At 60.6% G+C, this 55,659-nt stretch carries 53 protein-coding genes and 1 pseudogene (2 of these 54 running past the window's edge); 29 read left to right on the forward strand and 25 right to left on the reverse strand.

The features are described 5' to 3' along the window. Positions 1-1,164, forward strand: the 3' portion of a protein-coding gene (locus AAEZ05_RS01860) for a YifB family Mg chelatase-like AAA ATPase (RefSeq protein ID WP_350646485.1). The gene continues 330 nt to the left of window position 1, outside the view; the window shows 1,164 of its 1,494 coding nt (coding positions 331-1,494); the start codon falls outside the window, past its left edge; its stop codon occupies positions 1,162-1,164. A gap of 5 nt (positions 1,165-1,169) precedes the next feature. Here the strand turns inward: AAEZ05_RS01860 and AAEZ05_RS01865 are convergent, their stop codons facing one another. The 3 genes from AAEZ05_RS01865 to AAEZ05_RS01875 all read right to left on the reverse strand — a co-directional run bounded on the left by AAEZ05_RS01865 (position 1,170) and on the right by AAEZ05_RS01875 (position 5,669). Then, the gene (locus AAEZ05_RS01865) at positions 1,170-2,384 is read right to left on the reverse strand and encodes an aldose 1-epimerase family protein (protein ID WP_045059313.1); all 1,215 of its coding nucleotides are present in this window, start codon (positions 2,382-2,384) and stop codon (positions 1,170-1,172) included. A 201-nt stretch (positions 2,385-2,585) separates the two neighbouring features. After that, on the reverse strand, positions 2,586-4,562 hold the full coding sequence (locus AAEZ05_RS01870; RefSeq protein WP_045059314.1) for a methyl-accepting chemotaxis protein: 1,977 nt from the start codon (positions 4,560-4,562) through the stop codon (positions 2,586-2,588). 186 nt (positions 4,563-4,748) lie between these two features. After that, positions 4,749-5,669 carry a LysR substrate-binding domain-containing protein gene (locus AAEZ05_RS01875; RefSeq protein ID WP_045059315.1) on the reverse strand — a complete coding sequence of 307 codons (921 nt, stop codon included), beginning with the start codon at positions 5,667-5,669 and terminating at the stop codon, positions 4,749-4,751. 159 nt (positions 5,670-5,828) lie between these two features. On the opposite strand from AAEZ05_RS01875, the gene AAEZ05_RS01880 reads away from it, so the two are divergent. After that, positions 5,829-7,226, forward strand: a complete 1,398-nt coding sequence (locus tag AAEZ05_RS01880; RefSeq protein WP_045059320.1) for a NorM family multidrug efflux MATE transporter — start codon at positions 5,829-5,831, stop codon at positions 7,224-7,226. A 105-nt stretch (positions 7,227-7,331) separates the two neighbouring features. Here the strand turns inward: AAEZ05_RS01880 and AAEZ05_RS01885 are convergent, their stop codons facing one another. Beyond that, on the reverse strand, positions 7,332-9,002 hold the full coding sequence (locus tag AAEZ05_RS01885; protein WP_205891725.1) for a putative bifunctional diguanylate cyclase/phosphodiesterase: 1,671 nt from the start codon (positions 9,000-9,002) through the stop codon (positions 7,332-7,334). Positions 9,003-9,266: 264 nt separating this feature from the next. On the opposite strand from AAEZ05_RS01885, the gene rep reads away from it, so the two are divergent. Then, a complete protein-coding gene (gene rep / locus AAEZ05_RS01890; RefSeq protein ID WP_045059317.1) occupies positions 9,267-11,276 on the forward strand; it encodes a DNA helicase Rep in 2,010 nt (669 codons plus the stop codon). Positions 11,277-11,346: 70 nt separating this feature from the next. Next, positions 11,347-11,919, forward strand: a complete 573-nt coding sequence (locus AAEZ05_RS01895) for a xanthine phosphoribosyltransferase (protein WP_016772573.1) — start codon at positions 11,347-11,349, stop codon at positions 11,917-11,919. Between the two features lie 133 nt (positions 11,920-12,052). Here the strand turns inward: AAEZ05_RS01895 and AAEZ05_RS01900 are convergent, their stop codons facing one another. The 6 genes from AAEZ05_RS01900 to dadA form a co-directional block, all read right to left on the reverse strand. Next, the gene (locus AAEZ05_RS01900) at positions 12,053-13,975 is read right to left on the reverse strand and encodes an acetyl-CoA hydrolase/transferase C-terminal domain-containing protein (protein WP_045059318.1); all 1,923 of its coding nucleotides are present in this window, start codon (positions 13,973-13,975) and stop codon (positions 12,053-12,055) included. Positions 13,976-14,187: 212 nt separating this feature from the next. Next, positions 14,188-14,601, reverse strand: coding sequence for a c-type cytochrome (locus AAEZ05_RS01905; protein ID WP_045059173.1), 414 nt, complete (start codon positions 14,599-14,601; stop codon positions 14,188-14,190). A 182-nt stretch (positions 14,602-14,783) separates the two neighbouring features. Continuing rightward, positions 14,784-15,332 carry a cupin domain-containing protein gene (locus AAEZ05_RS01910; RefSeq protein ID WP_045059174.1) on the reverse strand — a complete coding sequence of 183 codons (549 nt, stop codon included), beginning with the start codon at positions 15,330-15,332 and terminating at the stop codon, positions 14,784-14,786. A gap of 128 nt (positions 15,333-15,460) precedes the next feature. Next, on the reverse strand, positions 15,461-16,534 hold the full coding sequence (alr, locus tag AAEZ05_RS01915; RefSeq protein ID WP_045059175.1) for an alanine racemase: 1,074 nt from the start codon (positions 16,532-16,534) through the stop codon (positions 15,461-15,463). A gap of 86 nt (positions 16,535-16,620) precedes the next feature. Then, on the reverse strand, positions 16,621-16,974 hold the full coding sequence (locus AAEZ05_RS01920; RefSeq protein WP_205891728.1) for a RidA family protein: 354 nt from the start codon (positions 16,972-16,974) through the stop codon (positions 16,621-16,623). Beyond that, the gene (gene dadA, locus AAEZ05_RS01925) at positions 16,946-18,250 is read right to left on the reverse strand and encodes a D-amino acid dehydrogenase (RefSeq protein ID WP_350646486.1); all 1,305 of its coding nucleotides are present in this window, start codon (positions 18,248-18,250) and stop codon (positions 16,946-16,948) included. The genes AAEZ05_RS01920 and dadA overlap by 29 nt, the downstream gene beginning before the upstream one ends. Before the next feature lie 157 nt (positions 18,251-18,407). Here dadA and AAEZ05_RS01930 point away from each other — a divergent pair, with 157 nt between their 5' ends. Beyond that, a complete protein-coding gene (locus AAEZ05_RS01930) occupies positions 18,408-18,896 on the forward strand; it encodes an Lrp/AsnC ligand binding domain-containing protein (RefSeq protein WP_010465173.1) in 489 nt (162 codons plus the stop codon). An 18-nt stretch (positions 18,897-18,914) separates the two neighbouring features. Here AAEZ05_RS01930 and AAEZ05_RS01935 read toward each other — a convergent pair whose 3' ends face one another. Next, positions 18,915-19,268, reverse strand: a complete 354-nt coding sequence (locus tag AAEZ05_RS01935) for a YkgJ family cysteine cluster protein (RefSeq protein ID WP_045059177.1) — start codon at positions 19,266-19,268, stop codon at positions 18,915-18,917. Between the two features lie 149 nt (positions 19,269-19,417). Here AAEZ05_RS01935 and AAEZ05_RS01940 point away from each other — a divergent pair, with 149 nt between their 5' ends. Next, positions 19,418-20,731, forward strand: a complete 1,314-nt coding sequence (locus AAEZ05_RS01940; protein ID WP_350646488.1) for an NAD(P)/FAD-dependent oxidoreductase — start codon at positions 19,418-19,420, stop codon at positions 20,729-20,731. A 136-nt stretch (positions 20,732-20,867) separates the two neighbouring features. Here the strand turns inward: AAEZ05_RS01940 and AAEZ05_RS01945 are convergent, their stop codons facing one another. Then, entirely contained in the window at positions 20,868-21,113 is a 246-nt protein-coding gene (locus tag AAEZ05_RS01945; protein WP_205891731.1) for a DUF1127 domain-containing protein, read from the reverse strand. Positions 21,114-21,291: 178 nt separating this feature from the next. Between AAEZ05_RS01945 and AAEZ05_RS01950 the strand changes: the two genes are divergently transcribed. Next, positions 21,292-22,725 (forward strand): aminotransferase-like domain-containing protein, encoded by a 1,434-nt coding sequence (locus AAEZ05_RS01950; protein ID WP_350599566.1) that lies wholly within the window; start codon positions 21,292-21,294, stop codon positions 22,723-22,725. A gap of 60 nt (positions 22,726-22,785) precedes the next feature. Beyond that, entirely contained in the window at positions 22,786-24,354 is a 1,569-nt protein-coding gene (locus tag AAEZ05_RS01955) for a phospholipase D family protein (RefSeq protein ID WP_350599568.1), read from the forward strand. A 115-nt stretch (positions 24,355-24,469) separates the two neighbouring features. Here the strand turns inward: AAEZ05_RS01955 and AAEZ05_RS01960 are convergent, their stop codons facing one another. Both AAEZ05_RS01960 and AAEZ05_RS01965 read right to left on the reverse strand, forming a co-directional pair. Next, positions 24,470-25,612, reverse strand: a complete 1,143-nt coding sequence (locus tag AAEZ05_RS01960; RefSeq protein ID WP_350646489.1) for an MFS transporter — start codon at positions 25,610-25,612, stop codon at positions 24,470-24,472. Between the two features lie 185 nt (positions 25,613-25,797). Then, positions 25,798-27,291 carry an aldehyde dehydrogenase gene (locus tag AAEZ05_RS01965; protein ID WP_045059183.1) on the reverse strand — a complete coding sequence of 498 codons (1,494 nt, stop codon included), beginning with the start codon at positions 27,289-27,291 and terminating at the stop codon, positions 25,798-25,800. A gap of 228 nt (positions 27,292-27,519) precedes the next feature. On the opposite strand from AAEZ05_RS01965, the gene AAEZ05_RS01970 reads away from it, so the two are divergent. Next, on the forward strand, positions 27,520-27,882 hold the full coding sequence (locus AAEZ05_RS01970; protein WP_045059184.1) for a cupin domain-containing protein: 363 nt from the start codon (positions 27,520-27,522) through the stop codon (positions 27,880-27,882). A gap of 209 nt (positions 27,883-28,091) precedes the next feature. On the opposite strand, the gene rpmG is transcribed toward AAEZ05_RS01970, so the two are convergent. Both rpmG and rpmB read right to left on the reverse strand, forming a co-directional pair. Then, complete coding sequence (gene rpmG, locus AAEZ05_RS01975; RefSeq protein WP_045059185.1) at positions 28,092-28,247, reverse strand: 50S ribosomal protein L33; 156 nt, start codon at positions 28,245-28,247, stop codon at positions 28,092-28,094. 11 nt (positions 28,248-28,258) lie between these two features. Beyond that, entirely contained in the window at positions 28,259-28,492 is a 234-nt protein-coding gene (gene rpmB / locus AAEZ05_RS01980; protein WP_007894701.1) for a 50S ribosomal protein L28, read from the reverse strand. Positions 28,493-28,937: 445 nt separating this feature from the next. Here rpmB and AAEZ05_RS01985 point away from each other — a divergent pair, with 445 nt between their 5' ends. Next, positions 28,938-30,524, forward strand: coding sequence for an ABC transporter substrate-binding protein (locus tag AAEZ05_RS01985; RefSeq protein WP_350646490.1), 1,587 nt, complete (start codon positions 28,938-28,940; stop codon positions 30,522-30,524). 120 nt (positions 30,525-30,644) lie between these two features. On the opposite strand, the gene radC is transcribed toward AAEZ05_RS01985, so the two are convergent. Continuing rightward, positions 30,645-31,319: a RadC family protein gene (gene radC / locus AAEZ05_RS01990; protein WP_045059187.1), complete on the reverse strand. Its 675-nt coding sequence runs from the start codon at positions 31,317-31,319 to the stop codon at positions 30,645-30,647. Between the two features lie 135 nt (positions 31,320-31,454). Here radC and coaBC point away from each other — a divergent pair, with 135 nt between their 5' ends. The 4 genes and pseudogenes from coaBC to argB all read left to right on the forward strand — a co-directional run bounded on the left by coaBC (position 31,455) and on the right by argB (position 35,760). Then, the gene (coaBC, locus tag AAEZ05_RS01995; RefSeq protein ID WP_205891736.1) at positions 31,455-32,663 is read left to right on the forward strand and encodes a bifunctional phosphopantothenoylcysteine decarboxylase/phosphopantothenate--cysteine ligase CoaBC; all 1,209 of its coding nucleotides are present in this window, start codon (positions 31,455-31,457) and stop codon (positions 32,661-32,663) included. A gap of 5 nt (positions 32,664-32,668) precedes the next feature. Then, complete coding sequence (gene dut, locus AAEZ05_RS02000; RefSeq protein WP_045059189.1) at positions 32,669-33,124, forward strand: dUTP diphosphatase; 456 nt, start codon at positions 32,669-32,671, stop codon at positions 33,122-33,124. A 314-nt stretch (positions 33,125-33,438) separates the two neighbouring features. Then, positions 33,439-34,815, forward strand: a pseudogene (locus AAEZ05_RS02005) (phosphomannomutase/phosphoglucomutase); the annotation flags it as partial. A 39-nt stretch (positions 34,816-34,854) separates the two neighbouring features. Then, positions 34,855-35,760, forward strand: a complete 906-nt coding sequence (gene argB / locus AAEZ05_RS02010) for an acetylglutamate kinase (protein WP_045059191.1) — start codon at positions 34,855-34,857, stop codon at positions 35,758-35,760. A gap of 102 nt (positions 35,761-35,862) precedes the next feature. Here argB and pyrE read toward each other — a convergent pair whose 3' ends face one another. Beyond that, positions 35,863-36,507 (reverse strand): orotate phosphoribosyltransferase, encoded by a 645-nt coding sequence (gene pyrE / locus AAEZ05_RS02015; protein WP_350646491.1) that lies wholly within the window; start codon positions 36,505-36,507, stop codon positions 35,863-35,865. 82 nt (positions 36,508-36,589) lie between these two features. Here pyrE and crc point away from each other — a divergent pair, with 82 nt between their 5' ends. After that, positions 36,590-37,369 (forward strand): catabolite repression control protein Crc, encoded by a 780-nt coding sequence (gene crc / locus AAEZ05_RS02020; protein WP_007934608.1) that lies wholly within the window; start codon positions 36,590-36,592, stop codon positions 37,367-37,369. 86 nt (positions 37,370-37,455) lie between these two features. Here crc and AAEZ05_RS02025 read toward each other — a convergent pair whose 3' ends face one another. Both AAEZ05_RS02025 and rph read right to left on the reverse strand, forming a co-directional pair. After that, entirely contained in the window at positions 37,456-37,824 is a 369-nt protein-coding gene (locus AAEZ05_RS02025; RefSeq protein WP_045059193.1) for a DUF4870 domain-containing protein, read from the reverse strand. A gap of 29 nt (positions 37,825-37,853) precedes the next feature. After that, complete coding sequence (gene rph / locus AAEZ05_RS02030) at positions 37,854-38,576, reverse strand: ribonuclease PH (RefSeq protein WP_010465211.1); 723 nt, start codon at positions 38,574-38,576, stop codon at positions 37,854-37,856. Positions 38,577-38,847: 271 nt separating this feature from the next. On the opposite strand from rph, the gene AAEZ05_RS02035 reads away from it, so the two are divergent. The 6 genes from AAEZ05_RS02035 to AAEZ05_RS02060 all read left to right on the forward strand — a co-directional run bounded on the left by AAEZ05_RS02035 (position 38,848) and on the right by AAEZ05_RS02060 (position 44,156). Next, positions 38,848-39,711 (forward strand): YicC/YloC family endoribonuclease, encoded by an 864-nt coding sequence (locus tag AAEZ05_RS02035; protein WP_045059194.1) that lies wholly within the window; start codon positions 38,848-38,850, stop codon positions 39,709-39,711. Positions 39,712-39,724: 13 nt separating this feature from the next. Beyond that, positions 39,725-40,345 carry a guanylate kinase gene (gmk, locus tag AAEZ05_RS02040; RefSeq protein ID WP_045059195.1) on the forward strand — a complete coding sequence of 207 codons (621 nt, stop codon included), beginning with the start codon at positions 39,725-39,727 and terminating at the stop codon, positions 40,343-40,345. A 167-nt stretch (positions 40,346-40,512) separates the two neighbouring features. Next, positions 40,513-40,776, forward strand: a complete 264-nt coding sequence (gene rpoZ, locus AAEZ05_RS02045; protein ID WP_007894670.1) for a DNA-directed RNA polymerase subunit omega — start codon at positions 40,513-40,515, stop codon at positions 40,774-40,776. 57 nt (positions 40,777-40,833) lie between these two features. After that, positions 40,834-42,939, forward strand: a complete 2,106-nt coding sequence (spoT, locus tag AAEZ05_RS02050) for a bifunctional GTP diphosphokinase/guanosine-3',5'-bis pyrophosphate 3'-pyrophosphohydrolase (RefSeq protein WP_045059196.1) — start codon at positions 40,834-40,836, stop codon at positions 42,937-42,939. Positions 42,940-42,964: 25 nt separating this feature from the next. Then, a complete protein-coding gene (gene ridA / locus AAEZ05_RS02055) occupies positions 42,965-43,345 on the forward strand; it encodes a deaminase RidA (RefSeq protein WP_003437778.1) in 381 nt (126 codons plus the stop codon). A 70-nt stretch (positions 43,346-43,415) separates the two neighbouring features. After that, positions 43,416-44,156 (forward strand): putative periplasmic lipoprotein, encoded by a 741-nt coding sequence (locus tag AAEZ05_RS02060; protein ID WP_045059197.1) that lies wholly within the window; start codon positions 43,416-43,418, stop codon positions 44,154-44,156. A 106-nt stretch (positions 44,157-44,262) separates the two neighbouring features. Here the strand turns inward: AAEZ05_RS02060 and AAEZ05_RS02065 are convergent, their stop codons facing one another. After that, positions 44,263-45,120, reverse strand: coding sequence for an SDR family oxidoreductase (locus AAEZ05_RS02065; protein WP_045059198.1), 858 nt, complete (start codon positions 45,118-45,120; stop codon positions 44,263-44,265). A 189-nt stretch (positions 45,121-45,309) separates the two neighbouring features. Between AAEZ05_RS02065 and exbB the strand changes: the two genes are divergently transcribed. The 6 genes from exbB to AAEZ05_RS02095 all read left to right on the forward strand — a co-directional run bounded on the left by exbB (position 45,310) and on the right by AAEZ05_RS02095 (position 52,137). Further along, positions 45,310-46,287: a tonB-system energizer ExbB gene (exbB, locus tag AAEZ05_RS02070; RefSeq protein ID WP_045057823.1), complete on the forward strand. Its 978-nt coding sequence runs from the start codon at positions 45,310-45,312 to the stop codon at positions 46,285-46,287. A 6-nt stretch (positions 46,288-46,293) separates the two neighbouring features. Further along, the gene (gene exbD, locus AAEZ05_RS02075; protein ID WP_045057822.1) at positions 46,294-46,722 is read left to right on the forward strand and encodes a TonB system transport protein ExbD; all 429 of its coding nucleotides are present in this window, start codon (positions 46,294-46,296) and stop codon (positions 46,720-46,722) included. Continuing rightward, on the forward strand, positions 46,719-47,468 hold the full coding sequence (locus tag AAEZ05_RS02080) for an energy transducer TonB family protein (RefSeq protein ID WP_045057821.1): 750 nt from the start codon (positions 46,719-46,721) through the stop codon (positions 47,466-47,468). The genes exbD and AAEZ05_RS02080 overlap by 4 nt, the downstream gene beginning before the upstream one ends. 175 nt (positions 47,469-47,643) lie before the next feature. Beyond that, positions 47,644-48,573, forward strand: coding sequence for a hydrogen peroxide-inducible genes activator (locus AAEZ05_RS02085; protein WP_045057820.1), 930 nt, complete (start codon positions 47,644-47,646; stop codon positions 48,571-48,573). A 9-nt stretch (positions 48,574-48,582) separates the two neighbouring features. Further along, entirely contained in the window at positions 48,583-50,658 is a 2,076-nt protein-coding gene (gene recG / locus AAEZ05_RS02090; RefSeq protein ID WP_045057819.1) for an ATP-dependent DNA helicase RecG, read from the forward strand. A gap of 78 nt (positions 50,659-50,736) precedes the next feature. Continuing rightward, complete coding sequence (locus AAEZ05_RS02095; RefSeq protein ID WP_350646492.1) at positions 50,737-52,137, forward strand: aminoacyl-tRNA deacylase and HDOD domain-containing protein; 1,401 nt, start codon at positions 50,737-50,739, stop codon at positions 52,135-52,137. A 155-nt stretch (positions 52,138-52,292) separates the two neighbouring features. Here the strand turns inward: AAEZ05_RS02095 and AAEZ05_RS02100 are convergent, their stop codons facing one another. The 4 genes from AAEZ05_RS02100 to AAEZ05_RS02115 form a co-directional block, all read right to left on the reverse strand. After that, positions 52,293-52,676: a hypothetical protein gene (locus AAEZ05_RS02100; protein WP_045057817.1), complete on the reverse strand. Its 384-nt coding sequence runs from the start codon at positions 52,674-52,676 to the stop codon at positions 52,293-52,295. Positions 52,677-53,005: 329 nt separating this feature from the next. Beyond that, positions 53,006-53,281, reverse strand: a complete 276-nt coding sequence (locus tag AAEZ05_RS02105; protein WP_003195589.1) for an HU family DNA-binding protein — start codon at positions 53,279-53,281, stop codon at positions 53,006-53,008. A 192-nt stretch (positions 53,282-53,473) separates the two neighbouring features. After that, positions 53,474-54,622 carry an NAD(P)/FAD-dependent oxidoreductase gene (locus tag AAEZ05_RS02110; protein ID WP_045057815.1) on the reverse strand — a complete coding sequence of 383 codons (1,149 nt, stop codon included), beginning with the start codon at positions 54,620-54,622 and terminating at the stop codon, positions 53,474-53,476. Positions 54,623-54,641: 19 nt separating this feature from the next. Beyond that, complete coding sequence (locus AAEZ05_RS02115; RefSeq protein WP_007954349.1) at positions 54,642-54,809, reverse strand: rubredoxin; 168 nt, start codon at positions 54,807-54,809, stop codon at positions 54,642-54,644. 200 nt (positions 54,810-55,009) lie between these two features. On the opposite strand from AAEZ05_RS02115, the gene AAEZ05_RS02120 reads away from it, so the two are divergent. Continuing rightward, complete coding sequence (locus tag AAEZ05_RS02120) at positions 55,010-55,573, forward strand: chorismate--pyruvate lyase family protein (RefSeq protein ID WP_045057814.1); 564 nt, start codon at positions 55,010-55,012, stop codon at positions 55,571-55,573. After that, positions 55,573-55,659, forward strand: the beginning of a protein-coding gene (gene ubiA, locus AAEZ05_RS02125; protein ID WP_045057813.1) for a 4-hydroxybenzoate octaprenyltransferase. Its footprint extends 804 nt past the window's final position; the window shows 87 of its 891 coding nt (coding positions 1-87); its start codon is at positions 55,573-55,575; its stop codon lies off the right edge, out of view. The genes AAEZ05_RS02120 and ubiA overlap by 1 nt, the downstream gene beginning before the upstream one ends.

The following is a 55,659-nucleotide window of genomic DNA, read 5'->3' on the forward strand; positions in this document are numbered from 1 at the left end:
GCGTTGTCGGGAGCGGTGCGGGCGGTGCGCGGCGTATTGCCTGCCGCCCTGGCGGCGCGCAAGGCGGGTCGAACGTTGCTGGTACCGCGGGCGAACGCCGAAGAGGCCTGCCTGGCATCGGGCCTGCAGGTGATTGCGGTGGATCATTTGCTGGAGGCCGTGGCTCATTTCAACGGGCACCAGCCCATCGCTCCATACGTGTCCGACGGCTTGATGCACGCCAGCAAACCCTACCCTGACCTGAGTGAAGTACAGGGTCAGCTCGCGGCCAAACGGGCGCTGCTGATTGCCGCAGCAGGCGCTCACAATCTGCTGCTCAGTGGGCCGCCGGGAACAGGCAAAACACTGCTGGCGAGTCGACTGCCGGGGCTGCTGCCACCCTTGGCCGAAAGCGAGGCGCTGGAAGTCGCGGCTATTCAGTCGGTGGCCAGTTGCGCGCCCCTGAGTCACTGGCCGCAACGTCCTTTTCGCCAACCTCACCACTCAGCGTCGGGCCCGGCGCTGGTGGGTGGCGGGTCAAAGCCTCAGCCCGGGGAAATCACCCTCGCCCACCATGGCGTGCTATTCCTTGATGAACTACCGGAGTTTGATCGCAGGGTTTTGGAAGTGTTGCGTGAGCCTATGGAGTCCGGCCATATCGTGATATCCCGGGCCAGGGATCGCGTGCGTTTTCCGGCGCGTTTTCAACTGGTCGCGGCGATGAATCCCTGTCCCTGTGGATATCTTGGCGAACCAACGGGCAAGTGTTCATGCACCCCGGACATGGTCCAGCGCTACCGCAACAAACTGTCCGGCCCGCTGCTGGACCGCATCGATCTGCACCTGACCGTGGCGCGGGAAGCCACAGCGCTGAACCCTTCAGCGAAACCCGGCGATGACTCCGCCAGCGCGGCAGTGCTGGTAGCCGACGCCAGGGAACGGCAGCACAAGCGCCAGGGCTGCGCCAACGCCTTTCTCGACCTGCCCAGCCTGCGCAAACACTGCAAGTTATCCACAGCCGATGAAACCTGGCTGGAATCCGCCTGCGAAAGATTGACCCTGTCGCTACGCTCGGCCCATCGGCTGCTCAAGGTAGCACGCACCTTGGCGGACCTTGAGCAGATAGATGCCATTACGCGAGAGCATCTGGCTGAGGCGCTACAGTATCGTCCTGCCACAAACTAACGGATTTACTCCTTGGTGAGATCCACCAACGGCATCTGCCGCACCTCGGTTTCCCGCCCGGCCTGAATCTCGCTCACTCGCTTCAACGCCTGATCCACCGCCCCTTTGTCCGCCAAGAGGCTGTAGCTGATGCGGAACTCTTTATGCTCGTTTGGCGCGATCGTCGGCACCAGGCCCAGTGGTCGTTGATACCGGCGGTTGTAGGAGAAGCTCGTGCCTGGCTCAAGTCCGGTGACATAGCCCTGCCCTTGGGTATCGGTGTTTTTCCACAGGGAGAACACGGGCAGGGTTTGCGTGTTGAAACCTACCGAGACGCCCAGGCTGCCGGCCTTGTTGTGCAGCACGGTCAATGTGTCGCCTTTTGCATCGGCATACGGCACCACGTTGTAGACCGTCTCGTCGTAGTCCTTGGTCGGCCCGCGGTAGGTCTGCCAGTCCGACAGTTCACCTTTGGCCTTGTCGTTGAACGGCGACACCTGTTTTACCGGCGCAGCGAATCGAGCACCCTGTTCCAGGAACGGGGTACTGAAGTTGCTGTGGTAGAGCGCCTGGTATTCCTTCGGATAGTCGCCATTGTTGGTCAGGGTGTCGTTGAGGCTGAAGCGCACGCTGCCCGGTTCGGTGACCAGTTCGGTGGCGACGGAGAAGTCGACTTTCTTGAACGCCTGCTCTTTCAACTCACCGCGCAGGCTGATGGCGTAAGGCGGTTTTTCGTCGATGTGCAAGGTGACTTTGCTGGCCGGAATGTTGGCGGCGCGGCCGTGCAGGGTCAGCAACTCGCCATTGTCCACGCCGGGGTGGCCGACCCATTCGTAACCGCAGCGGGTCACCAGTTCGTTGAAACCTTCCAGCCAGCCCAACCCGCCCCGACCGTTGAGTTCGATGAAGGCCGGGTTGACCACCTCTTTCACCGGCGAATCCCAGCCCATGCGCACAGACCCCACCGAGGCCTGCAGGACGTTCATGCCGCGGGTCGGTACCACCGAGAGCTTGAGCGTGCCGTTATCAATGTCGACGATGCTGACGCCCTCTTGCCGACCGCCATGCAAGGTACGCAGGGTCACGGAGAAGGGTTTGTCGGTCTTCACCCCGAGTTGCTGACTGGTGATTGACCAGTTGGCGGCCGCTTTGTCGGAGTCGAGCAGAACATAGTCCCACGCCATGGCATGGGAGGCAGCGGACAGCGCGCCGAGGGCGACGATGAGTTTGAGCGGAGTCATGGCACAAGCCTTTCTTGGAGTTGTGCCATTTTTATAGACCGGCTGAAACGATTCATCAAGCGTAAAACCAACAATGGCCCTATGTCTTGATAAAACCGAGCGGGCTCACGCCTACTCAGGAGTGTCGGTGGACGCAGAACTTGTGAACGCCAATCACACCTGTGGGAGCAAGCCTGCTCGCGATTGCCATAGCCGAACACCTCAACGAAACCGGTCAACCTCCTGCCGCAACTCCGCCGCCAGGCTCTCCAGTTCCTTGGCCGTCACGGCCAGGTGCGACACCACCTCGCGCTGCTCGCTGTTGGCCAGCGCAATGCTTTGCAGGTTGCTGCTGAGCAACGTCGCGGTGCTGCTTTGTTCCTGGGTGGCCGTGGTGATCGCCGAAAACTGCTGGCCAGCCGAGCGACTCTGCTCATCGATACGCGCCAGGGCCGAGGCGACATTGGCGTTGCGCGACAAGCCCTCCTCCATCAGTACCTTGCCCTGCTCCATGGTGCTGATGGCGTTGCCGGTTTCCTGCTGGATGCTCTGGATCATCAGCGAGATTTCATCGGTTGCCTGGCGAGTGCGGGAAGCCAGATTGCGCACTTCATCGGCCACCACCGCAAAGCCCCGGCCTTGCTCGCCGGCGCGGGCGGCTTCAATGGCCGCGTTGAGTGCCAGCAGATTGGTCTGCTCGGCAATCGAAGTGATCACCCCGACGATGCCGCCAATTTCCTGAGAGCGCTGGCCCAGTGTGTTGATGACCGTCGCCGTGCTGTTCAGCGCGCCCGCAATTTGTTCAAGAGACGAAGACGCTTCGTCCATCGACGTACGACCGATCCGGGTTTGCTGTGCGTTTTCCTGAGCCAGCAACTGGGTGCTGCCCATGTTGTCGGCGATGTTCAGGGAAGTGGCACTGAATTCCTCCACCGCACCTGCCATGCTGGTGATCTCGCCCGACTGCTGCTCCATGCCTTCGTAAGCACCACCGGACAAACCAGACAAGGCCTGGGCACGGCTGTTGACCTCTTGCGAGGCTTTGCGGATGTGCTCGACCATGGTCGACAGGGCCTGGCTCATCTGGTTGAAGGCACGGGCCAACTGGCCGATTTCGTCGTGGCTCGAGACATTCAGGCGCACGCTCAGATCCCCCGCGCCCAGCGCCTCGGCCTGACGCACCAGATCACCCAGTGGCGCCAGCTTGCTGCGCAACAACCAGACCGCCGCACCCACGGCGATCAGCATGGCCAGCAGGCTGCCTATCGCCAATTGACTGCCGACACTCCAGGTCACGGCGCGAATTTCCGCTTTGGGCATGCTCGCCACCACCGACCATGGGCCACCCTCGAACGGCACAGCGACGCTGTAAAAGTCTTCGGATTTGTCGCTCCAGAACTCACCTTTGCCAGGCGTTTTTGCCAGCGCGGCAAGGGTCGGCGCCGCCTGCTCCAACGCCTGCACGCCCGCAATCGGCACCAGCCATTTGCCCTGTTCGTCGAGCAACGCCAGGGAGCCGGTCTGGCCGATGCGGAAGCGTTTGAGATTGGCAAATTGCGCGTTCTGCGCGTCGGTGTAATCGAATCCTACAAACAGCACCGCAATCACCTTGCCGCCGCTGTCGCGTACGGGGGTGTACTGAGTCATGTAGGACCGTTCAAACAACAGGGCCCGGCCGACGTAGCCCTGCCCCGCCATCAGGCGCGCATAAGCGGGGTGCGCGTGATCGAGCAGCGTGCCAATGGCGCGCGTGCCGTCCTGCTTGCTCAGGGAAGTGCTGACCCGGATGAAGTCGTCGCCGTTACGCACGAACAACGTGGCAACACCGGCAGTCATCTGCTTGAACTCGTCCACTTCCTGGAAGTTGTTGTTCAGCACTTCGCTGCCCAGGTGCAAGCCCGCGGTCTGCACGCCCGCGACCGTCACCGGCTGCTCCGGGTGCAGACTCAGTCCCGCGCTGAAGCGCTTCTCGAACAAGCCGCTGAGGCGCTGGGTACTCTCACGCAACGTACCGTGGAAGGTGCTCAATTGATCGGCCAGCAGCCTTGCTTCGCTGGCCAGGTGTTCCTCGCGGGTGGCAAGGTTGGCGGTGTCCAGCGAGCGCAGGGCAAACACAGTGCTGCAGCTGATGACGATCGCCAGTATCACGGCAAGCGCGATACCCAGCTGTGAGGCGATGCGGGCGCGAGGTTGAGACATGACAGCTCCTGGCCAAGCGTCCGAATCCTCCTTGATCGGGCTGCACACTCAGCGACATTTCTAATAATGGGGATTACGTCGAACCTGCACGAAGGTTCCACCTGCATCTCTTCGGCGGTAAACCTGAATACTTGAGCCGATTACCAGGATATGGCCGGAGCCTGTCGCTGCACAGGCGCTATCGATTCAGCTCAGGTGCTCGACGTCCGGCAACTCCATGGCCCGGACCTCGCCCTGCAGGAAGTCACTGAGGCGGCGCATCCGTTCTCCGCCGGGCCGGGTTTTCGGCCAGACCAGGTAATATTTCTCACCGCTGGCGACGGCAGTCGGCCACGGCAAACTCAGGCGCCCCTGAGCGACATCCTCGGCCACCATCAACAAGTCGCCCATCGAAACCCCGTAGCCACGGGCGGCGGCGATCATGCCCAGCTCCAGCGTATCGAACACCTGCCCGCCCTTGAGCGACACCTGTTCGGCCAGCCCCATGCGCTCCAGCCAGTTGCGCCAGTCGCGGCGGTCCGGTGTGGGGTGCAGCAGTTCGGTATTGGCCAGGCGCGTCACGTCCCAAGGCTGCTCGCTCAGCAGGTTCGGCGCACCGACCGGGATCAGTTCTTCGGGGAACAGATAACTGGCCTCCCAGTCAGGTGGGAAATGGCCGTTGCTCAACAGCACGGCACAGTCGAAGGGCTCGTCGTTGAAGTCCACCGAGTCGACGTCCATCCAGGCGCTGGTGAGCTGCACCTCATTGCCCGGTTGCAGGTGACGGAAGCGGCTCAGGCGCGCCAGCAGCCAGCGCATGGTCAGGGTCGAAGGCGCCTTCATGCGCAGGATGTCGTCTTCGGCGCGCAGGGTGTTGCACGCCCGCTCCAGGGCGGTGAAGCCCTCGCGGATGCCGGGCAGCAGCAACCGGGCCGATTCGGTCAGTTGCAGGTTGCGGCCACTGCGGTGAAACAATCGGCAGGCAAAGTGCTCTTCGAGCGTACGAATATGCCGGCTGACCGCGCTCTGGGTGATCGACAACTCTTGCGCGGCACGGGTAAACGAACTGTGGCGAGCGGCCGCTTCGAAGGCACGCAGGGCATACAACGGAGGAAGACGACGAGACATTCAGAAAGCTCCTGCAGCGCAATCGCCACAACTTAGCAGAAACTCATCCATGATGAGTTTTAGTCATGCCATCCATCCTTTTTATCCCTTTGTGGAAATCCTCCAGAGCGCCGAAAATCGACGGTCTACTGTTCCCTCTGAAAACCGAGCGTGATGATCATGAAGCATCCAGCGCGTATTGAACTCTGGGCCATCCTGCGGCTGGCGGGGCCGCTGATTGCCTCGCAGTTGGCGCATATGCTGATGGTCCTCACCGACACCTTGATGATGGCGCGCATCAGCCCCGAGGCGCTTGCCGGCGGCGGCCTGGGGGCGGCCACCTACTCTTTTGTGTCGATTTTCTGCATCGGGGTGATTGCGGCAGTCGGCACCCTGGTGGCTATCCGTCAGGGTGCGGGCGATATCGTTGGCGCCGCCCGGCTGACCCAGGCAGGTTTGTGGCTGGCGTGGCTGATGGCACTGGCCGCCGGCCTGTTGCTGTGGAACCTCAAGCCCGTGCTGCTGCTGTTCGGCCAGACCGAAAGCAACGTCCATATGGCCGGGCAATTCCTGATGATCCTGCCGTTCGCCCTGCCCGGCTACTTGAGCTTCATGGCCCTGCGCGGCTTCACCAGTGCGATCGGCCGGGCGACGCCGGTGATGGTGATCAGCCTCGCCGGCACGGTGGCGAACTTCCTGCTCAACTATGCATTGATTACCGGCATGTTCGGCCTGCCCAGGATGGGGCTGGTGGGGATAGGGCTGGTCACGGCCATCGTCGCCAACCTGATGGCATTGGCGCTGGCCCTGCATATTCGGCGGCATAGGGCGTATGACGCTTATCCATTGCGTGAAGGCCTGTCGCGGCCCAACCGTCAGTACCTCAAGGAGCTGTGGCGGCTGGGCCTGCCCATCGGCGGCACCTACGCGGTGGAGGTCGGGCTGTTTGCCTTCGCGGCGCTGTGCATGGGCACCATGGGCAGTACGCAACTGGGTGCGCACCAGATTGCCCTGCAGATCGTTTCGGTGGCGTTCATGGTGCCGGCCGGCATGTCCTATGCGATCACCATGCGCATCGGCCAGCACTACGGTGCCGGGCAACTGCTGGATGCACGGCTGGCGGGACGGGTTGGTATTGTGTTCGGAGCGGCGGCGATGCTCGGCTTCGCGATGGTTTTCTGGCTGCTGCCGCATCAATTGATTGGCTTGTTCCTGGACCATAATGATCCAGCGTTCCGCCCGGTCATCGAATTGGCAGTGAGCCTGCTGGCGGTCGCCGCCTGGTTCGAGCTGTTCGACGGTACGCAAACCATCGCCATGGGCTGCATACGCGGGCTCAAGGATGCCAAGACCACCTTCCTGGTTGGACTGGCCTGCTATTGGCTGATTGGTGCGCCGGCAGCCTGGTGGATGGCATTCCATCTCGACTGGGGCCCAACGGGCGTCTGGTGGGGCCTGGCGCTGGGCCTGGCGTGTGCGGCGGTGAGCCTGACGCTGGCGTTTGAGTGGAAGATGAAGCGCATGATTCGGCGTGAGCCTGCGGTGCAGGCCAGTTTCAGGGTGATTCAACCCGATTAAGATCAAAAGATCGTCCGAACGAGGCCCGAGCCTTCGGCAGCTCCTACGGGTGTACACATTCCCATGTAGGAGCGGTTAAAGGCTCGGCCGCGTTCTGGCGATCTTTTAAATGGCCTCCACAACGGCTTGTTGGCTGGAACCGAAGGTCAGGTATTCAACCAGCTCCACCAACGGCAACGGCTTGCTGATCAGGTACCCCTGCACCTGATCACAGCCAAACCCACGCAACAGATCCAGCTGCTCCGGGGTTTCCACGCCTTCGGCCACCACTTCGAGATTGAGGTTGTGCGCCAGGTTGATCATCGCGTGCACCAGTTTGCGATTCTCCTCGCGCTCTTCCATCTCGCCGACAAAACTCTTGTCGACCTTCAGCAAGGCGATCGGCAGGCTGTTGAGGTGCACGAATGACGAGAAGCCGGTTCCGAAGTCATCCAGGGAAAAGCGCACGCCCAGGCGCCCGAGGGCGTCCATGGTCTGCTTGACCAGATCGCTGCGGCGCATCACTGCGGTCTCTGTCAGTTCGAACTCCAGCCACTGCGCCTCGACTCCGCGCTCGATGATCAAGCGGCTGAGGGTGGGCAGCAACTGGCTGTCCTGGAACTGCCGAAACGACAGGTTGATTGCCATGTGCAGCGCCGGCAGCCCGCGCTCGCGCAGGGCCTGCATGTCACGCAGTGCACGGGAAATCACCCAGTAACCCAGGGGCACGATCAAGCCGCTCTGCTCGGCCAAGGGCACGAATTCGCTTGGCGGCAGCAAACCGCGCTCGGCATGACGCCAGCGCACCAGCGCTTCGAGGCCGACGATCTGCCCGTCTTCGAGGTTCAGTCGCGGCTGGTAGTGCAGCTCCAGCTCATCACGGCGCAATGCCCGTCGCAGTTCGCTTTCCAGGTCGGCCATGCTGCGCGCATTGCGATTGATGCGTTCGTTGAAGATGTGAAAGGTACAGCCCTGGGTGCTCTTGGCCTGCTGCATGGCGATGTGCGCGTGCCACATCAGCGGGTCGGCGCCGGCGTGGGCGCGAGCATGGGCGATGCCCAGGCTGGACCCGATCAACAGGCTTTCGCCGTCGACCCAGTAGGGTTCGGCCAGTGCTTCGGTGATTCGTTCGGCCATCCACTCGGCGCGCTGGGGTGCCCGGCGGGTGTCGATCAGCAGTGCAAATTCGTCGCTGCCCAACCGTGCGAGCTGATCACCCACCTCCAGCTGGCTTTTGAGCCTGGCAACGACTTGCAGGATCAACCGGTCGCCCGCCTGGTGCCCCAACGCGTCGTTGGCGTGACGGAAGTTGTCGAGGTCCAGGTGCCCGAGTGCCAGGCCACGGCCATCGTTTTCCACCAGCCGGGCCGCCAGCAGGGTCTGAAAACCCTGGCGATTGGCGATGCCGGTCAAGGGGTCCTGCTCGGCCAGACGCTGCAGGGTGGTTTCCAGCAGCCCCCGTTCGCGCACATGGCGCAGGCAGCGCTGCAACATGCCTGTATCAAGCAGATCGCGCACCAACCAGTCGCTCACGCCATCGGGCGGCGACGCCGGCTCGTGTTCGAGCAGCAATACCGTCGGCAAGGTGCAACGACCGGGAAGTGGTTGCAGAGCAGGGCTCGTCAACAACACCGCGCTGCGGTTGTCATCGAACAAACTGCTGACAGACTCCCAATTCGGAGCGCTGATGAGCACGGCCGAGCTCCCCATTGGAGCCAGACACTCGCGCAACAACGCTGTCCACGCTGGCTCTTCTGCCAGTAGCAGCAAACGCAAGGGTTCGACAGGCGTAGACAAGCTAGCTCCCTAGACTCTGCAGTGGTGTACGCGCCAGGCATTATGCCGGGCCGCCAACCAATGACCAAATGACATCAGTTATCAGACGTGGCTTTTGTATCAGGAATTACGAACATTAGACGCAAATACCTCACGTATCCTGCGTGAAAGTAACAAAACCGGCAAATACAGTTAGCGTGGTGCGTCACAAGTCGGAGAGAGCAGCACAAATTGCTGAGCCTGTTAAAATGCCGGCCCATTTCGCAAACGACTCCCTGATTCCGTATGTCCCGACTCAATCCCCGGCAGCAAGAAGCCGTGAGCTACGTCGGCGGCCCTCTTTTGGTGCTCGCCGGCGCAGGCTCCGGCAAGACCAGCGTGATCACGCGCAAGATTGCGCACCTGATCCAGAACTGCGGCATCCGCGCCCAGTACATCGTCGCCATGACCTTTACCAACAAGGCTGCGCGCGAGATGAAGGAACGGGTCGGCACCCTGCTCAAGGGCGGCGAAGGCCGCGGCCTGACCGTGTGCACCTTCCACAACCTGGGCCTGAACATCATCCGCAAGGAACATGTTCGCCTGGGCTACAAGCCCGGCTTCTCGATTTTTGACGAAGCCGACGTCAAGTCCTTGATGACCGACATCATGCAGAAGGAATACGCGGGCGACGACGGCGTCGACGAGATCAAGAACATGATCGGCTCGTGGAAGAACGACCTCATCCTGCCTGCCGAGGCCCTGGAAAACGCGCGCAATCCCAAGGAGCAGACCGCCGCCATCGTCTATACCCACTATCAACGTACGCTCAAGGCGTTCAACGCGGTGGATTTCGACGACCTGATCCTGCTGCCGGTAAAGCTGTTCCAGGAACACGCCGACATCCTCGAAAAGTGGCAGAACAAGGTCCGCTACCTGCTGGTGGACGAGTACCAGGACACCAACGCCAGCCAGTATTTGCTGGTGAAGCTGCTGATCGGTACGCGCAACCAGTTCACCGTGGTGGGCGACGACGACCAGTCGATCTACGCCTGGCGTGGCGCGCGGCCGGAAAACCTGATGCTGCTCAAGGACGATTATCCGTCCCTGAAAGTGGTCATGCTCGAGCAGAACTACCGCTCCACCAGTCGCATCCTGCGCTGCGCCAACGTGCTGATCTCCAACAACCCCCACGAGTTCGAAAAGCAGCTGTGGAGCGAGATGGGCCACGGCGACGAGATCCGCGTGATCCGCTGCCGCAACGAAGACGCCGAAGCCGAGCGCGTGGCCGTGGAACTGCTGACCCTGCACCTGCGCACTGACCGGCCCTACAGCGATTTCGCGATCCTGTACCGCGGCAACTACCAGGCCAAGCTGATCGAGCTGAAACTGCAACACCACCAGATTCCGTATCGGTTGTCGGGCGGTAACAGCTTCTTCGGGCGCCAGGAAGTGAAAGACCTGATGGCCTACTTCCGCCTGATCGTGAACCCGGACGACGACAACGCCTTCCTGCGAGTGATCAACGTCCCACGCCGGGAAATCGGCTCGACCACCCTGGAAAAACTCGGTAACTACGCCACCGAACGCAAGATCTCGATGTACGCGGCCACCGACGAAATCGGCCTGGGCGAACACCTGGATACGCGGTTCACCGATCGCCTGTCACGCTTCAAGCGCTTCATGGACAGGGTCCGCGAGCAGTGTGCCGGCGAAGATCCGATTTCGGCGCTGCGCAGCATGGTCATGGACATTGACTATGAGAACTGGCTGCGCACCAACAGCTCCAGCGACAAGGCGGCCGATTACCGGATGGGCAACGTCTGGTTCCTGATCGAGGCATTGAAAAACACCCTCGAGAAGGACGAAGAAGGCGAGATGACCGTCGAAGACGCCATCGGCAAACTGGTGTTGCGCGACATGCTGGAACGTCAGCAGGAAGAGGAAGACGGCGCCGAAGGCGTGCAGATGATGACCTTGCACGCCTCCAAGGGCCTGGAGTTCCCCTACGTGTTCATCATGGGCATGGAAGAGGAAATCCTCCCCCACCGCTCCAGCATCGAAGCCGACACCATCGAGGAAGAACGCCGCCTGGCCTACGTGGGCATCACCCGCGCGCGCCAGACCCTGGCCTTCACCTTCGCGGCCAAGCGTAAGCAATATGGCGAGATCATCGACTGTGCGCCAAGCCGCTTCCTCGATGAGCTGCCGCCGGACGACCTGGCTTGGGAAGGCAATGACGACACCCCCGTCGAAGTCAAAGCCGTTCGCGGCAATACCGCATTGGCGGATATACGGGCGATGTTAAAGCGCTAGAATCGAATACTTTTTAACCAAACACTTTTTGACAAGCTAGGCGCATCTCGCGCCGGTAGAGGAAAGCTTCATGGAAGCACTGCACAAGAAAATCCGCGAAGAAGGCATCGTGCTTTCCGATCAGGTCCTGAAGGTTGACGCCTTTTTGAACCACCAGATCGACCCGGCCCTGATGAAGCTGATCGGCGATGAATTTGCCGCGCTGTTCAAGGACTCGGGCATCACCAAGATCGTCACCATTGAAGCCTCTGGTATTGCGCCGGCGATCATGACCGGGCTGAACCTCGGCGTGCCGGTGATCTTCGCCCGCAAGCAACAGTCCCTGACCCTGACTGAAAACCTGCTGTCGGCGACCGTTTACTCGTTCACCAAGAAGACCGAAAGCACCGTGGCGATCTCCCCGCGCCACCTGACCAGCAGCGACCGCGTGCTGATCATTGATGACTTCCTGGCCAACGGCAAGGCGTCCCAGGCGCTGATCTCGATCATCAAGCAAGCCGGCGCGACCGTGGCCGGCCTGGGGATCGTGATCGAGAAGTCGTTCCAGGGTGGTCGTGCCGAGCTGGATTCGCAGGGTTATCGCGTCGAGTCGCTGGCGCGCGTGCAGTCGCTGAAGGATGGCGTTGTAACCTTCATCGAGTAACCTGCCGCATTGTGTTCTCTCTGTGGGAGCCAGCCTGCTGGCGATGGCATCGTGTCAGTCAACATCTTAATGACTGACAGACAGCCATCGCCAGCAGGCTGGCTGGCTCCCACAGTTGGTCTTGTGCTGGGCGCTATTGCGAAGTGGCCTTGAGGCCGGTGAGCAACAACCGCTGGAACAGATCCTCTTTCAATCCGTCCGGGTTAGTCAGCTGCATCCGCTCCAGATGCACCGGAAACTGCGACGCCTCTGGCGCATCCAGCGCCGCCTTGCCCAGCTCCAGGATTTCCGTCAGCTTGAACTTGCTCTTCAACCAGTTCAAAGCCCGCAACAGATCCCGCTCCACCTCAGTGAAATCGCACCCCAGCGGATATTCGGGGAACAACTGCGGATGCCGCGCCTGAATCGCCTGCAGCCGTTGCGGCGTATTGTCGGCAAATCGCGGATCGATGCGGAAGTCTTTCGGCAGCTTGCCCACCTTCTGCGCCTGCTCGATCAGCCCCGGCTGAAAGCGCGAGTCGCTGATATTCAGCAGCGCCTCGATCACCGCCGCATCGGTTTTGCCACGCAGATCGGCAATGCCGTATTCGGTCACCACAATATCGCGCAGGTGCCGTGGGATGGTGCAATGGCCATATTCCCAGACGATGTTCGAACTGACCTCCCCACCCGCCTCGCGCCAGCTGCGCAAGATCAGCACCGAGCGCGCGCCTTGCAGTGCATGACCCTGGGCGACAAAGTTGTACTGGCCGCCCACGCCGCTGAGCACGCGCCCGTCCTCCAGCTGGTCGGCCACGCCGGCACCCAGCAGGGTCATGGTGAAGACCGTGTTGATGAAACGAGCATCCAGGCGTTGCAGGCGCTTGAGCTCCTCCTGACCGTATAGCTCGTTGATGTAGCTGATGCGGGTCATGTTGAATTCGAGCCGCCTGCTCTGCGGCAACTCGCGCAGGCGCTCGTAGAAGCTGCGCGGGCCGAGGAAAAACCCGCCATGCACCGAGATGCCATCGGTCTGTGCGGCCTCATCCAGTGTGCCGGCATTGGCCTGTTGCTGAGTCGGCACATCCGGGTAGACCTTGCGCCGCACGATCCCGGCATCCGCCAGCACCAGCAGGCCGTTGACGAACATTTCGCTGCAACCGTACAAGCCTCTGGCGAACGGTTCGATACCGCCTTCGCGCTCGATCAGTTGCGCCCACTGGCTGAGATTGATGTCTGCCAACAGCGCTTTGTAGCCGTCACTGTCGGCCTGACGCGCGAGCAAGGCCGCGGTCAGCGCATCGCCCATCGAGCCGATGCCGATCTGCAACGTACCGCCGTCGCGCACCAGTGCGCTGGCGTGCAGCCCGATGAAATGGTCCTGCAAGCCCACCGGCATGTTGGGCGTGGAGAACAGCGTGGTGTCGTCCTTGGCATCGATCAACAGGTCGAAGACATCGATACCGATTTCAGCGTCGCCTGGCATATAAGGCAAATCGTTATGCACCTGCCCGACCACCAGGATCGTCTCCCCCGCTGCCCGGCGTTTTTCCACCATGGGCAACAAGTCGAGGGTGATGTCTGGATTGCAGCTCAGGCTCAGGCGATCGGGGTGCTCGCTGTGGCTGGCCACAAGCTGGGCGATCAGGTTCAAGCCGGCGGCATTGATGTCCCGCGCGGCGTGGCTGTAGTTGCTGCTGACGTAATCCTGCTGCGCCGATTCGCTGTGGAGCAGGCTGCCTGGCTGCATGAAGAACTGCTGCACATGCACGTTGGCCGGCAGGCTGTCCTTGAGCAAATCCGCCAGGAAATCCAGTTCCGGATAATCGCCGAACACCCGCTCGATGAAAGGCTTGAGGAAGCGCCGCTGCAAGCCATCGCCCAGCACCGGTCGGCCCAGGCACAACGCGGTGTAGACGGTCAGCTGGCGTTCGGGCAGCTGCGCCACACGGTGATACAGCGCATTGACGAAATGGTTGGGTTTGCCCAGGCCCAGGGGCAGGCCCATGTGAATGTGCGCCGGCAACCGTGCCAGGACGTCATCGACCGCTTGCTCGATAGAACACAGCTGAACCATCTGATCTTCCCTTACATTCCGTGAGTCAGGGTTGGACCGAGCTTGCCTGCTCTTTGCTGCATTGAACAGTCTGGAACAGTGGAAAATTGGCGGAGCACGCTTGCGCGGGGCGTCAGGTCACCGACGTCATCGTTGACGATCATCGCGAGCAAGCTCGCTCCTACAGGCACAAAAAAGCCGCCCGAAAGCGGCTTTTTGCTGAAGATGAACGCTTATTTCAAGCCGGACATTTTCTCGATGGCGCCTTTGAGATCTGCATCGGAGCAGTCAGCACAGGTGCCTTTTGGCGGCATTGCGTTAATCCCGGTGATCGCTTTGGCCAGGATGCCGTCGAGGCCGCCCTGGTGATCCGCACGTTCCTTCCAGGCTGCAGTGTCACCAATTTTTGGTGCGCCCAGCAGGCCGGAGCCGTGGCAGGCGTTGCAATGTTTTGCAATGATAGAGTCAGGGGTCTTGGCATCACCGCCGCCGACAGAAGCAGCGACTTCCATACCTTTGCACTCTTGACCTGTTACACAGACCTTGCCGACAGGTTCAAGGCGCTTGGCAATATCGTCATTCGTCGCAGCTTGAGCGCTGACAGCCCATAGGGCCAGTACGGTTGCTGGTACAGCCAGCATTTTCATAATTAGGTTCACGCGTTCACCCTCAATGGTGGCTAGTCACGCCCACGGCCACGGTTCGCAGGCGGGCGCAAGTATAACGGTAAGCCCGCCACACTGAAACAACCCCAAAGTCGAAGGGGTCTTGTTCCATGGCGTTAAAACGCTTCGGGCGCCTCTGCGGTACTGGCAGGACGCCTCTTGTGTCAGAAATTCGCCGGTGTCGCTGCGCTGATTAGCCGCGCCGGTGCATCGAACGGATTACGGAAACGGTGCGGCTTGGTACTTTCAAAGTAGTAGCTATCGCCCGCCTCGAGCACAAATGTTTCAAGCCCGACCACCAATTCCAGTCGACCCTCAAGCAGAATCCCGGTCTCCTCACCTTCATGGGTGAGCATCTCGTCACCGGTGTCGGCGCCCGGCGGGTAGATTTCGTTGAGGAACGCAATGGCGCGAGTCGGATGAGCACGGCCGACCAGCTTCATGGTCACTGCACCATCGGAGATATCGATCAGCTCATTGGCCTTGTAGACGATCTGGGTCGGTTTTTCCTGCAGGATTTCTTCGGAAAAGAACTCGACCATGGACATGGGAATTCCGCCCAACACCTTGCGCAACGAACTGATCGAGGGGCTGACGCTGTTCTTCTCGATCATCGAGATGGTGCTGTTGGTAACACCCGCGCGCTTGGCGAGCTCACGCTGGGAGAGACCCTTGAGCTTACGGATGGATTGCAGTCGTTCACCGACGTCCAATGCAGGAGCCTCCAGGAATTCAGGTTGTTGGAATATTGAGCGTTATCATGGCGACAGCGTTCAGTATTTACAACACTTGGACCTGAATCCTGTTGGGCGAGGCGATATTGTGCACACCGTGCCTTGCGTCAAACCCCGGAATAGAGCTTTGGCACCCGACGCAAATTGCAGAATATCTGGTAAGGAATCGTGTCAGCAGCCGCTGCGACTTCGCTGGCAAGGACGTTCCGGCCCCACAGTTCGACGGTTGAGCCGAGGCCAGCCTGTGGCACGTCGGTCAGGTCGATGCACAACATGTCCATCGACACCCGGCCAATCAACTGGCTACGCTGCCCGGCGACCATGACCGGCGTACCGGTGGGCGCCTGGCGCGGATAACCATCGGCATAACCCATAGCCACCACGCCAACGCGCATCGGCTTCGGGGTGACAAAACGGGCGCCATAGCCAATCGGCTCGCCGGCCGGAAGCTCACGCACACAGATGACTTTCGACTCGAGGGTCATCACCGGTTGCAGGCGCGAGGCCACCGTGTTGGCTTCTTCGAACGGAGTGGCGCCGTACAGCATGATGCCTGGGCGTACCCAGTCGCTGGGAACCTGCGGCCAGCCCATCACCGCCGGGGAGTTGCGCAGGCTAATTTCCGCCGACAACCCCTGGCGGGCCGACTCAAACACCGCGACCTGCTCGGCACTGGATTGATCATGCAACTCGTCAGCACGGGCGAAGTGGCTCATCAGCACAATCTTCGCGACCTTGCCGCTGGCCAGCAGCCGCTGATACGCCGCCTGGTAGTCCGCCGGATGCAGGCCGACCCGGTGCATGCCCGAGTCAAGCTTGAGCCATACCGTGATCGGCTTGCTTACAGCGGCTTTTTCAATGGCTTCGAGTTGCCACAGCGAATGCACAACACACCAGAAATCGTGCTCGACGATCAGCGACAACTCATCGGCTTCGAAAAAGCCTTCGAGCAACAGGACCGGCGCGCGAATGCCTGCAGCCCGCAATTCCAGGGCTTCTTCGATGCAGGCCACGGCAAAACCGTCCGCCTCGGCTTCAAGGGCCTGGGCACACCGTACCGCGCCATGACCGTAGGCATCGGCCTTGATCACGGCGAGGGCTTTGGCCCCCGTGACTTCACGGGCCAGTTGGTAGTTGTGGCGCAGGGCTTGAAGGTCGATCAGGGCACGGGCAGGACGCATGGCGGCAGACTTCTGGTCGGTCAGTGGACGAAAAACCGGCGCGACTGGTGGCGTACACCGCCAGTCGCACCGGGAGAGAATCTTGCTTAAGGCAGAGCGGCCACTACCGACAGCTCAACCAGGATTTGCGGTTCGCACAGCTTTGACTCGACCGTGGCACGGGCTGGGGCGACGCCTTTTGGCAGCCACTTGTCCCACACAGAGTTCATGCCGGCGAAATGCGCGTCGATGTCTTTCAGGTAAATCGTGACCGACAACAGGCGGTTCTTGTCGGTCCCCGCCAGATCGAGCAAACGCTCGATATTGGCCAGTGTTTCGCGGGTCTGCTGTTCAATCCCGGCGCTCATATCATCGCCGACTTGCCCTGACAGGTACACGGTACCGCTATGGACGACGATCTGGCTCATGCGCTCATTGGTGAGCTGGCGCTGGATTGACATGTTTTGCGGACTCCTGAATTTTGTGGCCATAACGAGAAATATCGAGGCCTTCGGCACTGATCTGCGGCGTTTTCTTCGCCATCAGATCGGCCAGCAAGCGACCGGAACCGCATGCCATGGTCCAACCCAGGGTGCCGTGACCGGTGTTCAAAAACAGATTGCTGAACGGGGTCGCGCCCACGATCGGCGTACCGTCCGGGGTAGTCGGACGCAAGCCGGTCCAGAAACTTGCCTGGGCCAGATCGCCGCCCTGAGGATAGAGGTCGTTGACGATCATCTCCAGGGTTTCACGCCGACGCGGGTTAAGCGACAGGTCAAAACCGGCAATCTCCGCCATGCCGCCGACCCGGATGCGGTTGTCGAAACGGGTGATTGCGACCTTGTAGGTCTCGTCGAGAATGGTCGAAGTCGGCGCCATTGCCGGGTTGGTGATCGGCACGGTCAGGGAGTAACCCTTGAGCGGATACACCGGAGCCTTGATGCCCAGCGGCTTGAGCAGCTGCGGCGAGTAGCTGCCGAGCGCAAGTACGTAGCGGTCAGCGGTTTCCAGCTTGCCGTCGATCCACACGCCATTGACGCGGTCGCCGGCGTAGTCGAGCTTCTGGATGTCCTGGCCAAAGCGGAATTCAACGCCCAGTTTCACGGCCATTTCGGCCAGGCGGGTGGTGAACATCTGGCAGTCGCCCGTCTGGTCGTTCGGCAGGCGCAAAGCACCTGCGAGGATATCGGTGACGCTGGCCAAGGCCGGTTCGACCCGGGCGATACCAGCGCGATCGAGCAACTCGAACGGCACGCCGGACTCTTTGAGGACGGCGATGTCTTTTGCCGCGCCATCCAGTTGCGCCTGGGTACGGAACAGTTGAGTCGTGCCGAGGCTGCGGCCTTCGTAGGCAATGCCGGTTTCAGCGCGCAATTCATCGAGGCAGTCACGGCTGTACTCGGACAGACGGACCATGCGCTCCTTGTTCACCGCATAACGGCTGGCGGTGCAGTTGCGCAGCATTTGCGCCATCCACAGGTACTGGTCGATGTCGGCGGTGGCCTTGATCGCCAACGGGGCGTGGCGTTGCAGCAGCCACTTGATCGCCTTGAGCGGTACACCCGGTGCCGCCCACGGCGAGGCATAACCCGGCGACACCTGGCCGGCGTTGGCGAAACTGGTCTCCATGGCTGCGGCCGGCTGACGATCCACGACCACCACTTCAAACCCGGCTCGAGCCAGATAATAAGCACTGGCGCTACCGATGACGCCGCTACCCAAGACCATAACGCGCATTTTCATATCCCTCATCGCGGCACGCCGCTGACGTTTGTTGTGTTCGAGCAATGATGTGCGCAGTGTAAAAAAGATTAGGCAGTGCTTTTCACTATATAAGTGCCTATATTTGGCGACAATTCTCGGCAAAAACCCTTTTCACGGAGGCGCATCCCCTATGCGTACCAACACTCAGACCAAACGTGAGCTGGACAAGATCGACCGCAACATCCTGCGGATCCTGCAAGCGGACGGGCGCATCTCGTTTACCGAGCTGGGGGAAAAGGTCGGGCTCTCGACTACGCCCTGCACCGAGCGGGTCCGGCGCCTGGAGCGTGAAGGGATCATCATGGGCTACAACGCCCGCCTGAATCCGCAGCACCTCAAGGGTAGCCTGCTGGTGTTCGTCGAGATCAGCCTGGACTACAAATCCGGAGATACATTCGAGGAGTTTCGCCGTGCCGTGCTGAAACTGCCGCACGTGCTGGAGTGCCACCTGGTGTCAGGAGATTTCGACTATCTGGTGAAGGCGCGGATTTCCGAGATGGCTTCGTACCGCAAACTGCTCGGAGACATCCTGCTCAAGCTGCCGCATGTGCGCGAATCCAAGAGCTACATCGTGATGGAAGAGGTGAAGGAGAGCCTGTGTTTGCCGATTCCGGATTGATCTTTTGACTTTCGACGTTTAAACCAACACCTGTCGGGTCGACGCCATGTACTCATGAATCTGCTTCTCCACCCGAGGATGAATCAACTCCACAGGCCCACGCCCATTGGGGCACGGCAAGGTTTTGGTGGTGCCAAACAGCCGGCAGATCAGCGGCCGCTCGCCATACACCGTGCAACCATTCGGGCCCAGGTGCACACAGTTGAGCTCATCCATTGCCGCGTCCTGTTCGGCGCGGGTCTTGCGCGGCAGGCGGGACATTTCTTCCGGCGAGGTGGTCACCGGCCCACAGCAGTCATGGCAGCCGGGCACGCACTCGAACGAGGGTATCTGCTGGCGCAGGGCGCGAATTTTCTGACTGTTGCAGCTCATCGAAACAGTGACCAAAGCAGCGAAATAGAGCGCAATTGTGCAGCAAAAGCGCCCATCCAGACAGCGCGAACCGACCAGTGTTGCCCGGCCTTGAAGGACCGGCTTATGCTCGGTCAAATTTTCCAGACACCCGAATCAGGAACACGCACATGAATGCCCGTGCTCAGCAACCGATCGCGAGCCACCAGCACACGCGCTCTTACTACGCCGCCAGCAGCCTGGCGCAACCTGATCATCCGATATTGCAGGGCGACGTGGTGGCTGACGTCTGCGTGGTTGGCGGAGGCTTCTCCGGGCTGAACACGGCACTGGAATTGGCCGAGCGAGGCTTCAATGTGGTGCTGCTCGAAGCCCATAAGATTGGCTGGGGAGCCAGCGGCCGCAACGGCGGGCAGCTGATTCGTGGAGTCGGCCATGGGATCGACCAGTTCGCCAACGTGATCGGCGCCGACGGCGTGCGCCAGATGAAACTCATGGGCCTGGAGGCGGTGGAAATCGTCCGCCAGCGGGTCGAACGCTTCCAGATTCCGTGTGACCTGACCTGGGGTTATTGCGACCTCGCCAACAAGCCCGGTGATCTGCAAGGTTTCGCCGAAGATGCCGCCGAACTGCATGAGCTCGGTTATCGCTACGAAACCCGGCTGTTACACGCCGAAGAAATGCACACGGTGGTGGGCTCCAATCGGTATGTGGGCGGCCTCATCGATATGGGCTCCGGCCATCTGCACCCGCTCAACCTGGCCCTCGGCGAAGCGGCTGCCGCGCAGCAATTGGGCGCCCGGTTGTTTGAACAGTCGGCGGTGACCCGCATCGAGTATGGCCCGCAAGTCAAAGTCCACACGCTCCACGGCTCGGTCCGCGCCAAGACCCTGGTCCTGGGATGCAATGCCTACCTCAACGGTCTCAACCCTGAACTCAGCGGCAAGGTGCTGCCTGCGGGCAGCTACATCATCGCCACCGAACCCCTGAGCGAAGAGCAGGCTCATTCACTGCTGCCGCAGAACATGGCGGTGTGTGATCAACGGGTGGCGCTGGACTACTACCGGCTCTCGGCGGATCGGCGCCTGCTGTTTGGCGGCGCCTGCCATTACTCGGGGCGCGATCCAAGCGACATCGCAGCTTACATGCGGCCGAAGATGCTCGAGGTCTTCCCACAGTTGGGGAGCGTGAAGATCGATTATCAATGGGGCGGCATGATTGGCATCGGTGCCAACCGCCTGCCACAAATAGGCCGGCTCAAGGATCAGCCGAACGTGTATTACGCCCAGGCCTATTCGGGTCATGGGGTGAACGCGACCCACCTGGCGGGCAAACTGCTCGCCGAGGCCATCAGCGGCCAGCGGGGGGGTGGGTTCGATCTGTTTGCCAAGGTGCCGCACATCACATTCCCTGGCGGCAAGCATTTGCGTTCGCCGTTGCTGGCGTTGGGAATGTTGTGGCATCGGCTCAAAGAGTTGATCTGATCATTTGTCTGTGTACTTTCGGCCCTCATCGCGGGCAAGCTTTGCTCCCACAGGTTCGGCGACAATTATGTGATTGACTCCATACCTGTGGGAGCAAAGCTTGCCCGCGATGAGGCCGATGAGAACAGTGCACATCTCAGATCCGCCAAAACGGTTTGAGCCCCTCCTCCCGCGCCTGCTCCGGACTCAGCCCGATATCCCGAAGCTGCTCCGCCGAAAGTCCCAGCAACGCCTTGCGCGTGTGCAGACGATGCCAGAACAGTTCCCAGCGACTCAGGCCGGACGGCGCGTTGCGCATGTTCGCCTCACGCGTGCCGCTTTCCTGCCCTTTCGCCAGTTCCTGACTGTGTAACGTCAGCCGCACATCGCTCAAGCCGTTCATCGTGTTGACTCCTGTTTACTTGGGTAGCAAGAGGTTTGATGATGCGCGGACGAGCAAAACCGTGACAGATCCAAACTTTGCGTATTAAATCCATACAGATTGGGCGAATTGGCTCTGAATTGTCGAATTTCAGCTGATCTGTACTGGTCGACCGAACAATCCATAGCGAGACTGCAGCATGACCCTCTACGTCAACCTTGCCGACTTGCTAGGCACGCGTATTGAACAGGGCTTCTATCGCCCCGGCGATCGGCTGCCTTCGGTGCGGGCGCTGAGTGTCGAGCACGGGGTGAGCCTGAGCACGGTTCAACAGGCTTATCGCGTCCTTGAGGACAGTGGCCTGGCGATGCCCAAGCCCAAGTCGGGCTACTTTGTGCCCGCCAGCCGCAAGCTTCCGGAGCTACCAGCGGTAGGCCGGCCGGCGCAGCGGCCGGTGGATATTTCCCAGTGGGACCAAGTGCTGGAGCTGATTCGCGCAGTACCGCGCAAGGATGTGGTGCAACTGGGGCGTGGCATGCCCGACATCACCACACCGACCATGAAACCGTTACTGCGCAACCTTGCGCGCATCAGCCGGCGCCAGGACATGCCCGGCCTGTATTACGACAACATCCACGGCACACTCGAACTGCGCGAACAGATTGCGCGGCTGATGCTCGATTCCGGCTGTCAGCTAAGCGCCAGCGATCTGGTCGTCACCACTGGCTGCCATGAAGCGTTATCCACCAGTATCCGGGCAATTTGCGAGCCGGGAGACATCGTGGCGGTGGATTCGCCGAGTTTTCATGGTGCCATGCAAACCCTCAAGGGCCTGGGCATGAAGGCCCTGGAAATCCCGACTGACCCCATCACCGGCATCAGCCTGGATGCGCTGGAACTGGCACTGGAACAGTGGCCAGTCAAGGTCATACAGTTGACCCCCAACTGCAATAACCCGCTGGGCTACATCATGCCGGAGTCGCGTAAACGCGCATTGTTGACGCTCGCCCAGCGTTTCGACGTGGCGATTGTCGAGGACGATGTCTATGGCGAACTTTCCTACACCTACCCGCGACCGCGCACCATCAAATCCTTTGATGAAGACGGCCGCGTCCTGCTATGCAGTTCATTTTCCAAGACCCTGGCGCCGGGTCTGCGCATTGGCTGGGTAGCGCCCGGACGGTATCTGGAAAGGGTGCTGCACATGAAATACATCAGCACCGGTTCTACGGCGCCGCAGCCACAGATCGCCATCGCGGAATTTCTCAAATCCGGGCATTTCGAGCCGCATCTGCGACGCATGCGCAGCCAATACCAACGCAACCGCGACCTGATGATCGACTGGGTTACGCGCTACTTCCCTGCGGGCACTCGCGCCAGCCGGCCCCAAGGCAGTTTCATGCTGTGGGTCGAGTTACCGGACGGCTTCGACACCCTGAAACTGAATCGTGCCTTGCACGATCAGGGCGTACAGATTGCCGTGGGCAGCATTTTCTCCGCCTCCGGCAAATACCGTAATTGCCTGCGGATGAACTACGCTGCCAAACCAACACCGCTCATCGAAGAAGCGGTGCGAAAGGTCGGCGCGGCAGCGATCAGGCTGCTGGCGGAAACTGATCACATCCACGACTGACCTTTCTGCCTAAACCAGCGTCCATATGCCGTCCCCAGCCGCCAATCGGAACGATCCTACGTGAGAGTCAGACACCCCCTGCTCGCTCTTGTGCTCCTCGCCTCGCTCCTGGGAGGCTGCGCCAGCCTGGATGTGACACGCGAACCCAGCCAGGCCCTGCCTGCGAGCGATTCGGCGTTCGGCCGGTCGATCCAGGCCCAGGCAGCACCTCATGAGGGCAGGTCAGGTTTTCGCCTGCTGTCCAACAGCAGTGAAGCGTTCATGGCGCGCGCAGAGTTGATCCGCAATGCCCAGAGCAGCCTCGACCTGCAGTACTACATCGTCCACGACGGTATCAGCACGCGAATGCTGATCGAAGAGCTGCTCAAGGCGGCCGACCGTGGTGTGCGGGTCAGAATCCTTCTCGACGACACCACCAGTGATGGTCTGGACTGGGTGATCGCGACCCTGGCGGCGCACGAGCACATTCAGATCCGCCTGTTCAACCCGCTGCACCTGGGCCGCTCCACGGGCGTGACGCGCAACATGGGCCGCCTGTTCAACTTGTCGCAACAGCACCGACGCATGCACAACAAGCTGTGGCTGGCGGACAATAGCGTGGCCATCGTCGGCGGGCGCAATCTGGGCGATGAATACTTCGACGCCGAGCCCAACCTGAATTTCACCGACATCGACATGCTCAGCGTCGGCCCGGTGGCCGAACAGCTGGGGCACAGCTTCGATCAGTACTGGAACAGCGCGCTGAGCAAACCGATCGACCAGTTCCTGTCGAGCCGGCCTACGCACAAAGACTTGCAAGACACCCGCACCCGGCTTGAGCAATCCCTGGAAGAAACCCGCAAGCAGAATCACGCGCTCTACCAGCATTTGACGACCTACAACACCAATCCGCGCATGGACATCTGGCGCCGGGAGCTGATTTGGGCCTGGAACCAGGCGCTTTGGGATGCGCCAAGCAAGGTGCTGGCAAAAGGTGAACCCGATCCGCAGCTGCTGCTGACCACTCAGTTGGCGCCGGAATTGAACGGGGTGAGCAAGGAGCTGATCCTCATCTCGGCTTACTTCGTGCCGGGACAGCCGGGCCTGGTGTACCTGACCGGCCGCGCCGATGCCGGCGTCTCGGTGACCTTGCTCACCAACTCACTGGAGGCCACCGATGTGCCGGCGGTGCACGGCGGCTACGCGCCTTACCGCAGAGCGTTGCTTGAACACGGCGTGAAGTTGTTCGAGTTACGCCGTCAGCCGGGCGAAGGCGGCGGTAGCGGCCCACACATTTTCTCCAGCAAGTCCTACCGCGGCTCCGATTCCAGCCTGCACAGCAAGGCGATCATTTTTGATCAGCAGAAGTCGTTCATCGGCTCCTTCAACTTCGACCCGCGCTCGGTCCTGTGGAATACCGAAGTCGGCGTACTGGTCGACAGCCCTGAACTCGCTGCGCATGTGCGCAAATCGGCGCTGGAGGGCATGGCGCCGGCCTTGAGTTACCAGGTGAAACTGCAGGACGACCAGATCGTCTGGGTGACCGAAGATGACGGCAAGATGCACGTGCTGACCAAAGAACCTGGCAGCTGGTGGCGTCGCTTCAATGCATGGTTCAGCACGGCCGTAGGCCTGGAGCGGATGTTGTAGAAGGGCAAAAAATCGTCCGAACGCGGCCCGAGCCTTCGGCAGCTCCTGCGATTGAAAATGCAATTTCCTGTAGGAGCTGCCGAAGGCTCGGGCCGCGTTCGGACGATCTTTTGATCTAAGCCGGTTGCACGGCACCAAACGCCCCCTGCCGCGACAGCAGGATCACCAAGCCCAACGCCCCTGCTGCCATCAACAGCGGCAACGCATGGCCACTGATCCACTGGCTGCCGGCACCGGCAACCAGTGGCCCGACCAGACAGCCGATCCCCCACAACTGGGCAATATGCGCATTGGCGCGCACCAGCGCATCGTCCCGATAGCGCTCGCCAATGAGGATCAGCGACAAGGTGAACAAGCCGCCGGCGCTCGCGCCAAACAGCACCCACAATGGCCAGATCAGCAGGGTGTCGATCAGGAACGGAATCGCCAGGCTCGACACCAGCAGAATCACCGCACACCCGGTAAACAGCGTGCGCCTGGACAAGCGATCCGCCAGTGCACCGATCGGCAACTGCAGCAGCGCATCCCCCACCACCACCGTACTGACCATCGCCAGGGCGATTTCCGTGGTGAAGCCCTGACGCAGGCAATAAACCGGTAGCAAGGTCAAAGTCATCGCTTCAAACGCTGCGAACAGCGACACCGCCCAGGCGATCGCCGGCAAACCACGGCAAAAACCCAACAAGTCCCTGAAAGTCACACTGCACGCTTCGCTGCTCGGTGCCCCGCTACGGCCCAGCAACAACAACGGCGCAATCATCAGCAGGGCGACACCGACCCAGAATCCGTAATCATGATCGGTGCCAACGGCCCCCAGCAGCAACGGGCCGGCCAGTTGGCTCAACGCATAGGCGCTGCCGTACAGAGCGACCAAGCGTCCGCGCCATTGCTCGATCACCAACTGATTGATCCAGCTTTCACCGAGGATAAACACCAGGGTCAGGATCACCCCGATCATCAGCCGCAACGCCAGCCACACCGGATAACTCGGCAACAACGCCAGCAAGCCAATGGACAGCGCCCCCGCCCACAGGCAAAGGCGCATCAGGTTGGCCGTGCCGAGGCGCGCTGCCAAGTGACTGGAAATCTTCGCCCCCAGCAACACGCCGATCGCCGGCATCGCCGCCATCACACCGATAGCAAAGGAGCCATACCCCCAGCTTTCCAGGCGAAACGACACCAGCGGCATGCTGACGCCCAGGGCCAGGCCAACACTCAAGACAGACGCCAACACGGCGAAATACGTCGCCCAACGCATGGTCCACGCTCCTGTGGATATTATTTTTAACAAACAACACAAAACACTGTGGGAGCGGGCTTGCCCGCGATGGCGCCCTAACATTCAACATGGGTTGGCTGTCAGATTGCTATCGCGGGCAAGCCCCCTCCCACAGGGGATCAGAGTCGTTCAGGAGCCCGATATGTATCAGGCTCCACACAGACTTACAGCTTGATCCAGGTCGCCTTCAGCTCGGTGTACTTGTCGAACGCATGCAGCGATTTGTCGCGACCATTACCCGATTGCTTGAAGCCGCCGAATGGCGCGGTCATGTCGCCGCCGTCATATTGGTTGACCCAGACGCTACCGGCACGCAACGCCTTGGCGGTCAGGTGTGCCTTGGAGATGTCCGCAGTCCATACCGCTGCAGCCAGGCCATACGGCGTGTCGTTGGCGATTTGCACCGCTTCCTCGGCGCTGTCGAAGGTGATGACCGACAGCACTGGGCCGAAGATCTCTTCCTGGGCGATTTTCATCGCATTGCTCACGCCGTCGAAAATCGTCGGTTCAACGTAAGTACCACCGGTTTCCTGAAGGATTCGCTTGCCGCCCGCCACTAGCTTGGCGCCGTCGGCATGACCAGATTCGATGTAGGACAGCACGGTGTTCATTTGCTGGGTATCTACCAGCGCACCGACGTTGGTCGCAGGGTCCAGCGGGTTGCCCGGCTTCCAGGTCTTCAGCGCCTCGATCACCAGCGGCAGGAACTTGTCCTTGATCGAACGCTCGACCAGCAGGCGCGAACCGGCGGTGCAGACTTCGCCCTGGTTGAAAGCGATGGCGCCAGCCGCCGACTCAGCAGCGGCTTGCAGGTCCGGCGCATCGGCGAAAACGATGTTGGGGCTCTTGCCGCCCGCTTCCAGCCACACGCGCTTCATGTTCGACTCGCCCGAGTAGATCAGCAGCTGCTTGGCAATCTTGGTCGAACCGGTGAACACCAGCGTGTCGACATCGTTGTGCAGGGCCAGCGCCTTGCCGACGGTATGACCGTAGCCCGGGAGGACGTTCAGCACGCCTTTGGGAATACCGGCCTCAACGGCCAGCGCCGCGATGCGGATGGCAGTCAGCGGCGATTTTTCGGACGGCTTGAGAATCACCGAGTTACCGGTGGACAACGCCGGGCCGAGCTTCCAGCAGGCCATCATGAGGGGGAAGTTCCACGGCACGATGGCGCCGACAACGCCAACCGGTTCACGAGTGACCAGGCCCAACTGATCGTGCGGAGTGGCAGCGACTTCGTCGTAGATCTTGTCGATGGCTTCACCGCTCCAGCTCAGGGCTTGGGCCGCGCCAGGAACGTCGATGTGCAGGGAATCGCTGATCGGCTTGCCCATGTCCAGGGTTTCAAGCAGGGCCAACTCTTCGGCGTGCTGTTTAAGCAAGCCGGCAAAACGAATCATGGTGGCTTTGCGTTTGGTCGGCGCCAGGCGCGACCACACACCGGAATTGAAAGTGGCGCGAGCGTTTTCAACAGCGCGCTGGGCATCGGCGGCGTCACAGCTGGCGATCTTGCCCAGCAGGCGGCCATCTACCGGGCTGATGCACTCGAAGGTCTCGGCAGAGACCGCATCGGTGTATTCACCATTGATGTAGGCACGGCCTTCGATCTTCAGATCGCGAGCCCGTTGTTCCCAATCGGCACGAGTCAGGGTGGTCATACGAGTGTCCTCCTCTTGTTGAATACGAGCGCCCTGCGTTCTTCGCGGACGTTCTCAGGAATTCCGCCCGGCCATCCCGCATGTTCGGCCCAAGGCAACCGCCACCCTAAACCAGCGGCAGGTGAAGTTTCAATATATTTGACATAAGGCCGGCAAACGGCCTTGCGATGTTCATTTTAATAAACATAGACTTCGGGCTTTCCAACGCAATCACTGGGGATTACAACAATGAACATCCAGGACATCGCCGATTTCAGCCAGGCCGACATCCAGCCCGATCGCTATCGGCCGGACGACGCCAGAATCCTCAAGGGCGATCCCGAACAAGCAGTGTACAACCACTACAACAGCCCTTGCGGCCAGCTGAGTGCAGGTGTGTGGGAGGGTGCAGTTGGCCAGTGGCTGGTGAATTTCACCGAACACGAGTACTGCGAAATCGTTCAAGGCGTTTCAGTGCTGCGCGACAATGACGGCAACAGCAAAACCGTACGCGCGGGAGATCGTTTTGTCATTCCGGCAGGCTTCAAAGGCACCTGGGAGGTGCTGGAGCCGTGCCGCAAGATCTACGTAGCGTTCGAACAGAAGGCCTGAGGATTGTGGTTGGCTCGGCCGGCCTCTTCGCGAGCAAGCCCGCTCCCACACTGGATCGTCGTCGGGCACAAATTCTGTGCTCACTGAAAATCAAATGTAGGCGCGGGCCTGCTCACTAAAGGCCCCTGGCAGGCAACGCATAATCGACAGGCAACAAAAAAGGCCCGTATCTCGCGATCCGGGCCTTTTTCGTAAGTAGGAAAAATCAATTACTTGATTTTACCTTCTTTAAACATAACGTGCTTGCGAACGCGCGGATCGAACATCATCAGCTCGAGCTTGTCCGGAGTAGTACGCTTGTTTTTGTCGGTAGTTTTGAAGTAACCAGTACCGGCGCTGGAAATCATTCGAATTTTTTCACGCATGATTTAGCTCCTTAGATCTTGCCAGCTTTGCGGATTTCGGCCAGCACGACAGTGATGCCACGCTTGTCGATGATACGCATGCCTTTAGCAGATACGCGCAGACGCACGAAACGTTTCTCTTCTTCAACCCAGAAGCGATGATGCTGCAGGTTCGGCAGGAAACGACGACGGGTTTTGTTGTTTGCGTGGGAAATGTTATTCCCAGTCACCGGACCCTTACCGGTAACTTGACATACTCTCGACATGCCTCAGCCCTCTAAAACCACATGCCCAACCCGGCATGGGTTGGCCGCTTAATCTCTCAGTCATTTGGCGCCAGGCGCCGCGTTTCTTTAGAGGTCTTACCGGCTACACCTACAGTGAAGGAACCGGGCCCCTAGAAAAGAGCGCTGCTTTATACCAGAAAGACCGCAGAGCAACAACATTCTGTGTGCGTGGAGTCGATAAAAACCGTGTTTTTCAGGCTTTGAGCGCCTTGGATAAAGGCTGTGGGGGATATTGACCGCTCGTCGCAGAGAATCAACCGACAGCCCGTTTCGCGGTTTCACAGATCGCCGCACACGGAAATCAATCGCACATAGTCCCCCTAAAATGAAAATGGGGATAGTCATTTGCAAAGGAGCCATCTAGGGTAAGCCTTTTCCAGACTGCACTTGCAGATGGGCCTTCGATCTGTAAAGGAAACCGACCATGCGCCTCGCTGCCCTACCGCTGTTGCTCGCCCCTCTCCTGCTGAGCCCGCACGCCATGGCTGCGGCCCTGAGCGTCTGCACCGAGGCCAGCCCTGAAGGGTTCGACGTGGTGCAATACAACTCGCTGACCACCACCAATGCATCAGCCGATGTGCTGATGAATCGCCTGGTGGACTTCGATACGGCCAGCGGCAAAGTGGTTGCGGGCCTTGCCGACAGCTGGGAAGTTTCTGCGGACGGCCTGAGCTACGTGTTCAAATTGCATCCTCAGGTGAAATTCCACCGCACCGACTATTTCACGCCCACCCGCGAGCTGACTGCCGAAGATGTGAAGTTCAGTTTCGATCGCATGCTGGACCCGGCAAACCCTTGGCACAAAGTGGCGCAGAGCGGCTTCCCGCATGCACAGTCGATGCAACTGCCGGCGCTGATCAAGAAGATCGATGCGCTGGACCCGCTTACAGTGCGCTTCACCCTCGACCACCCGGATTCGACCTTCCTGCCGACCCTGAGCATGGGCTTCGCTTCGATCTATTCCGCCGAGTACGCGGACAAGCTGATGAAAGCCGGCACGCCGGAGAAGCTCAACAGTCAGCCTATCGGCAGCGGCCCGTTCGTCTTCACGCGCTTCCAGAAAGACGCCTCGATTCGCTACAAGGCCAACCTGGATTACTTCCGTGGCAAGCCCTCGGTTGATCCGCTGATATTTGCCATCACCCCGGACGCCAACGTTCGCCTGCAGAAGCTGCGCCGCAACGAGTGCCAGATCGCCCTGTCACCCAAACCGCTGGACGTACAGGCCGCGCTGAAAGAGCCGGACGTTAAAGTGGAAAAGACCGACGCCTTCATGACGGCATTCGTCGCCATCAACAGCCAGCATCCGCCGCTGGACAAGGTTGAAGTGCGCCAGGCGATCAACCTCGCCTTCGACAAGGCCAATTACGTCAAGGCGGTGTTCGAAGACACGGCCGAACCCGCCGCCGGGCCCTACCCGCCTAATACCTGGAGTTACGCCAAAGGCTTGCCGGGCTACGCCCACGACATTGCGAAGGCCAAGGCATTGATGGCCAAGGCCGGGCTCAAGGACGGCTTCCAGACCACCATCTGGACCCGCCCTTCCGGCAGCCTGCTGAACCCCAACCCAAGTCTCGGCGCGCAGATGCTGCAGTCGGACCTGGCGGAAATTGGCATCCAGGCCGAGATTCGCGTGATCGAGTGGGGCGAGGTCATCCGCCGCGCCAAGGCGGGCGAGCATGACCTGCTGTTCATGGGTTGGGCGGGTGACAACGGCGATCCGGACAACTTCCTGACGCCGCAGTTTTCCTGCGCGGCGGTCAAGTCCGGCACCAACTTCGCCCGTTACTGCAACCAGGACCTGGACAAACTGATCAGCGCTGGCAAGACCACGTCCGAGCAGGGTGTGCGCACCAAGCTGTATGAGCAGGCCCAGGCGCAAATCCAGCAACAGGCCCTCTGGCTGCCACTGGCGCACCCCACCGCCTTTGCCTTGCTGCGCAAGAACGTCGAGGGGTATTCGGTGAGCCCGTTTGGTCGCCAGGATTATTCGAAGGTAAGCGTGAAGTAACCGCACCACCGCACACCCTCTGGGAACTGGCTTGCCAGCGATGGCGGTGGATCAGGCATGAATTCGCTGACTGAACTGACGCTATCGCTGGCAAGCCAGCTCGCACTGGCTTTAGCGCCACTACATCCACCCGTACTCGGCCATCGACAACGGATCCCCATCGCCCACGATGAAATGATCGAGTATGCGCACATCAATCAGCTGCAGGGCCTCCTGCAGCCGCTTGGTCAGCTGGCGGTCCGCCTGGCTGGGGGCGGCGTTGCCCGAGGGATGGTTGTGGCACAGGATGAGCGCGGCGGCATTGTTGGCCAGTGCGCGCTTGACCACCTCACGGGGATGGACGGCGGTACTGTCGATGGAGCCGCGAAACAACGCCTCGAAGGCCAGTACCTGATGCCGCGAGTCCAAAAACAGGCAACCGAACACTTCCTGTTGCTCGTGGCGCAGCATCGATTTCAGATAATCGCGAACGGCCTGGGGGTTTTCCAGCGCCGAACGCACACGCAACCGTTCCGCCAGATGCCGCCGGTTCATTTCCTGCACCGCCTGCAGTTGCGCAAATTTTGCCGGCCCCAGCCCCAATTCCGCACTGAACGCCGGCTGATCGGCCTCCAGTAACGCCCGCAGGCTGCCAAACTTGCCCAACAGGTGACGCGCGAGGTCCACGGCGCTTTTGCCCGCTGCACCTGTTCTCAAAAATATGGCCAGCAACTCTGCATCCGAAAGACTCGCCGAGCCCTGCTCAAGCAGCTTTTCCCGGGGTCGCTCGGCCGCCGGCCAATCACGAATACTCATAGCACCTCCCTGTCTGTGGGCGCCGCTGTTCCATAGCGGTCGCTGTGATATCTTAGCCCATCTTTTTTGCGGGCGAATTCATCCCTGGGGAGGGGGTTTCGCCATGCAGTCACCAACGAATTGAAAGGCTGACCTATGCAGCGGCTGTATCGGAAACGCATTGTTCTGGGCGTCGGCGGCGGCATCGCTGCCTACAAGAGCGCCGAACTGGTTCGCCGACTGATCGACCAGGGCGCCGAAGTGCGCGTGGTCATGACCCGTGGTGGCAGTGAGTTCATCACACCGTTGACCATGCAGGCCCTGTCCGGCCATCCGGTGCACCTGGATCTGCTGGACCCCGCAGCCGAAGCGGCGATGGGCCACATCGAACTGGCCAAATGGGCCGACCTGGTGCTGATCGCCCCCGCCACGGCGGACCTGATCGCGCGCCTGGCCCAGGGCATTGCCGATGATTTGCTGACCACACTGGTGCTGGCCACCGACGCTGTGGTGGCCGTTGCCCCGGCCATGAACCAGGCCATGTGGCGTGACCCTGCGACCCAGAGCAACCTGCGACTTCTGGAAAGCCGCGACCTGAAAGTCTTCGGCCCCGCCTCGGGCAGCCAGGCCTGTGGCGACGTCGGCATGGGACGGATGCTCGAAGCCAACGACCTCGTACAGTGCGCGGCGGACTGCTTCCAGCGCCAGGCATTGACCGGCAAGCACGTGCTGATTACCGCTGGCCCGACTCAGGAAAACATCGACCCGGTGCGCTACATCACCAACCACAGCTCGGGCAAAATGGGCTTTGCACTGGCTGAAGCGGCCGTCGAAGCGGGGGCTCGGGTGACCCTGATCACCGGCCCGGTGCACCTGCCAACCCCCGATCGCGTGACCCGAATCGATGTGGTCAGCGCCCGCGACATGCTCGCGGCCTGTGAAGCGGCGATCCCCTGCGACCTGTTCATCGCCTCGGCAGCAGTAGCGGACTACCGACCCGAGGTCGTCGCACCACAAAAACTTAAGAAAGATCCTACGAGCGGCGACGGTTTGTTACTACAAATGGTGCGCAACCCAGACATTCTGGCCTCGATTGCCACCCGCCCCGATCGACCTTTCAGTGTCGGTTTCGCCGCCGAGACCGAACACCTGCTCGATTACGCAGCGCGCAAACTCAAGGACAAGAACCTCGATTTGATCGTCGCCAACGACGTTGCGAACCCGAGCATCGGTTTCAACAGCGAAGAAAACGCCTGCAGCGTGATCGATCGCGAGCTCCACGCCACACTTTTCGCCCAGACCAGCAAGAGCAAGATTGCTCGTCAGCTGATCACTTTTATCGCCGAACGTCTGAACCAGGTTTAATTTACATGCACGCTTTGCAAGCCAAGATCCTCGACCCCCGCATCGGTACCGAATTTCCGCTGCCGCAGTACGCCACACCAGGCTCCGCCGGCCTGGACCTGCGCGCCATGCTGGAACAGGACACCGTCATCAAGCCGGGCGAAACCCTCCTGATCCCTACTGGCCTGTCCGTCTATATCGGCGATCCGGGCCTCGCGGCACTGATTCTGCCGCGCTCCGGCCTGGGCCATAAGCACGGCATCGTGCTCGGCAATCTGGTCGGTCTGATCGACTCCGACTACCAGGGCCCCCTGATGGTGTCCTGCTGGAACCGCGGCCAGACCGATTTCAACATGGTGGTCGGCGAACGCCTGGCCCAGTTGGTTCTGGTGCCCGTGGTTCAGGCGCACTTCGAAATGGTTGAAGAATTCGTGGAAACCGAACGCGGCGCTGGCGGATTTGGCCATACCGGTACCCGTTGATCGAATGACGCCACATCCCCGTAGGAGCTGCCCCAGGCTGCGATCTCTTGATCTCAAGGACCACGCAGCCTGCGGTAGCTCCTACGGTACAGCGTTCTGACGCCAGTATCGGCGCAACAGATCGCTCAGAAAACCAAGGCAATGGACGGCCAAAAGCTCACTGAAATCGCTGGCATGGCCTTTTCGCACCACGAACTCTCTGTGGAAAACGCCGTCATACCCTTCAGTTTGAACCGGCCAACGAATATTTCGCAGGCCAGTCCAGCCACTTTCGAGATGGAGCATTCCTACAGATGAGCACCCCAGCCCAAGTCGCACCGAAATTCCCCGACAGCATTTTCCGCGCCTACGACATTCGCGGCACTGTCCCGGAATTTCTCAACGCTGAGACCGCTTATTGGCTCGGTCGCGCCATCGGAGCCCAGAGCCTGGCGCAAAACGAGCCCAATGTTTCGGTCGGCCGTGATGGGCGCCTGTCGGGCCCGGAGTTGGTCGAACAATTGATCAAGGGCCTGGCTGACAGCGGCTGCCACGTCAGCGACGTAGGCCTGGTACCGACGCCTGCGCTGTACTACGCAGCCAACGTACTGGCTGGCAAATCCGGGGTAATGCTGACGGGTAGCCATAACCCGTCGAACTACAACGGCTTCAAGATCGTCATCGCCGGCGATACCCTGGCCAACGAGCAAATCCAGGCCCTGCATGACCGCCTCAAGACCAACAATCTGACCAGCGGCAAAGGCAGCATCACCCAGGTCGAAATTCTCGATCGCTACAACACCGAAATCGTCCAGGACATCAAGCTGGCCCGCCGCCTGAAAGTTGTTGTGGACTGCGGTAATGGCGCCGCTGGCGTGATCGCCCCGCAACTGATCGAAGCGTTGAACTGCGAAGTGATCCCGCTGTTCTGCGAAGTAGACGGCAATTTCCCGAACCACCACCCGGACCCGGGCAAGCCTGAAAACCTCGTAGACCTGATCGCCAAGGTCAAGGAAACCAACGCCGACCTGGGCCTGGCTTTCGATGGCGATGGCGACCGCGTTGGCGTAGTGACCAACACCGGCAGCATCGTCTATCCGGACCGCCTGCTGATGCTGTTTGCCCGCGACGTGCTGGAGCGCAACCCGGACGCCGAGATCATCTTCGACGTCAAATGCACCCGTCGCCTGACCCCGCTGATCAAGGAATATGGCGGTCGTCCGTTAATGTGGAAGACCGGTCATTCGTTGATCAAAAAGAAAATGAAACAAACCGGCGCCCTGTTGGCCGGTGAAATGAGCGGGCACATCTTCTTCAAGGAGCGCTGGTTCGGCTTTGACGACGGCATCTACAGCGCCGCGCGTCTGCTGGAGATCCTCAGCAAGGAAAAATCCACGGCGGAAGAGCTGTTCGCGACCTTCCCGAACGATATTTCCACGCCTGAAATCAATATCCATGTGACCGAAGAGAGCAAATTCAGCATCATTGATGCATTGCACGACGCGAAGTGGGGTGAAGGCGCCGACCTGACCACCATCGACGGCGTGCGAGTCGACTACGCCAAAGGCTGGGGCCTGGTGCGCGCATCCAATACCACACCGGTGCTGGTGCTGCGCTTCGAGGCCGATGACGAGGCTGAACTGCAGCGCATCAAGGACGTATTCAAAGTCCAACTGAAGCGTGTTGCACCTGATCTCCAACTACCGTTTTGATTTATTGAAGCGCCATTTATCGAAGTGCCGGAGCCCTGAATGACCCTCGAACGCGAAGCCGCCGCCAATACCGCCAAGGTCCTGTCCGAAGCGCTGCCTTACATCCGCCGCTATGTCGGCAAGACGCTGGTGATCAAATACGGCGGCAACGCGATGGAGAGCGAGGAGCTGAAAACCGGCTTCGCCCGCGACATCGTGCTGATGAAAGCCGTAGGTATCAACCCGGTGGTCGTACATGGCGGCGGCCCGCAAATCGGCGATCTGCTCAAGCGTCTGTCGATCGAGAGCCACTTCATCGATGGCATGCGCGTGACCGACGCGCAAACCATGGACGTGGTGGAGATGGTCCTCGGCGGGCAGGTCAACAAGGACATCGTCAATCTGATCAACCGTCATGGCGGCAGCGCTATCGGCCTGACCGGTAAAGACGCCGAGCTGATTCGTGCGAAGAAACTCACCGTCACCCGCCAGACGCCGGAAATGACCCAACCGGAAATCATCGATATCGGCCAGGTAGGCGAAGTCGTCGGGATTAACACCGACTTGCTGAACCTGCTGGTCAAAGGCGATTTCATCCCGGTGATCGCCCCTATCGGCGTCGGTGCCAACGGCGAGTCTTACAACATCAACGCTGACCTGGTGGCCGGCAAGGTGGCCGAAGCGCTGAAGGCCGAGAAGCTGATGCTGCTGACCAACATCGCGGGCCTGATGGATAAATCGGGCACGGTCCTCACCGGCCTGACAACCCAACAGGTCGACGAGCTGATCGCGGACGGCACGATCTACGGTGGCATGCTGCCGAAGATTCGCTGTGCGCTGGAAGCAGTCCAGGGCGGGGTCGGCAGTTCGCTGATCATCGACGGCCGGGTGCCGAATGCCATCCTGCTGGAGATCTTCACCGATACTGGCGTGGGCACTCTGATCAGCAATCGCAAGCGTCCGTAAGCGATCGCGCATAAAAAAAGACCCCGTTCAACCTGATTGAACGGGGTCTTTTTTTGCCTGCAATCCCTGCTGGAATTTGTAGAACCCTCTGTAGGAACTGCGCTATACGCCGAATTGGGCGCGGTACGCTTCAACGGCTGGCAAATGCTGCTTGAGCTGCGGGTCGTCCGCCAAAAACTCCAGCACCTGGTTCAGCGAAACGATGCTGATCACCGCAATACCGAAGTCACGCTCAACTTCCTGAATCGCTGACAACTCACCATTGCCCCGCTCCTGACGGTTCAGCGCAATCAATACGCCGGCCGCCTTGGCACCGTCCTGGGAAGCGATGATCTGCATCACTTCGCGGATCGCGGTGCCTGCGGTGATCACGTCGTCGATGATCAGCACTTCGCCCGTCAATGGCGCGCCGACCAGGCTACCGCCTTCGCCGTGAGCCTTGGCTTCCTTGCGGTTAAAGCACCATGGCAGGTCACGGTCATAGTGCTCGGCCAGGGCCACGGCAGTCGTGGCCGCCAAAGGGATGCCCTTGTAGGCCGGACCGAACAGCACGTCGAACGAAATGCCGCTCTCGATGATGGCCGCCGCATAGAAACGACCCAGCTGCGCCAGGGCCGAACCCGAATTGAACAGGCCGGCATTGAAGAAGTAAGGACTGGTGCGCCCGGACTTCAGGGTGAACTCGCCGAAGCGCAAAACGCCGCGATCGATGGCAAAACGAATGAAATCGCGCTGATACGCTTGCATGAAAAAAACCCCAAATACCACGGATTTAGCTAATTAGGTTGACGCCGTGTATCATACACGCACGCGATTTTTGGGGCCATTTATGCGGATCATCAGTGTGAACGTCAATGGTATTCAGGCTGCAGTGGAGCGAGGGTTGCTCAGTTGGCTGCAAGCACAGAATGCCGACGTCATCTGCCTGCAGGACACCCGCGCCTCCGCCTTTGAACTGGACGATCCAGCCTTCCAACTGGATGGCTACTTCCTTTATGCCTGCGAAGCCGAAGTTCCCGCCCAGGGTGGCGTGGCTTTGTATTCGCGGTTGCAGCCGAAGGCAGTCATCAGCGGTCTCGGTTTCGAGACAGCCGACCGCTACGGGCGCTACCTGCAAGCCGATTTCGACAAGGTCAGCATCGCGACCTTGCTGCTCCCTTCGGGGCAGAACGGCGATGAAGACTTGAACCAGAAGTTCAAGCTAATGGACGATTTCGCCCGTTATCTGGATAAACAGCGGCGCAAACGTCGCGAGTACATTTATTGTGGCTCGCTGTACGTGGCGCAACAAAAGCTGGATATCAAGAACTGGCGCGACAGCCAGCAATCCCCGGGTTTCCTGGCGCCTGAGCGTGCCTGGATGGACGAGATTGTCGGTAACATGGGTTATGTCGACGCCCTGCGCGAAGTCAGCCGCGAAGGCGACCAGTACAGCTGGTGGCCGGACAACGAACAAGCTGAAATGCTCAACCTCGGCTGGCGTTTCGACTACCAACTGCTGACCCCGGGCCTACGCCGCTTCGTACGCAGCGCACGCCTGCCGCGTCAGCCACGGTTCTCGCAGCACGCACCGCTGATCGTGGACTACGACTGGACGCTGACTATCTAGGCGTCGTTTCGCAGACACAAAAAAGCCGACAGCGATGTCGGCTTTTTTGTGCGCAATGATTTTCAATGTGGGAGCTGTGTTGATCGTTATTTGATCAAGCGCCAGGTAAACGGATACCGGTAAGGCAGCCCTTCATTGGCTTTGACGCCAGCAATGATCGTCAGCACCAAGGCACCGATTGCCACCAGCCCCAACAGGAAGAACCCGACAATCACCACCATCAACAGGAAACAGATAGCCGATGCAATGGCGACGGTGATCTGGAAGTTCAGCGCCTCCTTGCCCTGCGCATCGACGAACGGGTCCATTTCACGCTTCATCTGCCAAAGAATCAGCGGGCCGATGAGCGTGCCAAATGGAATCCATATCCCCAGCAGGGCGGACAGGTGACAAAACATCGCCCATTGCCGAACTTCCTTGCTCGGGACGGGAAGCAGCTGTTGTTCGTCACTCATGACGTCCTCCTTGCTGGGAACGGGTCCGATCAGTCGGCCAGTGCAGCTTTCTGCAGTTCGAAAATTTCGGTCATGCCTTTCTTCGCCAGTTCCAGCATAGCGTTCAACTCTTCTGGCTGGAATGGCGCGCCTTCAGCAGTGCCCTGCACCTCGATGAAGCCACCGGTGCTGGTCATTACCACGTTCAGGTCGGTCTCGGCAGCCGAGTCTTCCAGGTAGTCGAGGTCGAGCACAGGCTCGCCCTGGTACATGCCAACCGAAACGGCAGCGATCATCTGCTTGAGCGGGTCGCCACCCTTGAGGCCGCCGCGTTTCTTGATGACTTTCAGGGCATCGACCAGCGCGACCATAGCGCCGGTGATGGAGGCGGTGCGAGTGCCACCGTCGGCCTGGATGACGTCGCAATCGACGTACAGGGTCACGTCGCCCAGCTTGGACATGTCCAGCGAAGCGCGCAGCGAGCGACCGATCAGACGCTGGATCTCCAGGGTGCGACCGCCTTGTTTGCCGCGGCTCGCTTCACGCTGGTTACGTTCGCCAGTGGCCCGTGGCAGCATGCCGTATTCGGCGGTCAGCCAGCCTTGGCCCTGACCCTTGAGGAAGCGCGGCACGCCGTTTTCGACGCTGACCGTGCAGATGACCTTGGTATCACCAAACTCGACCAGCACAGAACCCTCGGCGTGTTTGGTGTAGTTGCGGGTAATGCGGATCGAGCGGAGCTGATCGGCAGCGCGACCACTTGGACGTTTCATAGGGAATACCTGTACTGGGGACGGAAAACTGCCGAGCATTATAGAGCCGTGCGCCGGGCGTGGGCACTTCTAAAAAATCCGCCCGACGATTGAGGCACTGACTCAAGCTTAGAACAGTGCTTTACCGACGGCCTGCAGCTCTTTGTCACGCGGTGTGTTTGGGCGCATACGCCCCACTGCGCTACAATCCTGCGCCTTTGCTGCCTGTCGGCTTAAATTCATAGATAGCGGGTCCTGGGTAATGCTGGGATCTGCATTGCGAGGTACCTCCATGGTGCACAGCATGACCGCTTTCGCCCGCGTCGAAAAAGCCGGCACCCAGGGTACCCTGAGCTGGGAGCTGCGCTCGGTCAACAGCCGCTACCTGGAACCGCATCTGCGCCTGCCGGAGTCGTTCCGCGACCTCGAAGGTTCGGTCCGCGAGTCGCTGCGACAGGGCCTGTCCCGGGGCAAGCTGGAGTGCACCCTGCGCTTCACCGAAGAAAACACCGATAAACCCCTGCAAGTGGATCGCGAGCGCGCCGCCCAACTGGTTGCCGCCGCCGAGACCATCGCCGGCCTGATCAAGAATCCGGCGGCGCTGAACCCGCTGGAAGTGCTGGCCTGGCCCGGCGTGCTGGTGGGCAACGCGAACGACCCGCAAGCGTTGAACGCCGAGGCACTGGCGCTGTTCAACGAAGGCCTCAAGGAACTCAAGGCTGGCCGTGAGCGCGAAGGCGCGGAATTGGCACGCTTGATCAACGAACGCCTGAGCGCGATTGAAGGCGACGTCGTGACCCTGCGCGAACTGGTCCCGCAGATGCTCGCCACCCAGCGCCAGAAAGTCCTCGATCGCTTCGCCGACATGAAAGCCGAGATGGACCCTCAGCGCCTGGAGCAGGAAATGGTCATGCTCGCTCAAAAGAGCGACGTGGCCGAAGAACTGGACCGCTTGAGCACTCACATCATCGAAGTTCGCCGGGTGCTCAAATCCGGTGGCGCGGCCGGTCGGCGCCTGGACTTCCTGATGCAGGAACTCAACCGCGAGGCCAACACATTAGGCTCCAAGGCCTTCGACCCGCGCAGCACGCAGGCTGCGGTCAACCTCAAAGTGTTGATCGAGCAGATGCGCGAACAAGTGCAGAATATTGAGTAAGGCTACCCCTGACATGACCCACAGCACCGGCACCCTGTACATCATTTCCGCCCCTTCGGGCGCGGGCAAGAGCAGCCTGGTCAAGGCCCTCACCGACGCCGACCAGGCTATCCGCGTCTCCGTCTCCCACACCACCCGCGCCATGCGCCCGGGTGAAGTGGACGGCGTGAACTATCACTTCGTCTCGCGCGAAGCATTCGTGAAGATGGGTGAACATGGTGACTTCCTGGAGCGCGCCGAAGTGTTCGGCAATCTCTATGGCACCTCGCAGAGCCATCTGCAGCAAACCCTGGACGCAGGTCACGACCTGATTCTGGAGATCGACTGGCAAGGCGCCGAACAAGTGCGCAAATTGATGCCCCAGGCGCGCTCGATCTTCATCCTGCCGCCCTCCCTGGAGGCCTTGCACCAGCGCCTGACCAATCGCGGCCAGGACAGTGACGAGATCATTGATGGGCGGATGCGTGAAGCCGTCAGCGAGATGAGCCACTACGTGGAATATGACTACCTCATCATTAACGACAATTTCGCCCATGCGCTGGACGATTTGAAAGCGATTTTCCGTGCCAACCAGCTGCATCAGAAGCGTCAGCAGCAGCGCAATGGAAAACTTTTGGCCGAATTGCTCGGCTAAACAGCTCTTCCCAAAACCGCTGCGGGGGCTTTACATTGGCACTTGCAGCGCGTTGAAGAGCTTGGTCAAAAAATCAGCGCTTCCCTAAACGCTGGTGATTTTTTAAACTGTTGAGTCCGCTCGCCCAACCGGGCAGCGCGCATATTGCATTCGCTCCGAGGAATACCATGGCCCGCGTAACCGTTGAAGACTGCCTGAACCACGTGGAAAACCGCTTTGAGCTGGTCATGCTGTCCACCAAGCGTGCCCGTCAACTGGCCACCGGCGGCAAAGAGCCTCTGGTCCAGTGGGAAAACGACAAGCCTACCGTTGTAGCCCTGCGTGAAATCGCGGAAGGCCTGATGAGCTACGAGTTCATTGCCAACGCTGAAATCGTCGAAGACGAACCGCTGTTCGCAGCGTTCGAGGACGAGTCCAACGAGGCCGTCTAAGCCTATGCCTGGTCGACGTAGCACGGCGCAGGGTCACAGCGAACGGCAGGAGTCATCATGCCGAGCATAGACGCCCTCGCCGATCGCTTATCGACCTATCTCGGCAAGGACCAGGTCAACCTGGTCCGCCGAGCGTATTTCTACGCCGAACAAGCCCACGACGGCCAACGCCGACGCAGTGGCGAGGCGTACGTCACGCACCCCCTCGCGGTGGCGAATATTCTTGCCGACATGCATATGGACCATCAGAGCCTGATGGCGGCCATGCTGCATGACGTGATCGAAGACACCGGTATTGCCAAGGAAGCGCTGCAAGCGCAGTTCGGCGAAACCGTGGCCGAACTGGTCGATGGGGTCAGCAAACTGACCCAGATGAACTTCGAGACCAAAGCTGAAGCCCAGGCGGAAAACTTCCAGAAGATGGCCATGGCCATGGCTCGGGACATCCGCGTCATCCTGGTCAAGCTGGCCGACCGCCTGCACAACATGCGCACGCTGGAAGTGCTGTCCGGCGAAAAACGCCGGCGCATCGCCAAGGAAACCCTGGAAATCTATGCACCCATTGCCAATCGGCTGGGCATGCACGCCATCCGCATAGAATTCGAAGATCTCGGCTTCAAGGCCATGCACCCGATGCGTTCTGCGCGGATCTACCAGGCGGTCAAGCGCGCCCGGGGCAATCGCAAGGAAATCGTCAACAAGATCGAAGAGTCGCTGAGCCATTGCCTGGCGATCGACGAGATTCAGGGCGAAGTCAGCGGCCGCCAGAAACACCTTTATGGCATCTACAAGAAAATGCGCGGCAAGCGTCGGGCCTTCAACGAGATCATGGACGTGTATGCGTTCCGGATCATCGTCGACAAGGTGGATACCTGCTACCGCGTGCTGGGTGCTGTTCATAATTTGTACAAACCGCTGCCTGGACGCTTCAAGGACTACATCGCGATTCCCAAGGCCAACGGTTATCAGTCGCTGCACACGACGCTGTTCGGCATGCATGGCGTACCAATCGAGATCCAGATCCGCACCCGCGAAATGGAAGAGATGGCCAACAACGGCATCGCTGCCCATTGGCTGTACAAATCCAGCGGCGACGAGCAGCCAAAAGGCACTCACGCCCGCGCGCGGCAGTGGGTCAAGGGCGTGCTGGAGATGCAGCAACGCGCCGGCAACTCGCTGGAATTCATCGAGAGCGTGAAGATCGACCTGTTCCCGGACGAGGTCTACGTGTTCACGCCCAAAGGCCGGATCATGGAGTTGCCCAAAGGCTCCACGGCGGTCGACTTCGCCTACGCGGTGCACACCGACGTGGGTAACAGCTGCATTGCCTGCCGGATCAATCGTCGTCTCGCACCGCTGTCCGAACCGCTGCAAAGCGGCTCCACGGTCGAGATCGTCAGTGCTCCCGGCGCTCGGCCGAATCCGGCGTGGCTCAATTTCGTGGTCACCGGCAAGGCGCGAACGCACATCCGCCATGCGCTGAAACTGCAACGCCGCTCCGAATCCATCAGCCTGGGCGAACGCCTGCTGAACAAGGTACTCAACGGCTTCGACAGCTCGCTGGAAAAAGTCCCGGCCGAACGGGTCAAGGCGATGCTCACCGAGTACCGTCTCGAACTGATCGAAGACCTGCTCGAAGACATCGGCCTGGGCAATCGCATGGCTTACGTAGTCGCCCGACGCCTGCTAGGCGAAGGCGAGCAATTGCCAAGCCCGGAAGGCCCGCTGGCGATTCGCGGCACCGAAGGCCTGGTACTCAGCTATGCCAAGTGCTGCACGCCGATCCCGGGCGACCCGATTGTCGGTCACCTTTCGGCGGGCAAAGGCATGGTCGTGCACCTGGACAACTGCCGCAACATCAGCGAAATCCGCCATAACCCGGAAAAATGCATCCAGCTTTCGTGGGCCAAGGATGTCACCGGGGAATTCAACGTCGAGCTGCGCGTCGAGCTGGAACACCAGCGCGGCCTGATCGCGCTGCTGGCCAGCAGCGTCAACGCGGCCGACGGCAATATCGAGAAAATCAGCATGGACGAACGCGATGGTCGCATCAGCGTGGTCCAACTGGTGGTCAGCGTTCACGACCGCGTGCACCTGGCCCGTGTGATCAAGAAACTGCGCGCATTGACCGGGGTGATTCGCATCACCCGCATGCGCGCCTAAGCCCACCTATTACAAGGAGTCATTCATGACCAAGACTGTTATCACCAGCGACAAGGCCCCGGCTGCCATCGGCACATACTCCCAGGCGATCAAGGCTGGCAACACCGTCTACATGTCGGGTCAAATTCCGCTGGACCCAAAAACCATGGAACTGGTTGAAGGCTTCGAAGCCCAGACCATCCAGGTATTCGAGAACCTGAAGTCTGTCGCTGAAGCAGCGGGCGGTTCGTTCAAGGACATCGTCAAGCTGAACATCTTCCTGACCGACCTGAGCCACTTTGCCAAGGTCAACGAGATCATGGGCAAGTACTTCGAGCAGCCTTACCCTGCCCGCGCCGCCATTGGCGTGGCCGCCCTGCCAAAGGGTTCGCAGGTTGAAATGGATGCCATTCTGGTCATCGAGTAATGCATCTGGCGCAGCCTCCCAAGGCTGCGCCGCTGATGTCGTAAAGATAGCGTTCTGAAAGGATTCCACCATGCGCCATGCGCTAGCCCTCTCGCTGGTCGCCCTGTTCCTGGGCGGATGTGCCAGCAACCCTGCCGATCGTGACATCAGCGGCACCTGGATCAATCAGGTGGCCATCGATGCAGCCGCCAAAGGCAGCCCATTACGTGAAGCGCTCCAGGCTTATGGCCCGAATCTGGAATGGGACGTTAACACCAGGGCCGCACAGGCTCGCTACACCAACGGTTTCGAGAACGTCGACGGCAAGTTGCTCGGCGAAGAGTCCGGCGCCTGGAAAGTCGATTTTTATGGCAGCTCTGCCAGCGAGCTCAAGCGTGACGGCAAGCAACTGAGCCAGGCCGCCAGCGACAATGAACCCGAGCAGGTCTTTGACCGCGCGGTGATCCCCGTGCCGGAAGGCGCACCGCTGGGCGCCAGTTTCGAGCGTGCGCTGTATACCGCCTACATGGGTGGCAGCTGGCAAGTCGTCAGTGGCCCAGGGGAAGGCAATACCGTGCAGTTCCAGGCCGATGGCCAAGTGGCCGGCCTGCCCGGCGCTGATCGCTACGCCCTTTGCCTGGCGGGTGATTGCGCGTCGATGAGCGGCGGCAACGACAACATGTGGCTGCAACAGAATGGCCAGGGCAACACCTGGATTTTTGCGCGCAAGGGCAAGGAAATGGAGATTTTCCAGGCCACCAACACTGCCAGGGAAGACGAGATGCCCCAGTTCACACCGGGCGAGCGCAAGTGGTTGCTCGAAAAGCAGTAACACCGCGAAACCTTGCAGGAGCCGGCTTGCTGGCGATAGCGTCCGTCCAGCCAATGAACCCATTGCCTGATCCAGCGCATTCGCCAGCAAGCCAGCTCCCACAAAGTCAGCAGCGACCCTCAAGAATCGCCGCATACCCCTCACGATAACTCGGGTACTTCGGCTCCCAGCCCAGAGCTTTCGCTCGCGCATTACTGCACCGCTTGCTCCCCGCCCGACGCACGCTCGCATCGTCGGCCCATTCGGTCACACCCAGATACTCGCGCAACCAGCCCACCACCTCGGCAAGCGGCGCCGGTGAGTCATCGACACCGATATAGATATCATCGAGCCCCACACCCTGCTGATCCTGTTCCAGCAGAAACGCCAGCAACCCCGCCGCATCGTCGGCGTGGATCCGGTTGCCATACAACGGCGGGTCGATCGCTACGCGATAGCCGCGACGAACCTGAGTCAGCAGCCACTCACGGCCCGGACCATAAATACCGGTCAGGCGCACGACACTCGCGGGAATGCCGCTCTGGAGCGCTACTTGCTCCGCCTCCAGCATCAGCCGGCCGGAATAACCGCCAGCCACGGTGGGTGACGTTTCGTCGACCCAGTCCCCGTCCTGCTGGCCATAAACACTGCTGCTGGAAACGAACAGCAGTCGATCAGGCACCTGTCCATAGTCGTCCAGCCAGCTCAGCACATTCTGCAAACCCTGCACGTAAGCAGCGCGGTAGCCCGCCTCATCGTGATCGGTGGCCGCGGCGCAATACACCAGGTAATCCACCGCACCAATCGGCCAGGTCGCCGGGCAGTCTTCGTTAAACAAGTCACCGGCCACGCCAATCACGCCCTCAGGCAAACGCGAAACATCCCGACGCAGACCATGAACTTCCCAGCCGCGAGCCAGCAATTGCGTGGCCAGGCGGCTACCCACATCGCCGCAACCGGCAATCAAAACAGAAGGCGCGGACATCAGAAAACTCCTCTGGCAAAGGCACAGACTAGCGTCGGCAAAGGACGAGCGGCTAGTAATGCAGGAAAAAAAGATACTCTATTACTTTTGTTAACAAGAATTACTTGCAATAATACCCGCCACTTTTGTTCTCGGCCTCGCGAGGCCTGGAAGAACATTTACCGTCTTTCTCTCTCAGGTCCGGCCAGCATGACACGCAATCAATCTCCCGCTTCGCCAACCAAACGACCTCGCGCCTGGAGCGCAATGGCTGCACTGTTGCTCAGCGTAATGCTGGTCCCGACTGCTGCTTACGCCGACGCCCAGGCGCCTGCAACCCCGGCAGCCGCCGAGGCACCTGCCGCCGCGCCGGCCCCCGCTGCCCCGGCCACCACACCGGTTGTCACCGACCCGGCCCAGGCATTAGACGCCACCGCCGCAGACGCTCCGGAAGTACTTGAAGCCGACAACACCTTGGGCATGGCCCACGACCTGTCGCCATGGGGCATGTACCAGAACGCCGACATCATCGTGAAAATCGTGATGATAGGCCTGGCCATCGCGTCGATCATCACCTGGACCATCTGGATCGCCAAGGGTTTCGAGCTGATGGGCGCCAAGCGTCGTCTGCGCAGTGAAATCGCCCACCTGAAAAAGGCCACCACACTCAAGGAAGCCAGCGCCACGGCGACCAAGCCAGGCACGCTCGCCAATGTACTGGTGCATGACGCCCTGGAAGAGATGCGCCTGTCGGTCAACAGCCGCGAAAAAGAAGGTATCAAGGAGCGCGTCGCGTTTCGCCTTGAGCGCCTGGTCGCGGCCTGCGGTCGCAACATGAGCAGCGGCACCGGCGTGCTTGCCACCATCGGTTCCACCGCGCCATTCGTCGGCCTGTTCGGCACCGTGTGGGGCATCATGAACAGCTTCATCGGCATCGCCAAAACCCAGACCACCAACCTTGCAGTAGTGGCACCCGGCATCGCTGAAGCCCTGCTGGCCACGGCATTGGGCCTGGTGGCAGCGATTCCGGCGGTCGTGATCTACAACGTCTTCGCCCGCTCCATCGCCGGTTACAAGGCACAAGTTTCGGATGCCTCGGCTGAAGTCCTGCTGCTGGTCAGCCGCGACCTCGATCACCTGCCGACCACCGAGCGCTCCGCGCAACCCCACGTGGTCAAAGTAGGGTAATCAGCCATGGGCTTGCATTTGAAAGAAGGCGCAGACGACGATCTGGCCGAGAACCACGAAATCAACGTCACGCCGTTTATCGACGTGATGCTGGTGCTGCTGATCATCTTCATGGTGGCCGCTCCCCTGGCTACCGTGGACATCAAGGTCGACCTGCCAGCCTCCAGCGCAAAACCGGCACCGAGGCCGGAAAAACCGGTGTTCCTCAGCGTCAAGGCGGATCAACGCCTGTTCCTGGGCGAAGACGAAGTGAAGGCCGAAGCACTGGGTGCCACTCTGGACGCCCGGACCAAAGGCAAAAAAGACACGACCATCTTCTTCCAGGCCGACAAGGGCGTGGACTACGGCGACCTGATGAGCGTGATGGACGCCCTGCGCGCCGCCGGTTACCTGAAGGTTGGCCTGGTGGGTCTTGAGACGGCAGCCAAAAAATGATCACGACGCGCCATAAGCTGACGCGTTACAGCGGGAGCCTGGCCGTGGTGCTGGGCGTGCACGCGCTGGCCATCGCGCTGGCACTGAACTGGACCTCGCGCCAGCCGATCCCATTGCCGCCCCAGGCAATGATGGTCGAGTTGGCGCCAGTACCGGCCCCGCCACCACCGGCCCCGCCGAAGGTGATAACGCCGCCACAACCACCGGCACCGGTGGAAGAACTGCCGATCCCGAAACTGGCTGAAGCGCCTAAGGCCGAGATCACCGTACCCAAGCCGGTAAAACCCAAGCCCAAGCCGCAACCGCCAAAGCCTGTGGAGAAGAAACCGGAACCGCCGAAGGAGAAGCCTTCCGAGGAAAAACCGGCTGACGCTCAACCGACCCAGGCACCCACGGAAAAATCCGCACAACCGGCACCTGGACCATCACCGGCGCAGCAAGCGGCCAAGGCCAGCTGGCAAAACACCCTGCTCGCTCACCTGGCCAAGTACAAAAAGTACCCGGCCAGCGCTCAGGCCAGGGGCAAGACCGGCGTTAACCGCCTGCGGTTCGTGGTAGATGCTGAAGGCAACGTGTTGTCATTCGAACTGGTGGGTGCATCCGGCAATGCCGATCTGGATCGCGCTACTCTGGAAATGATCCGCCGCGCCCAACCGCTGCCCAAGCCACCCGCGGACATGGTGAAAAACGGCCCGATTGAACTCTATGCACCTTTCGTCTACTCGCTGGAAAAGGGTCGCCGCTAAGCAACCCTGAAACCCTGTAGGAGCGAGCTTGCTCGCGATGGAATCGAACGATAACGCTTGAAGACTGACACCCCACAGCGGTCTCAGGTTTTTCGCGAGCAAGCTCGCTCCTACATAACGTGCGTCTATCGATTGCAGCCGGTATGCTTGGCGCGCAACTTCATGGACGCCTGCTATGACCCTCACAGAATTACGCTACATCGTTACTCTCGCCCAAGAGCAGCACTTCGGCCATGCCGCCGAGCGTTGCCACGTCAGTCAACCGACCTTGTCGGTGGGCGTGAAAAAGCTTGAAGACGAACTCGGTGTGCTGATTTTCGAGCGCAGCAAAAGTGCCGTGCGCCTCACGCCAGTCGGCGAAGGCATTGTCGCCCAGGCGCAGAAAGTGCTGGAGCAGGCACAAGGCATCCGTGAACTGGCCCAGGCCGGCAAGAACCAGCTGACGGCCCCACTAAAAGTCGGCGCCATCTACACCGTCGGGCCCTACCTGTTTCCGCACCTGATTCCACAACTGCACCGGGTCGCCCCGCAGATGCCGTTGTACATCGAAGAAAACTTCACCCACATCCTGCGCGACAAGCTGCGCAACGGTGAGCTCGACGCGATCATCATCGCCCTGCCGTTCAACGAAGCCGACGTGCTGACCCTGCAGCTCTACGACGAGCCGTTCTACGTCCTGATGCCGGCTCAGCACCCATGGACGCAAAAAGAATCCATCGACGCCGCCCTGCTCAACGACAAGAGCCTGCTGCTGCTTGGCGAAGGTCACTGCTTCCGCGACCAGGTGCTGGAAGCCTGCCCGACCCTGGCCAATGGCAAGGACGGCGCCAAACACACCACCGTCGAATCCAGCTCCCTGGAAACCATCCGCCATATGGTCGCCTCCGGCCTGGGCATTTCGATCCTGCCGCTCTCGGCCGTGGACAGTCACCACTACGCTCCCGGCGTGCTCGAAGTGCGCCCACTGACGCCACCGGTGCCTTTCCGCACGGTAGCCATCGCCTGGCGCGCCAGCTTTCCACGTCCCAAAGCGATTGAGATCCTCGCTGACTCGATTCGCCTGTGCTCGGTCGCCAAGCCGCCAGCGCCGGTCGTTGCCGGCTAAGCCGCGGCCATGACCGAGTTGTCGCAAGTGTCGGTGACGGCACTCAAGGGCGTTGGGGAAGCCATGGCCGAGAAGCTCGCCAAGGTCGGCCTGGAGAACCTCCAGGACGTGCTGTTTCACCTGCCATTGCGTTATCAGGACCGCACTCGCGTAGTCCCGATCGGCCACTTGCGCCCTGGCCAGGACGCCGTGATCGAAGGTACCGTCAGCGGTGCCGATGTGGTCATGGGCCGCCGCCGCAGCCTGGTCGTTCGGCTGCAGGATGGAACGGGTGGACTCAGCCTGCGCTTCTACCATTTCAGCAACGCCCAGAAAGAAGGTCTCAAGCGTGGCACACGGATTCGCTGTTACGGCGAAGCGCGGCCTGGTGCCTCGGGGCTGGAGATCTACCACCCGGAGTATCGCGCCATCACCGGTGACGAGCCGCCGCCGGTCGATGAAACCCTGACCCCGGTCTACCCGCTCACCGAAGGCCTGACCCAGCAGCGTTTGCGCCAACTGTGCATGCAGACCCTGACGCTGCTGGGACCCAGCAGCCTGCCCGACTGGCTGCCGACCGAACTGGCCCGGGACTATCAACTCGCCCCGCTGGCCGACGCGATCCGCTACCTGCATCACCCGCCCGCCGATGCCGATGTCGACGAACTCGCGCTAGGGCATCACTGGGCCCAGCACCGGCTGGCCTTCGAAGAATTGCTGACCCATCAACTGTCCCAGCAGCGCCTGCGCGAAAGCATGCGCTCGCTGCGCGCACCGGCGATGCCCAAGGCGACAAAACTGCCGGCCAGGTACCTGGCCAATCTCGGCTTCGCGCCGACCGGGGCCCAGCAACGAGTTGGCAATGAAATCGCCTACGACCTCAGCCAGCCCGAGCCCATGCTGCGACTGATCCAGGGTGACGTTGGCGCGGGCAAAACCGTAGTCGCCGCCCTGGCCGCCTTGCAGGCACTGGAAGCTGGCTATCAGGTCGCGCTGATGGCCCCCACCGAGATCCTCGCCGAGCAGCATTTCATCACCTTCAAGCGCTGGCTCGAACCGCTGGGCATCGAAGTCGCGTGGCTGGCCGGCAAGCTCAAGGGCAAAAATCGCGTGGCTGCGCTGGAGCAGATCGCCAGCGGCACCCCAATGGTGGTGGGCACCCACGCATTGTTCCAGGACGAAGTGCAGTTCAAGAACCTGGCACTGGTGATCATCGACGAACAGCATCGATTCGGTGTGCAGCAACGCCTGGCACTGCGGCAGAAAGGCGTAGGGGGACGCATGTGCCCGCACCAGCTGATCATGACCGCCACGCCGATTCCGCGTACCTTGGCCATGAGCGCCTACGCCGACCTCGACACATCGATCCTCGACGAACTGCCTCCCGGGCGCACTCCGGTAAACACTGTGTTGATCACTGACACCCGGCGCGTGGAAGTGATCGAGCGGGTTCGTGGCGCCTGCGCCGAAGGCCGGCAGGCCTACTGGGTCTGCACCCTGATCGAAGAATCGGAAGAGTTGACCTGCCAGGCCGCCGAAACCACTTACGAAGACCTCACCGCCGCCCTCGGCGAGCTCAAGGTCGGGTTGATTCACGGGCGCATGAAGCCTGTGGAAAAAGCCGCAGTCATGGCCGAATTCAAGGCCGGCAACCTGCAGTTGCTGGTGGCGACCACGGTAATTGAAGTGGGCGTCGACGTACCGAACGCCAGCCTGATGATCATTGAAAACCCCGAGCGCCTGGGGCTCGCGCAACTTCATCAGTTGCGCGGTCGAGTCGGCCGGGGCAGCGCCGCCAGCCACTGCGTGCTGCTGTATCACCCGCCGCTGTCGCAGATCGGCCGCCAGCGCCTGGGCATCATGCGCGAAACCAACGATGGCTTTGTCATCGCCGAAAAAGACCTTGAGCTACGCGGCCCCGGCGAAATGCTCGGCACCCGCCAGACCGGCTTGCTGCAGTTCAAGGTCGCCGATTTGATGCGCGATGCCGACCTGCTTCCCGCCGTGCGCGACGCGGCGCAGGCCCTGCTTGAGCGGTGGCCGGATCACGTCAGCCCGTTGCTGGATCGCTGGTTGCGTCATGGGCAGCAATACGGCCAAGTGTGAGCACCGTCGCAGTTTCCGGACCACCGTGTTAAACATGATGGTTATACTCTTGCAACTGTTTGAGAACGGATCCAAACCATGATCGACGCTGCCCTCGCTCCCGAAACCCCGCACGCTACGTCTGCAGTTCGGCTGCTGCTGGGCAAGCTGGACATAGCCTTTGATGAAGTCCTCGACCACCACGGCCTGAATGCTGCGCGCAAAGTGCAGGCAGTGCTGCTGGACGATGCCGTCGGCTCGCTCATGGTGCTGTTCCCGCAAAGCCAGCTGCTGGACCTCAATCGCCTCGCCGAGCTCACCGGCCGCCGCCTCACTGCGGTTTCGCCTGAGCGCCTGGAGCGCCTGCTCGGTAAGCACAACCTGGGCCTGTTGCCCGGCCTGCCTTCGCTCACTGCGGCACCGTGCCTTTACGAAGACAGCTTGCTGCGCGAACCCAAGTTGCTAATCAATTCGGGCGTGCCGGGCTTGCTGCTGGAAATCGCCTGCGACGATTTCAAGACCCTGCTGAGCAAGGCCAGCGCCGCCCGCTTCGGTGAGGCACTAACCAGCATCCGTCCGAACCTCGACCGCCCCGACGACGACCGCGAGGAAATCACCCAGGCCGTCCAGGCCTTCACGGCGCGACGCATTCAGCAACGACTGGAAGCCACCATCGAGATCCCGCCGCTGGCTTCGACGGCACAAAAAATCATCAAGCTGCGGGTCGACCCCAACGCCACCATCGACGACATCACCAGCGTCGTAGAGACCGACCCGGCCCTGGCCGCGCAAGTCGTCAGTTGGGCAGCGTCGCCGTACTATGCCTCGCCGGGCAAGATTCGTTCAGTGGAAGACGCGATAGTGCGGGTGCTGGGTTTCGACCTGGTGATCAACCTGGCGCTGGGCCTGGCCCTGGGCAAAACCATGAGCCTGCCCAAGGATCACCCGCAACAAGCAACACCTTATTGGCAACAGTCGATCTACACCGCCGCCGTCATCGAAGGCCTGACCCGAGCCATGCCCCGCGCACAGCGCCCGGAAGCCGGCCTCACCTACCTGGCCGGCCTGCTGCACAACTTCGGCTATCTGCTGCTGGCGCACGTATTCCCGCCGCACTTCTCGCTGATCTGCCGCCACCTGGAAGTCAACCCGCATCTGTCCCACAGCTACATCGAGCAACACCTGCTGGGCATCACCCGCGAGCAAATCGGCGCCTGGCTGATGCGCTACTGGGACATGCCCGACGAACTGGCCACCGCCCTGCGCTTCCAGCATGACCCAAGCTACGACGGCGTCTACGCGGAGTACCCGAACCTGGTGTGCCTGGCCGTGCGCCTGCTACGCAGCCACGGCATCGGCTCGGGTCCGGTCGAGGAAATCCCCGACGCCCTGCTGGAACGTCTGGGCCTCAGCCGCGAGAAGGCCAATGATGTGACCAGTAAAGTGCTGGATGCGGAAGTGTTGTTGCGTGAACTGGCTTCGCAATTCGGCCAGCCCTGAAAGCGATCGCGAGCAAGCTTTGCTCCCACAGAGGGTGATCTCAATCCTGTGGGAGCACCCACAAAAGTGATCCCAATCCTGTGGGAGCAAGGCTTGCCCGCGATGGCCTCAACCCGGTCTGGAGTGTTTTTACTCTGCCGAGCTATCAATACGTCTCAAACCTTCGCTTTGGCTTTACGCGGCTTCAAGTACTTGGTCAAACCCTGGAACCAGATCACCAGCGCCGGGTTGCCCTTGATCTGGATCGACTTGTCCTGAATCCCCGTCATGAACGCCAATTGCTTGTTCTTCGCCTGCATTGTCGCGAAGCCATAGGCAGCGTCTTTAAATGCAATCGCAAACGCCGGCTCGGAGTACACACCGGACTTGCTGGTAATGCGCTGATCCTTCACGCGAAAGTGCCGGGCCACTTTGCCGTCCAGGGTCTGCAGCTGAAAGACCAGATCCTTGTCCCCCAACTGCTGTTGGAACGCAGGATTTTTCCTACTGGCCTTGGCCATCAACAAACCCAGCATCCACAGAAGAAAACGAAATTTCATGCGCACAGCCTCAAGAGAAAAATGAACGGCCGGCGCAGTGTAGCGGCTTCACCCAGGAACGCCACCATCGCGTAACTTTAGCGGAAGATGACCCTCTTTTTGACGCCAATGACTACCAAGTCACCAACGAAAACCCCCTGTAGGAGCTGCCGAAGGCTGCGATCCTTTGATCTTAAGCCCCACAACTCTTTGGGCTTTTTCGATCTCTGAAACACAGACCGCCATGCCCACCACCACTCACCCGCGCCCCATAAAAAAAGGGCACCCGATCTAATCGGCATGCCCTTTTTCCAGCGCCCCTCCCGGTTCACCCAAGGAGTTCGTCGCAATTACGGATTAACGCTGTCCTTCAACGACTTGCCTGGCTTGAACGCAACAGTATTGCTGGCCTTGATTTTGACTGGCTCACCGGTTTGCGGGTTTTTGCCGGTGCGGGCGCCGCGGTGGCGTTGCAGGAAGGTGCCGAAGCCCACCAGCGTCACGCTGTCCTTGCGGTGCAGAGCGCCGGTGATTTCTTCGAGAACGGCGTTGAGGACGCGGTTGGCCTGCTCTTTGGTGAGATCTGCTTTTTCAGCAATTGCGGCGGCGAGGTCTGGTTTACGCATTAGTGAAGCCCCTTTGACGGTTTTTTGTTGTTATGTCCGTGCTGTTCTCGTTGGAACAGCGCCAAAAGCGCCGCAGGTGCTCTACTCTGCGGCAGACGGGAGTGAGAATGGCACGCAGCGGGGTGCTGCGCCAGTCTCGGCGCGACGTTTGTGGGGGCAAAAGCGGGGTGATTCCGACAGAACGACCAGTATTTACGCCAGCAGTGCCGGAAGCTCTTTGTTCAGTGCCAGTTTTTCCATGACTGCCGCGCCTGTGAGGGCATAACCGAGCAGTTTTCCGCTGGCATCGCGGCACAGTGCCTTGATGTCTGCGCCCTGCCCTTCGACGGTCCAGACGCCTTCCACACCGCGCGGTGGCGGGGAAACGACCAAGGGGCAGACGGGGGTTTTGACAGTGATCGGCATCGCGCCATAGTTGACGGTCGTGGGATTGCCGGACAAGGTCTGGGCCAGTGCTCTGGCGCAGCTCATGAGGGGCATTACGTACAGCAGGTTCAGCCCATCGACCTCGGCGCAGTCGCCCAGGGCGTAGATGTTGGCGTGGGAGGTCTGCAGGTGGCGGTCGACGACTACGCCACGATTGACCTGCACGCCAGCCGCTGCGGCCAGGTCGATGCGCGGGCGCAAGCCGATGGCCGAGACCACCAGGTCGCAGGGAATCACCTGGCCATCGGACAGGTGCGCTTCCAGCCCGTCCGTCACGCGTTGCAGGCGGTTAAGCACAGGGCCGAGATGGAAGCGTGCACCGAGGCTTTCCAGGCCGGCTTGAACCGCAGCAGCGGCGGCGGGATGCAGCAAAGTGGGCATGACCTGTTCGCACGGGGCGACCAGTTGCACCTCGTAGCCACCGAGTATCAGGTCGTTGGCAAATTCGCAGCCGATCAGCCCGGCGCCCAGCAGCAATACCCGGCGCTTGCCGACAGCGGCTGCACGAAAGCGCGCGTAGTCTTCCAGGTCATTGATCGGGAACACGCAGTCTGCGGCATCCCCTTCGATGGGCACACGCACGGTTTCTGCGCCCCAGGCCAGCACCAGGTCGCGATAAATCACCGACTCTTCGCCGACCCACAGACGCTTGTGGCCCGGGTCGATGCCGCTGATGCGCGTGTGGGTGCGCACCTCGGCCTTCAACTGCTCGGCCATGGCGCCTGGCTCAGACATGCTCAGGCCATCGGCGTCCTTGTTTTTACCGAAGCCGGTGGAGAGCATCGGCTTGGAGTAGGAACGTCCGTCATCTGCGGTAATCAGCAGCAGCGGGGTTTCGCCATCGAGTTTGCGAAACTCCCGGGCCAGGTTGTAGCCAGCCAGCCCGGTGCCTACGATCACGACAGGTGCGTTCATTCTCTACTCCCCTAATGTCTTAGTTGATTTCGATCATTTCGAAATCCATCTTGCCCACGCCGCAGTCGGGGCACAGCCAGTCTTCCGGCACGTCCTGCCACAGGGTGCCCGGCGCAATGCCGTCGTCCGGCCAGCCGTCGGCTTCGTTATAGATCAGGCCGCAGACCACACATTGCCACTTTTTCATTCAGGTATTTCCTCAGGTTTCAGGCTTTTGCCGGCACGAACGGTCGATGGTTGCAGCACTGCCGTCCGGCTCAGGGCGTTTTGTACTGATCGAGCCCGACAGATGCAAGCCTGTTCGACGCAGCGCCATGCCCGATCAATCAAAATCGCCGAACGACATGGTAAGCTCGGCGCCTCATTTGCTGCCAATAATGACTCACCGTGCCGCACTCAATTATCCCCCGAACGGCCCCGCTCTGGCTCCCTCAAGGCCAGCTCGCTCCCCTCCCCGACGCATTTTCCCTCGACTGGCTGTTCGACGAAGGATCGTTGACCCGGCGCCTGACCCGTTTGTCGAATGACGCTTTCAGCGTCACGCCGCTGTTCGAAGGCTGGCAAGCGCTGCGCGCCGATGAATGCGCCGCGCTGGACCTGGCCGAAGGCAGCGACGGCTGGGTGCGCGAGGTGTACCTGCGCGGCCACGGCGAGGCCTGGGTGTTTGCCCGCAGCGTGGCGTCGCGCAATGCGCTGCAGGGCGATGGATTGCACATGGACGAACTGGGCAGCCGCTCCCTGGGTGAGCTGCTGTTTTGCGACCAGGCGTTTCAGCGCCGTGCCATCGAGGTTTGTCACTATCCTGAGCAATGGCTACCTGAAGAGTGCCGGGCACCACAACTGTGGGCGCGCCGCTCGCGCTTCGACCGGGGGGCCCTGAGTGTGCTGGTGGCCGAAGTCTTTCTGCCAACCTTGTGGACCGCCGCCCGCGCTCATCCGGAGAACTGCTGATGTACCAGAGCCTGCTCAAGTCCCTGAACCGTCTGAATCCAAGGGCCTGGGATTTCATTCAGCTGACCCGCATGGATAAGCCCATC

The sequence above is a fragment of the Pseudomonas sp. HY13-MNA-CIBAN-0226 genome (genome assembly GCF_040310305.1).
Taxonomy (GTDB): domain Bacteria; phylum Pseudomonadota; class Gammaproteobacteria; order Pseudomonadales; family Pseudomonadaceae; genus Aquipseudomonas; species Aquipseudomonas gregormendelii.

Excerpts from the sequence above, each read along its gene's own strand:
- AAEZ05_RS02115 (WP_007954349.1), bottom strand. The coding sequence starts at position 54,809 with ATGAAAAAGTGGCAATGTGTGGTCTGCGGCCTGATCTATAACGAAGCC.
- AAEZ05_RS02065 (WP_045059198.1), bottom strand. The coding sequence starts at position 45,120 with ATGTCCGCGCCTTCTGTTTTGATTGCCGGTTGCGGCGATGTGGGTAGC.
- AAEZ05_RS02100 (WP_045057817.1), bottom strand. The coding sequence starts at position 52,676 with ATGAAATTTCGTTTTCTTCTGTGGATGCTGGGTTTGTTGATGGCCAAG.
- gmk (WP_045059195.1), top strand. The coding sequence starts at position 39,725 with ATGACCCACAGCACCGGCACCCTGTACATCATTTCCGCCCCTTCGGGC.
- rph (WP_010465211.1), bottom strand. The coding sequence starts at position 38,576 with ATGAAACGTCCAAGTGGTCGCGCTGCCGATCAGCTCCGCTCGATCCGC.
- AAEZ05_RS01965 (WP_045059183.1), bottom strand. The coding sequence starts at position 27,291 with ATGACCACCCTGACTCGTGCCGATTGGGAACAACGGGCTCGCGATCTG.
- AAEZ05_RS01895 (WP_016772573.1), top strand. The coding sequence starts at position 11,347 with ATGGAAGCACTGCACAAGAAAATCCGCGAAGAAGGCATCGTGCTTTCC.
- AAEZ05_RS01970 (WP_045059184.1), top strand. The coding sequence starts at position 27,520 with ATGAACATCCAGGACATCGCCGATTTCAGCCAGGCCGACATCCAGCCC.
- AAEZ05_RS02060 (WP_045059197.1), top strand. The coding sequence starts at position 43,416 with ATGCGCCATGCGCTAGCCCTCTCGCTGGTCGCCCTGTTCCTGGGCGGA.
- dadA (WP_350646486.1), bottom strand. The coding sequence starts at position 18,250 with ATGCGCGTTATGGTCTTGGGTAGCGGCGTCATCGGTAGCGCCAGTGCT.
- AAEZ05_RS01950 (WP_350599566.1), top strand. The coding sequence starts at position 21,292 with ATGACCCTCTACGTCAACCTTGCCGACTTGCTAGGCACGCGTATTGAA.
- AAEZ05_RS02080 (WP_045057821.1), top strand. The coding sequence starts at position 46,719 with ATGATCACGACGCGCCATAAGCTGACGCGTTACAGCGGGAGCCTGGCC.
- AAEZ05_RS01880 (WP_045059320.1), top strand. The coding sequence starts at position 5,829 with ATGAAGCATCCAGCGCGTATTGAACTCTGGGCCATCCTGCGGCTGGCG.
- argB (WP_045059191.1), top strand. The coding sequence starts at position 34,855 with ATGACCCTCGAACGCGAAGCCGCCGCCAATACCGCCAAGGTCCTGTCC.
- exbD (WP_045057822.1), top strand. The coding sequence starts at position 46,294 with ATGGGCTTGCATTTGAAAGAAGGCGCAGACGACGATCTGGCCGAGAAC.
- dut (WP_045059189.1), top strand. The coding sequence starts at position 32,669 with ATGCACGCTTTGCAAGCCAAGATCCTCGACCCCCGCATCGGTACCGAA.
- AAEZ05_RS01945 (WP_205891731.1), bottom strand. The coding sequence starts at position 21,113 with ATGAACGGCTTGAGCGATGTGCGGCTGACGTTACACAGTCAGGAACTG.
- AAEZ05_RS01960 (WP_350646489.1), bottom strand. The coding sequence starts at position 25,612 with ATGCGTTGGGCGACGTATTTCGCCGTGTTGGCGTCTGTCTTGAGTGTT.
- recG (WP_045057819.1), top strand. The coding sequence starts at position 48,583 with ATGACCGAGTTGTCGCAAGTGTCGGTGACGGCACTCAAGGGCGTTGGG.
- AAEZ05_RS01905 (WP_045059173.1), bottom strand. The coding sequence starts at position 14,601 with ATGAAAATGCTGGCTGTACCAGCAACCGTACTGGCCCTATGGGCTGTC.
- AAEZ05_RS02105 (WP_003195589.1), bottom strand. The coding sequence starts at position 53,281 with ATGCGTAAACCAGACCTCGCCGCCGCAATTGCTGAAAAAGCAGATCTC.
- AAEZ05_RS01900 (WP_045059318.1), bottom strand. The coding sequence starts at position 13,975 with ATGGTTCAGCTGTGTTCTATCGAGCAAGCGGTCGATGACGTCCTGGCA.
- coaBC (WP_205891736.1), top strand. The coding sequence starts at position 31,455 with ATGCAGCGGCTGTATCGGAAACGCATTGTTCTGGGCGTCGGCGGCGGC.
- crc (WP_007934608.1), top strand. The coding sequence starts at position 36,590 with ATGCGGATCATCAGTGTGAACGTCAATGGTATTCAGGCTGCAGTGGAG.
- AAEZ05_RS01865 (WP_045059313.1), bottom strand. The coding sequence starts at position 2,384 with ATGACTCCGCTCAAACTCATCGTCGCCCTCGGCGCGCTGTCCGCTGCC.
- AAEZ05_RS02085 (WP_045057820.1), top strand. The coding sequence starts at position 47,644 with ATGACCCTCACAGAATTACGCTACATCGTTACTCTCGCCCAAGAGCAG.
- rpoZ (WP_007894670.1), top strand. The coding sequence starts at position 40,513 with ATGGCCCGCGTAACCGTTGAAGACTGCCTGAACCACGTGGAAAACCGC.
- ridA (WP_003437778.1), top strand. The coding sequence starts at position 42,965 with ATGACCAAGACTGTTATCACCAGCGACAAGGCCCCGGCTGCCATCGGC.
- rpmG (WP_045059185.1), bottom strand. The coding sequence starts at position 28,247 with ATGCGTGAAAAAATTCGAATGATTTCCAGCGCCGGTACTGGTTACTTC.
- AAEZ05_RS02095 (WP_350646492.1), top strand. The coding sequence starts at position 50,737 with ATGATCGACGCTGCCCTCGCTCCCGAAACCCCGCACGCTACGTCTGCA.
- AAEZ05_RS02025 (WP_045059193.1), bottom strand. The coding sequence starts at position 37,824 with ATGAGTGACGAACAACAGCTGCTTCCCGTCCCGAGCAAGGAAGTTCGG.
- AAEZ05_RS02035 (WP_045059194.1), top strand. The coding sequence starts at position 38,848 with ATGGTGCACAGCATGACCGCTTTCGCCCGCGTCGAAAAAGCCGGCACC.
- pyrE (WP_350646491.1), bottom strand. The coding sequence starts at position 36,507 with ATGCAAGCGTATCAGCGCGATTTCATTCGTTTTGCCATCGATCGCGGC.
- spoT (WP_045059196.1), top strand. The coding sequence starts at position 40,834 with ATGCCGAGCATAGACGCCCTCGCCGATCGCTTATCGACCTATCTCGGC.
- rep (WP_045059317.1), top strand. The coding sequence starts at position 9,267 with ATGTCCCGACTCAATCCCCGGCAGCAAGAAGCCGTGAGCTACGTCGGC.
- exbB (WP_045057823.1), top strand. The coding sequence starts at position 45,310 with ATGACACGCAATCAATCTCCCGCTTCGCCAACCAAACGACCTCGCGCC.
- radC (WP_045059187.1), bottom strand. The coding sequence starts at position 31,319 with ATGAGTATTCGTGATTGGCCGGCGGCCGAGCGACCCCGGGAAAAGCTG.
- AAEZ05_RS01875 (WP_045059315.1), bottom strand. The coding sequence starts at position 5,669 with ATGTCTCGTCGTCTTCCTCCGTTGTATGCCCTGCGTGCCTTCGAAGCG.
- AAEZ05_RS01940 (WP_350646488.1), top strand. The coding sequence starts at position 19,418 with ATGAATGCCCGTGCTCAGCAACCGATCGCGAGCCACCAGCACACGCGC.
- AAEZ05_RS01920 (WP_205891728.1), bottom strand. The coding sequence starts at position 16,974 with ATGTCAATCCAGCGCCAGCTCACCAATGAGCGCATGAGCCAGATCGTC.
- rpmB (WP_007894701.1), bottom strand. The coding sequence starts at position 28,492 with ATGTCGAGAGTATGTCAAGTTACCGGTAAGGGTCCGGTGACTGGGAAT.
- AAEZ05_RS01935 (WP_045059177.1), bottom strand. The coding sequence starts at position 19,268 with ATGAGCTGCAACAGTCAGAAAATTCGCGCCCTGCGCCAGCAGATACCC.
- alr (WP_045059175.1), bottom strand. The coding sequence starts at position 16,534 with ATGCGTCCTGCCCGTGCCCTGATCGACCTTCAAGCCCTGCGCCACAAC.
- AAEZ05_RS01870 (WP_045059314.1), bottom strand. The coding sequence starts at position 4,562 with ATGTCTCAACCTCGCGCCCGCATCGCCTCACAGCTGGGTATCGCGCTT.
- AAEZ05_RS01985 (WP_350646490.1), top strand. The coding sequence starts at position 28,938 with ATGCGCCTCGCTGCCCTACCGCTGTTGCTCGCCCCTCTCCTGCTGAGC.
- AAEZ05_RS01930 (WP_010465173.1), top strand. The coding sequence starts at position 18,408 with ATGCGTACCAACACTCAGACCAAACGTGAGCTGGACAAGATCGACCGC.
- AAEZ05_RS02110 (WP_045057815.1), bottom strand. The coding sequence starts at position 54,622 with ATGAACGCACCTGTCGTGATCGTAGGCACCGGGCTGGCTGGCTACAAC.